General features: G+C 37.9%; 53 protein-coding genes, 1 tRNA gene and 2 pseudogenes. 48 read left to right on the top strand and 8 right to left on the bottom strand.

The window, feature by feature from the left end; translation table 11 throughout:
* Positions 1–159 precede the first annotated feature (159 nt).
* From BM241_RS08135 to BM241_RS08115, 4 genes and pseudogenes are all read left to right on the top strand, one after another.
* Positions 160–381: pseudogene (locus BM241_RS08135) on the top strand (multidrug ABC transporter ATP-binding protein); the annotation flags it as partial.
* 367 nt (positions 382–748) lie between these two features.
* Complete coding sequence (locus BM241_RS08125; RefSeq protein ID WP_025748294.1) at positions 749–1150, top strand: hypothetical protein; 402 nt, start codon at positions 749–751, stop codon at positions 1148–1150.
* 690 nt (positions 1151–1840) lie between these two features.
* Positions 1841–2266, top strand: a complete 426-nt coding sequence (locus BM241_RS08120) for a hypothetical protein (RefSeq protein WP_025748293.1) — start codon at positions 1841–1843, stop codon at positions 2264–2266.
* Positions 2267–2314: 48 nt separating this feature from the next.
* A complete protein-coding gene (locus tag BM241_RS08115; RefSeq protein ID WP_143094078.1) occupies positions 2315–2716 on the top strand; it encodes a hypothetical protein in 402 nt (133 codons plus the stop codon).
* 193 nt (positions 2717–2909) lie between these two features.
* Here the strand turns inward: BM241_RS08115 and BM241_RS08110 are convergent.
* The 3 genes and pseudogenes from BM241_RS08110 to tnpA all read right to left on the bottom strand — a co-directional run.
* Positions 2910–3359, bottom strand: a pseudogene (locus tag BM241_RS08110) (IS66 family transposase); the annotation flags it as partial.
* A gap of 74 nt (positions 3360–3433) precedes the next feature.
* The gene (tnpB, locus tag BM241_RS13140; protein WP_394328178.1) at positions 3434–3619 is read right to left on the bottom strand and encodes an IS66 family insertion sequence element accessory protein TnpB; all 186 of its coding nucleotides are present in this window, start codon (positions 3617–3619) and stop codon (positions 3434–3436) included.
* A gap of 219 nt (positions 3620–3838) precedes the next feature.
* Positions 3839–4102: an IS66 family insertion sequence element accessory protein TnpA gene (tnpA, locus tag BM241_RS08100; protein WP_051456396.1), complete on the bottom strand. Its 264-nt coding sequence runs from the start codon at positions 4100–4102 to the stop codon at positions 3839–3841.
* A gap of 35 nt (positions 4103–4137) precedes the next feature.
* Here tnpA and BM241_RS08095 point away from each other — a divergent pair, with 35 nt between their 5' ends.
* Positions 4138–4260, top strand: coding sequence for a TraR/DksA C4-type zinc finger protein (locus tag BM241_RS08095; RefSeq protein WP_143094077.1), 123 nt, complete (start codon positions 4138–4140; stop codon positions 4258–4260).
* Positions 4261–4518: 258 nt separating this feature from the next.
* Positions 4519–4593, top strand: a tRNA-Val gene (locus BM241_RS08090).
* Between the two features lie 34 nt (positions 4594–4627).
* Here the strand turns inward: BM241_RS08090 and BM241_RS08085 are convergent.
* Positions 4628–4837 carry a helix-turn-helix domain-containing protein gene (locus BM241_RS08085; protein WP_092282481.1) on the bottom strand — a complete coding sequence of 70 codons (210 nt, stop codon included), beginning with the start codon at positions 4835–4837 and terminating at the stop codon, positions 4628–4630.
* 124 nt (positions 4838–4961) lie between these two features.
* Between BM241_RS08085 and BM241_RS08080 the strand changes: the two genes are divergently transcribed.
* The 9 genes from BM241_RS08080 to BM241_RS08045 all read left to right on the top strand — a co-directional run bounded on the left by BM241_RS08080 (position 4962) and on the right by BM241_RS08045 (position 13268).
* Complete coding sequence (locus BM241_RS08080; RefSeq protein WP_092282480.1) at positions 4962–5291, top strand: hypothetical protein; 330 nt, start codon at positions 4962–4964, stop codon at positions 5289–5291.
* A gap of 96 nt (positions 5292–5387) precedes the next feature.
* Complete coding sequence (locus BM241_RS08075; RefSeq protein WP_092282479.1) at positions 5388–5699, top strand: hypothetical protein; 312 nt, start codon at positions 5388–5390, stop codon at positions 5697–5699.
* Between the two features lie 8 nt (positions 5700–5707).
* Positions 5708–5899 (top strand): hypothetical protein, encoded by a 192-nt coding sequence (locus tag BM241_RS08070; protein ID WP_092282478.1) that lies wholly within the window; start codon positions 5708–5710, stop codon positions 5897–5899.
* Positions 5900–6693: 794 nt separating this feature from the next.
* The gene (locus BM241_RS08065) at positions 6694–6894 is read left to right on the top strand and encodes a helix-turn-helix domain-containing protein (protein WP_092282477.1); all 201 of its coding nucleotides are present in this window, start codon (positions 6694–6696) and stop codon (positions 6892–6894) included.
* A 53-nt stretch (positions 6895–6947) separates the two neighbouring features.
* Positions 6948–7799 carry a hypothetical protein gene (locus BM241_RS08060; RefSeq protein ID WP_092282476.1) on the top strand — a complete coding sequence of 284 codons (852 nt, stop codon included), beginning with the start codon at positions 6948–6950 and terminating at the stop codon, positions 7797–7799.
* The gene (locus BM241_RS12470; protein WP_177206127.1) at positions 7783–7926 is read left to right on the top strand and encodes a hypothetical protein; all 144 of its coding nucleotides are present in this window, start codon (positions 7783–7785) and stop codon (positions 7924–7926) included. Before BM241_RS08060 ends, BM241_RS12470 begins: the two co-directional genes overlap by 17 nt.
* A 286-nt stretch (positions 7927–8212) precedes the next feature.
* Positions 8213–11122, top strand: coding sequence for an RNA dependent RNA polymerase (locus BM241_RS08055; RefSeq protein ID WP_092282475.1), 2910 nt, complete (start codon positions 8213–8215; stop codon positions 11120–11122).
* A 223-nt stretch (positions 11123–11345) separates the two neighbouring features.
* Positions 11346–11552 (top strand): DUF5659 domain-containing protein, encoded by a 207-nt coding sequence (locus BM241_RS08050; RefSeq protein WP_092282474.1) that lies wholly within the window; start codon positions 11346–11348, stop codon positions 11550–11552.
* 3 nt (positions 11553–11555) lie between these two features.
* Entirely contained in the window at positions 11556–13268 is a 1713-nt protein-coding gene (locus tag BM241_RS08045; protein ID WP_092282473.1) for a DEAD/DEAH box helicase family protein, read from the top strand.
* Positions 13269–13351: 83 nt separating this feature from the next.
* Here the strand turns inward: BM241_RS08045 and BM241_RS08040 are convergent, their stop codons facing one another.
* Positions 13352–13861: a hypothetical protein gene (locus BM241_RS08040; protein WP_092282472.1), complete on the bottom strand. Its 510-nt coding sequence runs from the start codon at positions 13859–13861 to the stop codon at positions 13352–13354.
* Positions 13862–15310: 1449 nt separating this feature from the next.
* On the opposite strand from BM241_RS08040, the gene BM241_RS08035 reads away from it, so the two are divergent.
* The 33 genes from BM241_RS08035 to BM241_RS07880 all read left to right on the top strand — a co-directional run bounded on the left by BM241_RS08035 (position 15311) and on the right by BM241_RS07880 (position 39591).
* Positions 15311–15571: a DUF5659 domain-containing protein gene (locus BM241_RS08035; protein WP_092282471.1), complete on the top strand. Its 261-nt coding sequence runs from the start codon at positions 15311–15313 to the stop codon at positions 15569–15571.
* Entirely contained in the window at positions 15568–15777 is a 210-nt protein-coding gene (locus BM241_RS08030; RefSeq protein WP_092282470.1) for a hypothetical protein, read from the top strand. The genes BM241_RS08035 and BM241_RS08030 overlap by 4 nt, the downstream gene beginning before the upstream one ends.
* Positions 15770–16087, top strand: a complete 318-nt coding sequence (locus BM241_RS08025; protein ID WP_092282469.1) for a hypothetical protein — start codon at positions 15770–15772, stop codon at positions 16085–16087. Before BM241_RS08030 ends, BM241_RS08025 begins: the two co-directional genes overlap by 8 nt.
* Before the next feature lie 5 nt (positions 16088–16092).
* Positions 16093–16356 carry a hypothetical protein gene (locus tag BM241_RS08020; RefSeq protein ID WP_092282468.1) on the top strand — a complete coding sequence of 88 codons (264 nt, stop codon included), beginning with the start codon at positions 16093–16095 and terminating at the stop codon, positions 16354–16356.
* Entirely contained in the window at positions 16356–16676 is a 321-nt protein-coding gene (locus BM241_RS08015) for a hypothetical protein (RefSeq protein ID WP_092282467.1), read from the top strand. The genes BM241_RS08020 and BM241_RS08015 overlap by 1 nt, the downstream gene beginning before the upstream one ends.
* Positions 16677–16774: 98 nt before the next feature.
* The gene (locus tag BM241_RS08010) at positions 16775–17353 is read left to right on the top strand and encodes a hypothetical protein (RefSeq protein WP_092282466.1); all 579 of its coding nucleotides are present in this window, start codon (positions 16775–16777) and stop codon (positions 17351–17353) included.
* Positions 17354–17389: 36 nt separating this feature from the next.
* On the top strand, positions 17390–17581 hold the full coding sequence (locus BM241_RS08005) for a hypothetical protein (RefSeq protein WP_092282465.1): 192 nt from the start codon (positions 17390–17392) through the stop codon (positions 17579–17581).
* Positions 17582–17668: 87 nt separating this feature from the next.
* Positions 17669–17986, top strand: coding sequence for a hypothetical protein (locus BM241_RS08000; RefSeq protein ID WP_092282464.1), 318 nt, complete (start codon positions 17669–17671; stop codon positions 17984–17986).
* An 84-nt stretch (positions 17987–18070) separates the two neighbouring features.
* Positions 18071–18493 (top strand): IS630 transposase-related protein, encoded by a 423-nt coding sequence (locus BM241_RS07995; RefSeq protein WP_092282463.1) that lies wholly within the window; start codon positions 18071–18073, stop codon positions 18491–18493.
* A gap of 344 nt (positions 18494–18837) precedes the next feature.
* Entirely contained in the window at positions 18838–19041 is a 204-nt protein-coding gene (locus tag BM241_RS07990; RefSeq protein WP_092282462.1) for a DUF4177 domain-containing protein, read from the top strand.
* A 345-nt stretch (positions 19042–19386) separates the two neighbouring features.
* Positions 19387–21069 carry a phage terminase large subunit gene (terL, locus tag BM241_RS07985; RefSeq protein WP_092282461.1) on the top strand — a complete coding sequence of 561 codons (1683 nt, stop codon included), beginning with the start codon at positions 19387–19389 and terminating at the stop codon, positions 21067–21069.
* Between the two features lie 14 nt (positions 21070–21083).
* Complete coding sequence (locus BM241_RS07980; protein ID WP_092282460.1) at positions 21084–22382, top strand: phage portal protein; 1299 nt, start codon at positions 21084–21086, stop codon at positions 22380–22382.
* The gene (locus BM241_RS07975) at positions 22375–23256 is read left to right on the top strand and encodes a minor capsid protein (RefSeq protein WP_092282459.1); all 882 of its coding nucleotides are present in this window, start codon (positions 22375–22377) and stop codon (positions 23254–23256) included. The genes BM241_RS07980 and BM241_RS07975 overlap by 8 nt, the downstream gene beginning before the upstream one ends.
* 293 nt (positions 23257–23549) lie before the next feature.
* The gene (locus BM241_RS07970) at positions 23550–24152 is read left to right on the top strand and encodes a capsid assembly scaffolding protein Gp46 family protein (RefSeq protein WP_092282458.1); all 603 of its coding nucleotides are present in this window, start codon (positions 23550–23552) and stop codon (positions 24150–24152) included.
* A gap of 57 nt (positions 24153–24209) precedes the next feature.
* Positions 24210–25037 carry a major capsid protein gene (locus tag BM241_RS07965; protein ID WP_092282457.1) on the top strand — a complete coding sequence of 276 codons (828 nt, stop codon included), beginning with the start codon at positions 24210–24212 and terminating at the stop codon, positions 25035–25037.
* 79 nt (positions 25038–25116) lie between these two features.
* A complete protein-coding gene (locus tag BM241_RS07960; RefSeq protein WP_092282456.1) occupies positions 25117–25374 on the top strand; it encodes a Rho termination factor N-terminal domain-containing protein in 258 nt (85 codons plus the stop codon).
* Positions 25375–25377: 3 nt separating this feature from the next.
* The gene (locus BM241_RS07955; protein WP_092282455.1) at positions 25378–25677 is read left to right on the top strand and encodes a head-tail connector protein; all 300 of its coding nucleotides are present in this window, start codon (positions 25378–25380) and stop codon (positions 25675–25677) included.
* Positions 25678–25980 (top strand): phage head completion protein, encoded by a 303-nt coding sequence (locus BM241_RS07950; protein ID WP_092282454.1) that lies wholly within the window; start codon positions 25678–25680, stop codon positions 25978–25980.
* The gene (locus tag BM241_RS07945) at positions 25970–26284 is read left to right on the top strand and encodes an HK97 gp10 family phage protein (protein ID WP_092282453.1); all 315 of its coding nucleotides are present in this window, start codon (positions 25970–25972) and stop codon (positions 26282–26284) included. Before BM241_RS07950 ends, BM241_RS07945 begins: the two co-directional genes overlap by 11 nt.
* Entirely contained in the window at positions 26271–26633 is a 363-nt protein-coding gene (locus BM241_RS07940; protein WP_092282452.1) for a hypothetical protein, read from the top strand. Before BM241_RS07945 ends, BM241_RS07940 begins: the two co-directional genes overlap by 14 nt.
* A gap of 19 nt (positions 26634–26652) precedes the next feature.
* Positions 26653–27216 (top strand): hypothetical protein, encoded by a 564-nt coding sequence (locus BM241_RS07935; protein WP_092282451.1) that lies wholly within the window; start codon positions 26653–26655, stop codon positions 27214–27216.
* A 66-nt stretch (positions 27217–27282) separates the two neighbouring features.
* Positions 27283–27651 carry a hypothetical protein gene (locus BM241_RS07930; protein WP_092282450.1) on the top strand — a complete coding sequence of 123 codons (369 nt, stop codon included), beginning with the start codon at positions 27283–27285 and terminating at the stop codon, positions 27649–27651.
* A 23-nt stretch (positions 27652–27674) separates the two neighbouring features.
* Positions 27675–27896 carry a hypothetical protein gene (locus tag BM241_RS07925; protein WP_092282449.1) on the top strand — a complete coding sequence of 74 codons (222 nt, stop codon included), beginning with the start codon at positions 27675–27677 and terminating at the stop codon, positions 27894–27896.
* 49 nt (positions 27897–27945) lie between these two features.
* Positions 27946–30282 carry a phage tail tape measure protein gene (locus BM241_RS07920; RefSeq protein WP_092282448.1) on the top strand — a complete coding sequence of 779 codons (2337 nt, stop codon included), beginning with the start codon at positions 27946–27948 and terminating at the stop codon, positions 30280–30282.
* Between the two features lie 33 nt (positions 30283–30315).
* Complete coding sequence (locus BM241_RS07915; protein ID WP_092282447.1) at positions 30316–30594, top strand: hypothetical protein; 279 nt, start codon at positions 30316–30318, stop codon at positions 30592–30594.
* 46 nt (positions 30595–30640) lie between these two features.
* Positions 30641–32347 (top strand): recombinase family protein, encoded by a 1707-nt coding sequence (locus BM241_RS07910; RefSeq protein ID WP_177206126.1) that lies wholly within the window; start codon positions 30641–30643, stop codon positions 32345–32347.
* Positions 32348–32543: 196 nt separating this feature from the next.
* Positions 32544–34394, top strand: a complete 1851-nt coding sequence (locus BM241_RS07905) for a spore germination protein (protein ID WP_025748285.1) — start codon at positions 32544–32546, stop codon at positions 34392–34394.
* Between the two features lie 3 nt (positions 34395–34397).
* Positions 34398–35486, top strand: a complete 1089-nt coding sequence (locus tag BM241_RS07900) for a GerAB/ArcD/ProY family transporter (protein ID WP_025748284.1) — start codon at positions 34398–34400, stop codon at positions 35484–35486.
* Between the two features lie 2 nt (positions 35487–35488).
* Positions 35489–36760: a Ger(x)C family spore germination protein gene (locus BM241_RS07895; protein ID WP_025748283.1), complete on the top strand. Its 1272-nt coding sequence runs from the start codon at positions 35489–35491 to the stop codon at positions 36758–36760.
* Entirely contained in the window at positions 36757–36915 is a 159-nt protein-coding gene (locus BM241_RS12465) for a hypothetical protein (protein ID WP_156925124.1), read from the top strand. Before BM241_RS07895 ends, BM241_RS12465 begins: the two co-directional genes overlap by 4 nt.
* Positions 36916–37173: 258 nt before the next feature.
* The gene (locus BM241_RS07890) at positions 37174–38226 is read left to right on the top strand and encodes an inorganic phosphate transporter (RefSeq protein ID WP_025748282.1); all 1053 of its coding nucleotides are present in this window, start codon (positions 37174–37176) and stop codon (positions 38224–38226) included.
* 81 nt (positions 38227–38307) lie between these two features.
* Entirely contained in the window at positions 38308–38931 is a 624-nt protein-coding gene (locus BM241_RS07885) for a DUF47 domain-containing protein (protein ID WP_025748281.1), read from the top strand.
* A gap of 144 nt (positions 38932–39075) precedes the next feature.
* The gene (locus tag BM241_RS07880; protein WP_035147211.1) at positions 39076–39591 is read left to right on the top strand and encodes an NfeD family protein; all 516 of its coding nucleotides are present in this window, start codon (positions 39076–39078) and stop codon (positions 39589–39591) included.
* A 1-nt stretch (position 39592) separates the two neighbouring features.
* Here the strand turns inward: BM241_RS07880 and BM241_RS07875 are convergent, their stop codons facing one another.
* The 3 genes from BM241_RS07875 to eam form a co-directional block, all read right to left on the bottom strand.
* Complete coding sequence (locus BM241_RS07875; RefSeq protein WP_025748279.1) at positions 39593–39880, bottom strand: DUF503 domain-containing protein; 288 nt, start codon at positions 39878–39880, stop codon at positions 39593–39595.
* Between the two features lie 47 nt (positions 39881–39927).
* Positions 39928–40710 carry a ZIP family metal transporter gene (locus BM241_RS07870; RefSeq protein ID WP_092282445.1) on the bottom strand — a complete coding sequence of 261 codons (783 nt, stop codon included), beginning with the start codon at positions 40708–40710 and terminating at the stop codon, positions 39928–39930.
* Positions 40711–41083: 373 nt separating this feature from the next.
* Entirely contained in the window at positions 41084–42382 is a 1299-nt protein-coding gene (eam, locus tag BM241_RS07865; RefSeq protein ID WP_092282444.1) for a glutamate 2,3-aminomutase, read from the bottom strand.
* Positions 42383–42667: the final 285 nt, after the last annotated feature.

Below are 42667 nucleotides of genomic sequence, written 5' to 3'. Positions count from 1 at the left end.
GTCATTTCTTTTTGTGTCATGTTGAATATCTCCTCTCTCATGTATGACATTATATCAGAATAATTTCAATATGACATTATCACAGAATAACAACATAAATCAAATCATCTATTGACAACTCTATTCTATTGTGATAGAATGACGTTGTAAACATTCTTTGGCATTGCACAGGCCATAATGGAAAAGCCAAAGCTGTTGATACTGGACGAGCCTATGAACGGCCTTGATAAGCAGGGTGTTTTGGAAATTCGCGAGGTACTCAAAGAATTAAACAGGGAAGGAGCTACCATTATTTTGTCATCCCATTATGCCGAGGATATAGAGGCGCTGTGCGATACCGTTCATGAAATGAACGCCGGTGTTTTGACGCGAATTGGTTGAGATGTGGGATGCATTGGTCTTGGTCAGCGGAGGTGATTTGGCGCGCGTCGGTTGGCAGAGGCTTTTTGACGCGCCTTGGTTGACATGTATGGGGAGACCGTGCCGATATCCTGCATTTTTAGTGAGGAACTGAAGTTCAAAGGTTTACCCGCTAGGTATTATTCAAATCAGGGGATACAAAATTTGATCTAGTATGATTAATAATCAAAAATCAAATATATATGTACATGGTATCGTCAACATTTGACAGAAATACTGTATTTAATATTGTGGAAAGCGTTATTTTTACCGGTGGTAGTAATGGCTACTGAAAAAGTCAGTTTCAGAATAAGAGTCCAATTTTCATAAACAAGTAGAGGAGATGAAAATGAAAATAATACTTGTATTGCTGATTGTATTATCTATATTGGTTGGATGCTATGGTAAAACGGTGATTCCAATGTCAGAGATCTCCTATGATCCACTGGCGAACAATAGGATTGTTTGCATAGAGGAAGTTGATAATACTAAGCCTGTATTCGAGTTATACGGCAATGGAGTTATTCGTGTGCGAAGAGACCTATTTCAGGATGAGATAGAGAGTGGCAAGTTAAGCAAACGACAGATCAAACGGATGCTGAACCGTATTATAAACAAATTTCGTATAGGGGATTTAAGGAATAGCTACCCCGAGGAGTTTATCCCGGGTATTGAAATGTATCCAAATCCAAAGCTTCTGCTGGAAGTCAATATAAATGGATTCTATAAACAAATCTATTTTGCCTTATAGCAGTGTGTGATGAATTAGAGTATTTCAAGAAAGAAGGGCGTATTGACCAAGAAACTTTTGATGAACTTAATAAGCTGCGAACGATATTCAATTACCTTATGGAGTACAAATATTGATGTAAAGAATTTGTTATAAATTTCTAATGGATTTGTAACGAATTTCCTGTATAATGAAACGAGGGCATAACGGAGATAAAAAGGTTATCTTCTTGAACGTATTTGCTGCCGTTATCTTGCAGGAGTTATGTGATTTTGGATGAGTATCAAAGATTAGAGAAGTTGCCATGGCTTAAGTGAAGTTATGAGGAATTTCTAGCCTTTGATAAGGGTTACTGCGGTACCACAGTTCATCATGTTTATCAAATCATTGAGGTGGTACTGGTAGAAGGTCCACGCGGCTTCGAGTGAAATTCTCACAGGCAAAGAAATCACAGGCAAACAAAGGATAATACACCTGAAAAATAAGCGTGGAGGACAGCAGTTTGAAATAACTGCTTCCTCTGAATTTATCAAGAAAGGGGACTGAAAGTTGGATATGTCTATTTTGCAAAATATTATAAAAAGGAAATGTATATGTTACTTTTTTATTTTCCTTTGCAGTGTGTTATTGTGCACAATGCTATCCGCATGCAGTACAGGTTCTACATCGCCAAATAGTGCATCATATTCATCGACAAATCCATCATCGGAAATGAATGAACAAGTAAGAAAGTTTTTACGGGAACACAATTTAACCCTAGCAGATAAGCCCGGCTGGATTCCCAGCGATATATTAGATTATTCTGATTATACAGATGAAATGTTTGACAACAAATTGAAGGATAATATAAAGGGTTATATTACATCCATAGACGAAGATGAGATTGGGATAAACGAGGTCATCTGGATTTCTAATACCAACAGAGATAGCGGTTTTGAAATATTAGATCCGTCTCCGGATATAATACGGTATCCGCTGGCACAAGATGTCGAGGTTTGGGTTCTTACCGAGATGGTGCATATTCAAATTCCATTGCGAGATTTAAAATCATATGTGGAGAAATACGAACATACGCTGTGGAACATTGGTGTGGAGGAAGGTAAAATAATAACTTTAATAGAACAGTATGTGCCATAAATAAAGCACTATGACCTATTGCCTCAAAGCCATGTAAACCTTCCTTTTATGCACAAAATAAGGATTCTTCAAGCTGGTAATGGTAATTGGGAACTGGTAGAAGAACTTGATATAAGCTGGATTGATGAAATATGTTGTGCCTGTTATATTGACCGCAGCGCGCCGGGTAGCCCTTATTTGGTGTTTAAAATACCAACAGATCTGGCATTGAAAATAGAGAATTACATGTTGGATAATTATTACTCTCTAAAAGGTTTTTTCAGTTTAGTTCCTCCAAAAGTCGTTATACCCTATGAAAGAATAAGTAGGATGAGCATAAAGAGCCTTGATAATACGTATATGGGTAATTACGAAAGCAATTCTAACAGGGACGTAATTGAAACATTTGTCAAGCTTTACAATCAGTCATTGCTTATAAAAAATAAATATTTGTTTAATGTTACAACGTAAGCGTAAAATAATTCCCACCTTGACAAAAAACATTATTGTGTGGGTACAAATTGTACAATTGGAATAAGAAAAATGGCTTAATTTCAAACTTTTTCATACTTTAACTGACAAAAATTAGCAGCTTAAACTGACGATGTCAAACTATTGCAATGAAAACAATTCTCACCTTCTATATGGTGGGAATTTCGTATCTCTATTTCACCCTGCAACAAACTGGCAAAGTAGGTGACCATGGTAAAATCTCGTCTAGCGCTTCCTTATCCTCTATATCCATATTTGGCAGTTTCTCGAATAAATACTTCAAATACTCAAACGGATTTGACCCATTCTCCTTGGCAGTCTCAACTATACTGTAAATCGTTGCCCTGGTTCTTACCCCTTTTGGCGTATTGTTAAAAAGCCAGTTCTTCCTTCCTATCATAAACGGTTTTATCGACTTCCCGCTTATGTTGTTGTCTATCTCCAGCCTACCATCCAACAAAAATGCTGTAAGTTTATCCCATTGATTTAGGCAATACCTAATGGCCCCACCTAACACGCTCTTAGGCAGTACCCTTGGCATATGGTATTTTAAATACGAATAAAACTCATCCAGTATCGGCTTACTCCACTTCAATCGCTCCTCATATCTCTCCTCAGGCGTATTGATGTATCTTCATTGTATTCAACACTAACTGCTAAAAACCTTCAACTCTTCAAAAAATTTTTAAAAATTCTTTATATTACCGTATTCACAGTGACTTTTTTATGTGCACTTCTCTGCTCTAGCGACAATCCATCCAGTAACCATCTCAGTTCCCTTATGCTTATTTCTGCTGTACCTGCCCCTTCCTTTGGCCAATCAAATTTCCCTTTCTCCAGCCTTTTGTAGTAAAGCCAGAATTCGTTGTGGTCCCACTGCAGTATCTTTTATCTTGTCCCTGCTCTTCTTGCAAAACACGAATAGAACTGTTGAAAAAGAATCTAAAGCAAAGCTTTGCTACATGATAGCCGCCAGAGAATCTATTGATTTCCACAGGTCGGTACTTCCGTATGCAAGATAAACCTTGTCAACACAAATCGGGCTTAGCATAGAGCACTCAACATCTTTATAATATCAAGTAGCAGTTTCTGGTCAAAACCCTATCTTACATCAATAACAGCGGGACCAACTTTTACGTTTAAAACATTGCAACCAGATGTGTCTTCTTGGCCACTTAAATTAACAGGTAACCATTGGACTGTATTATAAGTTTGTTCTTCTTTTATAGATTCTTTTCTTAGCCAATAGTGCAGCTGTCTTACGCTTATGTTGTGCTGTTTGCAGAATGCCTCTTTACTTAAACCGCTGGCTCTGTATGCTTCAATTCTGGCTTTCCATTGTTGTTCCCGTTCTTTGTGTGTCATAGATAATCCCTCCTTGACTTCTTTATCTAAGATATTTGAATTCAAAATCCCGGATATATGCCTCCATAAAGTGCGAGGCTTGCGGCGAATATGCCGCCGAGAGCAGTATAAGGCTTAAGTATGGGCGAAAGGTCTGCCTGGACTGTTTTGGCAGGTAAAAGAAAAAACTTGATAAGTTCTCCCCTATTGACAAATGCAAAGTTCCGGGTATATAATAACAATACAAAGTTAAATAGGGGCGGGACCTTAGCTCAGCTGGGAGAGCAGTAGAGGTAATAATACATCCCTATTTATACTTCAGAAATTAATTTTAAACTTTAAAAATGAAATAGTGAAAAAGGAAGAATTTGGTATTATAACTGTTTAAAAAAAGATCTTGCCAAAAACAAAAAAATATTTTATAATTAAAACGAAACAGAGTCGTAGCTCAATGGGAGAGCGCTTGCTTCACACGCAAGAGGTTGAGGGTTCGATTCCCTCCGACTCTACCACAACAACAAAAACCACCTAGAAGTTAGGTGGTTTTTATTTATCATCGGGTATATACTCAAATATATCTTCTACTTTGCAGTTAAATGCTTTACACAGAGCGTCAATATGTGCTATTTCAATCCTTTTTATGGTCTCGTGATATAATGCCGATATTGTGGCAGGTCTAATTCCTGTTTTTTGTGCTAATTCTTTTTGCGTCATCTTATACTTTCCCAACATATCGGATACTTTTATTTTTATCATTATTACACCTCCAGTAATATTATATCTTTTTACGAAAAAAATACAACATTTTTGTTGACAAAATACTTTTAGAGTGATAAAATTACTACAGAAGTAATTAATAAAAAAGAAGGGGGTAATTAAAGTGTCTAAAAAGAAAGTTAAAGAAGAAGAACAAATAAGGAGGGAATTGGAATTTCAGAAAGAATTAGCAGAATTTAAAGAAAAACTCAAAGAAGAAAATATTGGTAAATTTATTAATGAAATCCTTGAGGAAAATAGAAAAATTAGGGAACAAAACAAACAATTGCCGTTAAGATTTCAACAAGTTTTTATGTATTCTTTTGTTTTTAAAGATTATGTTGATGATACATATGGGTTAGAAAACTTCTCGGAAGAAGAGATAAAGCAAATTGATAAAATTGTAGAAGCACTCAAAAAAGATGAAGAAAATCTGAGCGAGGATGACTGGTAAATAAAAAAAGCTACCCTTTCAGGTAGCTAAAATAAAAGAAAACTAGGTGTATCACATCGACTAGTATACCACAAAAAACTATGGAGGTAAAGCAAAATGCCAGTGCAGGATGCAGATATAACGCTAAAGTTAGCTTTTATACAAGCAATACTGAGAGACAAAGAATTCAGCGATATTCAAAAAATGAATATTGCGAAAAAGATACTACAAGAAAAACAAAATTTTAAGGAGGTAAATAGCATGATAAACATTGAAAAAGTAGTTACCTACAAAAACTTATCCAGCGACGACCTGCGCTTTTTCCTCCGAGCAGGATACGAGCCAGTTAGGGATAGGGTATTGAAGTTGACCGATGGGTACTTTGTTTTTGATGAAGACGTAGACGATTACGTGTTGATTTCAAGATGAGGTGATTGATGATGACGTCAAAAGCAAAATTCTATTGGAATTATGCTATCTACAAGGGTTTGAGTGCATTACTCGATGATGCTACATATCCCATCGAAATACTAGAAGAATTGGTAAATAATTACAAACAAACTATAGGTATATCCGCCAGCGAGCTTGAGCGCAAACTAGAATTGCTCAAACAAAAACAGAGTGCGTGATGCACTCTCTTTTTTTTGTGCATGGGTTTTAACGAAAAATGATTGACAAAAGTCATTTTTGCTATTTATATATTGGAGGGAGTTTTTCGAAAAAATTAATTACCAAAATGTTTTTTCGTTATTATATAGGTGGAGGGTATTTTTCGAAGAAAAAGTGACGAAAATTTATTAACAAATTGCTTTTTTTTATTATATAAAATGAGGGACAAATTTTTCGAAAAAATTAGTTATAAAAATCCGTTTTTGCTATTATTAAAATGAGGGAAACTTTTTGGATTTACCAAAATATGTCATCTTTAAAAAACAATTATAAAATTGCCTAGAAACTATTCTATTAGTGAGACCACTTTTTTCACGCTACAACACCACATGCACACAGCATATATTTTTTGTAGGCAAGCGTTACGTCAAAATTGATTGAAAAATTGCCGATTTGCTATATAAGAAATGAGGGACAAATTTTTCGGAAAAAAATAATTACCAAATTGCCTAGAAACTATTATATAAATGGAGACACTTTTTCGACCACCACGCTTTCGCATTGAAAGCGTTTTTTAATCTACAGCTAACCAGCTCGTTTCTATTAGCCACAGAATGGACGTGTGGGCACTGCACGCAGGTTCGAATCCTGCCACCTCCCGAAAAAAGCTCAGTGCCTAATGCAGGTGAGAATTCCTGCACGCTAGCCACGTGGCTAGTGCACTCCTTTTTAAAACAATCCCCCTGGTTTGCAGGGGGTTTATATATTTTTTCTTTTTTATGCAAAAAAAATTGCAACGATGGAGGTGTTTAAGTTGGACTTAAGACAGAAAACAATAGAAGTTTGCGAAAAATACGGCACAAAAAAGAAATTCCTAGCCGAAAAGTTGGGAGTGAGCATATACACTATCAGCCGATACTTGCACAACAAAACCAATTTACCTCCCGAGAAGGAGCAAAAACTGGCACAAATTCTTATTAAGATTGAAGAATCAGCCAAAAATTGGGTTGAATAAGCCAAAACAGGACTAAAAGGGATAAAATCACAAACGCAAAGGAGTAGATGCAGATGCAGGAAATTTATAAAGCAAAATTCCCCGCTTGGGTTGATTTCATCGAAGATGAATATGACCTAGTGTTATCTAACGATATCGATAGTTTGCTTTCTTGTTTGTTTTTAAATCAAACTTTTGGTTGGAAAATTCGCTATTTTTATGACTTCCACACCCTTTATAAAGCAGTAGACGACGAAAGCGATAATGAGCGATTGTATATCGATATCGATATACTAGAAGGCAAGGGTTGGAGCAATCACGTAGTGATGTTAGACAAAAACAGCAAACACAACAAACAAATTGCCAACCTTAATACAATATTTGGTGTAACAAGAGATAAATATCATACAAAATATTGTGGTAGTACGTTTTTGACGTTGTTAAGTTATTACGACTTCCCTGTTTTTCTTCTCTCGCAGGAAGCAGAAAAAATATTGTTAGCAATTGATACAGCGTTTAAAGGGTACTACGACGAAGGTTTTAGGCGGTATAATTACTTTTACCTTAATAATGTGCTTGATTTTGCGCACTTGTATGAGTTACAAAAGAAACATACTATCGATGACTTCTACGACATAATCGATGTATACAAACTCTATGCAAAAATACACATCCGAAACAATCAAATATATACCAACCTACCGCTCGCAGAAATTTGCGAGCTTTTTTATTTGTATCGGGAATTTGAAATGTTGATGAATACAGAATTTAAGCCAATTCAGCATTTTAAATATGTTGTTAGTGATCTTAACGATGAGCAAAACATTGACTTCTCCAATGTATTTACGTTTGCTTTAACTCATAAAAACACAGCAAAATATTCAATTTACAAAGGGGAGGTGCCGAAAAATGGCAAAAATAGATGAAAATGTATTAAAAGAGCTTGAAATCTACAGGGATGCATTGCGACAGGTGCGCAAACTCATCGAAGAGACACAGAAGAAGCAGCAAAGCGCAGATTTGCCGTTTAAGCCAAGAAAAGAAAAGAAGTAATGTTTATGTATTCCCTTTATTATTTGAACGTTTTAAAAGGCAATACGGAGGTAAAAACTACAAAAAGTATTGACAAGGGTGGGGGTTGCGTGATATAATATAATTGTGAATTGTGTTTACTTTAAAAACACAAATAAAAAAATAGATACGTTCAAAAACAACGTATCTATATATTTTTTGCTTTTGTCGCTAGTAATAGCATAGCATCCCCTACCCTTTTTGTCAAGTGTGTTTTTTGCTGTGCTCCAGTGAGAGCATAAAAAACAAAAAGGAGGTAATCACCAGCATGTTAAAAAGGAAACAGTACACTATTTATTTATTTAACCTGTCAGATTTTGCTAAAAGTGGGTATAAGCTATATTCTTTTGATTTATCAGACAATCAAAAAATAAAAATAGCCGAAAATCAAGTTTGTGAGTTGATTTATAAACTAACAAACAGGCAATATGTTGAAGATAGCGAAAATTTTATCGATGAACTTTTTTTTGTACAAGCGAAGAATACAAAGCAAGATAAAGAAGCGTTGCGTTATATAGCTGAAAATGGCTTATATTTAAACGATAAAAAATACGTCAGGTTTGCACGTTCTTCCTCTATGGCCAGAAGGGGCATTATCTCGTTGATTCGTGAAGACCTATACGATACGATGATGAACTTAATAACAGTTGGTAAATGGCATATGCAGGATGAAGTGGTTATCTCTAAATGGGAAGCGTATTGCGGGCTTGCTTTCTCTACATGTTTGTTTGTCGATGTAGTGCCAGAAAAGATTTGCATAGTCCCCGAGCATAGTAAGATAATAACTGACTTCATTAAATCATACGACATATCACAGGACAAGATAATCGAAGGACAATATCCTGTCAAGGTTACCCTGCATGACGGTATGGGCGTTCACTCCCCTACTTGGGGTACAAAAGTGGCAAAAGCGTTGGGGTTGAAAGAGGTGCCAGTCGCTTATCAAATTAGATTATTTCCCTTCGTTAAGGGCATGACGTTTGAATTCGATTTCAAAACATTTTACCGTGAGAAAGGCATTAAAACGATAAAAGATAAATGGGGTAAGGAATGGGACATTGAAGAGTTGGACGCTATATGGAGCGAAACAGTTTTTAAGGGTAAATCTTGGTTTTCATCATACGATGAATTCGTGAAATTACGCAAAAAATACTACCACCCGCTAGGTATGTACAATATCGGTATCGCTAAATACTCGGAAACAACAGAAAAAGCGGATAAAATGACAAAGACGACATATCAGTATTTGCAAAATTTGAACTTGAGCGGTAGAGATTTAATCGTATTGGCTAGCTATACAAAGAATTTAGTGGAAAAAGTATATGATGGCGACCCTGTATATACAAAAATTTTCTTAGGGTTGTTGGCCGATAGGTTTGAAGATGATGCCGATGACGAAAACGACAGATTAATGGCTAGCAAGGTTTACCAAGCTATTATGCTTAATAGCGATGTTATGATGAAAGATCCTTATGTAAAAGATTTCATCAAACGCCAATTGCAGAAAACAATCAACGACATGAAATTAGGCAGATTTTACGTGAGCGGTAGATATTCGCTTGTATGCCAAGACCCTATATATTTTCTCGAATATGCAGCAGAGTTAGAACCACAAGGTTGTTTGCAAAAAGGCGAATTCTTTAGCGCAGGCGTCGAAGGCATCAGGGCAACATTTCGCAGTCCCCTCATTCACTCATCAGAAGTTGGCAAACTCAATTTTGTTAACAACGAATTAACCGAAAAATGGCTTGGCAGATACGACAATATTATTGTTGTTAACTGCTATGACCTCACCCTACAAAAGCATGGGGGTGCTGACACAGATGGAGACACGTTTTTTATTACCAATGACGAGAAGATTATCAATGCGGTAATAACAGAATATAAGGATGAAAAAGGCAACATCAAGCAAAACTACCCTGTTGTGGACATCAACGAAGGCACGGAACAGCCGAAAAAAGCGAAAATATCAAAAGAAAGCAGTTTGCAGTATGATTTGTTGACATTGGATAATCAGATTGGCAAAATTACCAATTATGCTACATTTTGGACTACATTGGGGGCTGCTTATGGTAATCCTAATCAGTATGATGATAAATTAGTGTATTTGCGTATTGCTCAAGGCATGGAGATTGACTACGTTAAAACGGGCTTTAGGTTAGCTATAAAAGATGATATCAAGCAAACAGAAAAGCCATATTTTTTGCAACGATACAAATACAATCAAAACTATGGCTATCAAAAAAGGGTTTGGTATGCGCCGCTAAATGTGTTGTGTAGGGATATAGAAAAATGGGAACAAAAAACCTTTGTATGGGATAAATGGGCAAAATGCAATGTGGACTTAAGCGGTAGATGGCTATTAAATCTTGATTTGCTTGATACAGATGAGGCGCAAAAAATATATCCCGTAATGAAAGACCTATATCAACAATTCAAACAAGAATTGTCCCAGTTAAAACTCGAAAGCGCTAACGCAAAAAGCGAGGAAGAACAAGACATGCTAAAAAAGAAGTATCAGTATATGTTTACCAAATACGAATATCTAGTTAACCAGCTAAGCGACAACAAAGAATTGCTATCTAGTATTGCCGTATATCTAACTTACATTGAAAACAAAAAATACGATAAGAGCTATCTATTCCCTTGGGCTTGCTGTTGGGAAGGATTATTACTAACACTGCAGAGTAAACAGGACATTACAAAAGAACTTCCACAACGAATTAACATTAAACAGTTAGAAGAAATCAAGGAAAACGTAGAAGTAGTAGAGTTTTTGGGTAACTACTATCAAAAAATCAAATTACCCTATACCCAAAATGCGGACAAGTACATCGAAAAAGTCAAAGCTAAAAAACAAAAGAAAATAGCTAACAAACAATTCGACGTTGTACTTGTTGCACTAACCGATAATCCAGAAAACGTAGCCAATGTACTCCAGAACAGCGAGGTTGTGTTAAAACAGAACTTTTACGCCAGCAAAGGTGTGTTGCAGAAAGGTATCGCTTTATATCATAATGAACAGAAATTAGCCAGCATATCCCCAAAAAACATCTTATTTTATGATGAAGAAGTTGGTTTTGTTGACCTAAATGACTACATCGACCACAAAGCTAAAATATCGGTTGAGCAGATATACGCAAATAGCGTTAAAGCAAAATTGCAATTGGTAGGGTGAGAGTATCCCTCTCCCCTACTCTACCCTAACTGGAAAAAAAACGAAAGAAAATACATTTTATCTTATCAAAATACCCTTATTTCGTTTATATTTGACTTTAAAGACGTTTTTATGTGCAAAATTTAAAAGGGTAATAGTTTTATATTACCTTTTTAACTTAAACCGTTACAGGGCAATTTTAAAGGTTTTAGAAGTATTGTATCACCTAAGGAGGTATTGTATTATGCGTCAGCCACATCAAAACGGGTATTATGTTATCAAATCGATGAGTTTAGCATGTTTCCTTATCCGCAAAGGATTTAACTTGCTAAAAGTTGATGATAGTATACAAGATCCACGCAAAAAAGTATTTCTCTTTGAAGATACACCAGAACTACAGCGAGCAATCACAGAATTTACACAAAATCTCAAGCGAAAAAGGGGGTACTAAACTATGTCACCATACGTCACCAGCAGCATTTCAGCAAAACATATAAATTATCCACGCTATTATACTTTGCGAGACCTCAAAGACCACATCCTTCTTACAAAATTTACCAAAGATGAGCCGTGTCTTAAGGTATTCACGTTTGAAGCAAGTGCAGGCAAAACACAAACAGTATGCGAAGCGCTTAAAGAGTTATATAAGATAGACCCAAACATAAAGACACTAATCGTAACAAAATTGATGGACGAGCAAGAAAAAATACAGCAGAGTTTAGGCGATATAGCATTTGTTGTCAATAGCAAAGAAGAAACTATCAAAAAGCAAGAAAAAAAGATAGATTTTAACCAATATCCCGTGCTCATCATCACCCATGAGCTTTACGCAAGATTATGTAGCAATGAGAAGCGCAGACAATACTATACCCAAGGTAGGGATTTGCTCATCATTGACGAGCAGCTAGATATACTCGATATACTAGAATACAGTGCTAGCAGAGCAGAAAAAATCACTGCCACATTGAAAAATGCAATTTACAACAAGAAAGATACTGACTTATGCCAGTTATGGGGTGATATTGTTAATCCCCTCAATAATGTGGTTGCAGAAAACTACCAAAAGAAAATGCGGTTTGTGTATATCAAGGATGAGCGAATACAAGAAAAGATTGAGTATCTTATCAAATTGATAAATAGGGCAAAATTTCCCCGTAAAGCAGGCATGAAGAAGGGACAAGTGATAAGAGAAATACAAGAAATACAGCAATTTTTTAACAACAAACACGTAATAGCATGTAATAGTACCCTCTATACCTACAACGCTAATATGGATTATTTTTTGCTTAAGAACAACATTCTTCTCGATGCCAGCGGTAAATTCCTGCATTTGTATCAAATTAGCGATAAATTTAGGGTATTTGATGCCGAGCGAGAGATACAGCATACAAACACAACCTTGACGTTCATCGATGAGAATAGCACTACAACAGCTATCAATAAAGACGAGCAGAAATATTATTCTGCAATAATCGAGTACATCAAGAAACATACCACAAAAACCGATAAAGTATTGATTATTGGCCGTGATGATGACGAGAAGTATATCTCTCCCCTACTCAACGACAATGTGCAGTTTGTAAATTTTGATTCAATGCGAGGCCGCAATGATTGGAGCGAGTTTAACAAGTGTTTTGTGATTCATTTGCCAAACGACCAGTTTGTGAAATATGTACTGCAATACTTATACTATACCAAACAAGATTTACAGCAAAGCGACCTTGAAATAAACAAGATAGATACCAACCACGGCTTTGTCAACAACATCGAATTAGAAAAATTGCGTATAACCGACGTAGTATCCTCGATATACCAAGGACTTAAACGTGTAAACCGTATCAATACTTCAGAAAACCAATGCGAATTATATGTTGTAACCAATAACAAGTGGATACAGGATTTGTTGGTTGAACAATTTAAAGGATTAAAGGAAGTTAGGCATGAAAAGTTATTTACTACAGTTACCCATGAACGTGTTAAAAAGGTTGATAATTTCTTTAAATCGCTTAAAAAAGGTGAGAAAATCAAAAAAGCTGAAGTTAGGAAGTTACTTGGCATAGAAGATAGAAAACTATTCTCTATAGCTCTCAAAACCCTTGGAGGAAAAGAATATCTAGAAAAAGCAGGAATTAAGGAAGAAGGACATTATTTCTTTAAAATATCATAATCCAATACCACACAAAAAAGCAAGATGCCGAAGTTATTCGGTATCTTGCTTTTCATACCTAAAAAGTGAAACCACAACGAGCTTTAAGTAGTAGTTTCTTCCGTTTGTGCTGTTTCAATCTTTAATCTTGTCACTTGGCTTTGTATGTCATATATATTATCTAACCCTTTGAATAAGCAATTCACTTCTACTCCTTTAATTTCATAAGAGAGAAACAGATAAAAGTTATCACGCACATTTCTTTTCTTGTCAGCTAAAGCTAATGGCCCTAGAACCAACATACGTGGTATTGTGAGGTCATAAGTTATTTCTTGTTCGTTTTTTACTTCGCAGCGTTTGATGTTTTGCGGTAATATCTCTTCTTTATAATTGTTTGCTCCATGTATAAGGTAAACTTTGTTGTCGATGATGTCGAAATCAATTACGGCGTCTGTAGGTATGTATGGATGTCCCCCTACATGGACAAGTGTTTTGCTAAAGTGGTCTTTGGGTTTATGTTTTTTATTTTGTGCTGAATCAATTAATACCATTATTAAAATAGGGATGGCAATAAGACATATAGCTAGGATTAGTTGATTGACAGCGTTTTCCATAAAGCGATACCTCCTTTTGGAGCGATTAGTTTTAATTGTACCATATTTTTGCAGAAACATCAAAAACATTCTTAATTAGGAGTATGTTAGCATATATAAAAATTTAAAAACGTGAAAAATTAACCATCGACGCTCCTAGTATCTTATATTTGACAGTTGGATTGTTTTTGCCAAGTTGAATTAATAATTGATGGTATTTTTTACTCTCAAAAATCGTGAAATTTTCTATAATAATATATTTAATATAGTTCTTTTCACGATTTTCTTCTAATTCAGTATTCATCAGTATTTGAAGGTTGTGGATAACTTTTTTTGAAAGTTTAAATCAAATAAAAAAATCATTTTTCGGATGCTGAAAGCAGACGAAAGCGATACAACGAATGTTGTATCGCTAGAGAATACTCCAACGCCTAGCTTAAAAATAAAAAAATACCATCAAATTACCACCTAAACCAGTAATTAACAAGCAAAACTATCAATTACCAGTAAATCAACATTTCCCATTTTTCTCCGGTTATTTGATAAAACAAGAAACAAGATTAACTATTAAACCAATAATTTCCAGCCAAAACTATTAAATACCATAAAACCGATATTTCCCTTTTTTGCGCTAGGTGTTTGATAGAACCACTGTACTTTCAATAAAAAACTTAATTACGATAACGTGCTATCGCACGCTAAGATGGATAAAACAAAAAATTAATTTGATTAAAGCGCCACAACATTCGTTGTGTCGCTTGCGCCTTCGGCTTCCGCCTTGGCGCAAATTTTGATTTTTATTTTAATTTTTTTGAGATTTAGCAAAGTTCTCTCTGAACCCTCCTAAAGTGTTGTTGTTAGCTTAAAGGGAGACACATTCTTTTTATTTTAAACAACCAAAACTTGGAAATTATCAGCTAAAATATCAAGTTACCACCTAAAATAACGACAAACTTTTCTCGGTAGTTTCCTTTACCACCTTGTCTTCGATAGAACAGCGTTGTTATCGAGGTGGATATAACTTACTAACAAGATAGAAAATTATCTTGTTGGTAGTATATGGTATTGTTGGTATTACAGCGCATTAGCATGCGCTAACATGGAAAAAAAGAAAAAAGATATTACGACACACAACAAAGTTGTGTGTCTTTTAGTACTTTCAGCACTAAAACTATTATTTTTATATTTTTTGTTAACACTTAAACTAAAAATTACCACGTAAACTTCAAATTACCACCAAAATAATAACATGATTTTTGCGCTAATGTACGTTAAAACACTACAACATCGATAATATGCGGTATTTTCGGTGATGTAGTTGTATTGTTAAAGCATGTTGTTGTATTGTTAGTATTTTTACGTCTTAACAGACGCTAACATGGAAAAAAGATATTGTGTTATTGACTATATGCGTGCTAACGCACGCTAAAACGGAAGAAAGAAAAACAAAAACAAAAAGGAGTGATAAAGTTGATTGTAGATAAAGAAAGATATCACTACACATCAAATCCCTATGTTGTAGCGTATTTACGTATGAACGGTATTACTCCCGAGAGAATCGTAAAAAACGATAAAGACAAGATTGTGTTTGTGTTCGAAAAAAACAAAAAAATACTTGATGTAATCGAAAAGTTTAAGCAAGATAAACAGATTCGTTGGTATGTGCAGTATTTGCGGTTGGTGTTTAAAAATATCACCGTGCTTAAAAATAAGGAGCGTGGAAAAGAATGACGTTCAGGGAATTCAGCCGCAGTTGTGAGATACCCTTGAGGGATGCCGTCATTGAGGTACTTATTCAACCAAAGGGTACTTTTACCCTTGGTGAAAAGATGAAGGCGTTAGCTAATACGATTATTGCTTATGCGGAGAAGTATCAAGAAGTAACGGGAGAAAAAGCGGATCTCAAAGAAGTTATGGAGGCGATAAAAAATGGATGATGCAGTAGCAAAAGATAAGGAGCTAAATCAGTTGTGTGAGTGGATTAAGATGGAAGATAAAGCATTAGAGCATGATTATGTTAGCAGAAAGGAACTTAATTGTATTGTTGATATTATCACAGAAAACATCAACGATTTAAAACAGGAAATACAGCAGTTAAGGCAGGATATCAAGGATTTTATGCAGGAAATACGTGAGTTTAATCAAAAACGTGATGTTGAGGTTGTTAAAAAAGAGGATGGTGGTAACAAGATTAAAATTGAGTATTTCAGCGATTTACGCAAAAGTTTCACAAAATTTAAGAGGTGATATCGATGAGCGTTGATTTGAGGTTGTATGATGAAGCAGTGAAGGATATTTTTGAGCGAACAGGTGGAGATATTGATAAAATGACCATAACTGATTTGGTGACGTTAAAACAAATAGCATTGATAACGCTTGAGTATGTCAATAATATCCTCGAAAACCAGTATGACGTATTGCTGGCTTGGGCAAATTTTGATATAGATGAGTATATACTTCGCAGGAAAGAAGCAGATTATGCGACCTTGAGCAGGCTATTGGGATTGACCAAGTAATGTTTGGTATAATTCCCCAAATGGGGTTAAAAAATAAACTGAAAGGAGTTATGATTATGCTTTCAGCAGAATATAGAGTGATTTTGGAGGATATCTTTGAAAGAACATGGTTTGACGTCAACAAAATGACGTTAGCTGATATTGCTTTACTTAAGGTGATAGCTGAGAATAATTTTGAGTTTGTAGAGCAAGAACCAGAAACGAAAGAATACTTGGAGAAATTCAAGGGATTTAACATAATCAAGTATTATTTCCTGACTGGGCTTTCACCCGAAGAGAGATTTCAGGCAGCAATGCGAAAAAGGCAGGATGAAGCATAGGATTTTTTGTCAAAATATAGGAAAAAAGAAGAAGGAAAATCCCTCTTTTGGTAGTATTAATATAATATAGTTAATATCCTACCAAAAGAGGGATTTACATGTTGTTTGGGAAAAACAAGAAGATTATCGATTTGATATCGCTTCAGATAAAAAATGATTTTGCAGGTTTTTTTGACTATTGTGAAGCAGATTTTAAGGAAATTGAAAAAGCACTCTTTGTGGAAATAATAAATAAGGAAAGGTATATAATAGAACATTATTCTGTATTTAATAAGAAATTAAATGAATTTATAAAAAAAGAAATTAACACAATCTTTGATATGCAAAACGAATTAAATATTAAATTTAAACAAAAAATATGGCAAGAAGCCAAAGCTATATTGAAACAATATGTTAATAGTACTATTGAAGAATATAAAGAAAAAGTAAATGAAATAATTGATGCTTTATTTCGTCCTTATGATAGTAAAGAAAAAGAACTGCTTAAAAACAGATTTAAAGTGGACTTGTATGATATAGACGCATTAATTTTAGTAGCAGAGGAAAAAAGTATGACAAGAAAAGATAAGCCAGAAGTGCAATATCAAAGACGTTCATTGTATATATCTGTTTTCTCATTGATAGTTTCCATTGTTTCTATTATTTTATCAGTGGTAGGAATAAGCGGTAAAAAATAGGGTTTTTGATAATGTAATGTGAAGAAGGGCAGTGATATGAAGAATTTGAATGTGGACATCAATACTGTAATTATTCCTTTAAATATCGGTGAAAGTGTTATCAAAGAGTTTAGAATAAAAACTGTAACGACTGAAGTTTTAAAAAAGATAGCCCATGAGAAAGCTAGGTTAATTATTAGGGATAACAGGGATAAAAAACATATAGTATACTTGGGATACCCTGATTAACCAAAAATCTTAACATAATTTGGAGGAATTTCCCCATTTATGTAGAATCAGTTATTATAACAACTTTTTACATAAAGGGGGATTTGTATGGATAGATTAACTATTTTAAATGATTGGTTAAATAGTGTAGAAAATGAGTGGAATAAATTGCGTATTGAATTACTAGAACTAGAAAAACAAAACAGGATAAATGAGATTAAATTAGAAATATTAAAATCAGAGCAATTATCTCAAATGTTTGCTGAAGAAATAAACGAGTTAAGAAAAGCTATAGAGAATATTAATAAAGAAATTAATAGAATTAAACAAAAACAAGAAAAACTCGAATGTTTAGCAAAAGTATTAGATAAAAAGATAAAAGATGCGGAAACAAAAAATATCGTGGATCAAAAATATAATAAATAAAAAGCCAATTATGGCTTTTCTTTTTTTTAGGGTGTAAAAAATACGGATAACGTTGTATAAGCGTATAAAGGAGGTGATACGATAATGATTTTAGATGAGAGAAAGGAACAGGCCATAACTTACCTCCTTGCAGGATACACGATTAGTGATGTTGCGAGGTTAATTAATGCTAGTAGGCAGACGATTTATAATTGGTTGGAAGATGAAGAATTTAGGGCTGAGCTGGACAAACGGAGACAGGAAATTGTCAAAGCGGGCAATCAAAAGATAGTGAAAGATTTGGACTTGTATATAAACAAAATTAAGCTCCTTGCAACCAAAGCAAAATCCGAAAAAGTGCAGCTTGATGCTGCTATATACCTACTTGATAGAGTGTATGGTACTCCCCGTTCAAAAGTTGATATTGACGTTGAGAAAACTGAAGAAACAAGCGAAAAAGTTGATAAAGATGTACTTAAAGACATTCTTCAGGATGATACAATCCTTCCCTTCCCTAATGCTCAATAATCATCTTGTACAATGATAGTTGTATTGGATGATATCATCATAAAAATTGCGTAAAATTATATTTTTGCGAATAGTATAAATATGGCAACAATGTGATTGGTTGACATTATTCATATTTAAAACCTCCTTATTCCCTTTCTGCGGGTAGTGCAGTATCTTAGTGTTATGCTAGGATACTGCACTAAAATTTTATTTAGCGTAGTTGTAGCGAAAAGAAAAAGAGGGGGTATCCTTCTAAATTCAAATTGCCAAAAAGTGGCTCGATTACCTCTATAAATTTTTTACACAATTTTTTACCTTCGAGGTAAAAAATTAATTTGAATAAAAAAGAAAGGGTGAAAATTATGCAGTGGGAATATTTGGTTGAAATTGAGGAAATTGGTGATGGTCGCTATCTTGCACATGTTCTAAATCGCTATGGAGCTAACGGTTGGGAGTTGATGGGTATTTTTCCGCATGCTAATCAATCTCAAGTTGTTTTAATTCTGAGAAGAAAAAGAAAAACACATTTTATCCAGTCCTTATTCCGCTTTCAAAGAAGGCGGTGAAATATGGACGCAATATCCATCAAGCTAATTTACCGATATCATGCAGTACCTTGCTTTTATTGCAGGGTACTGCATCATTTCTTTTTTGTTTGAAGGGGGTATCATTCTAATTTTGAATTGCCAAAAAGTGGCTCGATTACCTCTACAAATTTTTTATAAATTTTTCTAACTTTCGAGGTGAACAACAATGCGAATCTTCCTCATTATCTTGTTAGCACTCATCGATTTAGCTTACTTGGGACAATCTCTTAATCAAAAAGAATCAAACAGAACTCATTACATCATGGCAACCTGTTTTATCTCAGCATTGCTATTCCTTCTCCACTTCATAGGCGGTGATTAAACGTGGATGCACTCAACACTAAGTTAATACATCAATACCTTACAAAAATGCTGAATGATGAAGAAAAAGCAGAGCAGATTATCCTTGATAATGCTGATAGATTAGATGACCTTGCTTACAGCATAGGTAAACGCAGTATCGAATTCTTTTGCTTATATTACCTACAAGACATATTCATCCCCAAGGAAACCAACACAGCTAGGCAACTTGCTCCTTTTCATTTCGAGCTTTGGCATGAATTAGAGAAGATGTTTATCAAAGATGAATACGATAAGTTAGTGTTGTGTATCCCTCGTGCTCATGCAAAATCAACGGTTGTTACTTATGCGCTTACGCTTTGGTTACATTGCTATGGTTTCTCTTTCTACTCGATTATTCAAGGTAAAACCGAAGCCGATGCACAAAAATTCCTGTACGACGTAAGAATGGCGCTTGAACAAAATGAGTTGATTAAGCGCTCATTTGGTGAATTAATTGATTCAAAGAATTATACCGTTAACAAAAATGAGTTACATCTTACTAACAATACCAAAATTGAAGCCATATCCTCCACCTCATCGATGCGTGGTAGAAAGCATTTAGGTAGAAGACCAACATTTATTTGCTTGGATGATATTCAAGGACTTGACGATGTTTTAACCGACCAAGCTAAACAGAAAAAACTTGAAATTCTCAATAAAGACGTACTTTATGCAGGTGATTCCCCTGTTTATCGTGATGGTAAAAAGATAAAACCAGGGACAAAGTATATCGTAATTGGCACAGTATTGGCGCAAGATTGTCTTATCTCTTCCCTTCTTAAAGATAAAACGTGGAAGCATATCCTAAAAAGGGGTATTCCCATAGAAAACTTTGATGTAGATGACTACTTCAATAGCGGACATTGGGCTGAATTCAAGCGTATATACTTTGACAACAAGAATCCCTATGCTCAGATAGATGCACAGAATTACTTCTACGAACACGAAGCCGAGATGACATTCCCCCGACTTTGGGAGGACAAATACACTTGTGTTGATTTAGCTTTGCGTTATTATTCAGATCCACAGGCATTTAAAACAGAAATAATGAATGATGCCAGCAAGGTAGGCGAAAAATGCTTTTTCCAAGTTAAAACCGAATCTCCAGCAGAGATTGAACAACACGAATTTGAGAAAACGATGCTTGTTGCAGACCCAGCAGTTGGGACAGCAAATAGAAATGACTATACAGCTATTTGTGTTGGTTCAAAGGATAATAATGGCTATAGGTATATCCGCAAAGGCATTATTGGCAAATGGGACTTTGATGGTTATATTGCGAAAGTGATTGAGCTACTTAAGCAGTATCCTGATATTACTCACATCGTTATTGAAGCCAACACATATCAGAAGGCAGATGTTAAGCGAATACAGGAAATTATCGCTCAAGACCCTGTTTTAAGAAACAGGGATTTTGTTTTCATAAATGAATACCAAAAGAAAAACAAAGAAGCAAAGATTAGAGCTATAGCAGGCAAGGTAAATAATGGCTTTATCATCTTCAATCGTGATGATGAGGAGTTTTACAATCAAATTCTTCAATATCAAGGCGAAGGAATAACAAATGATGACGCAGCCGATGTGGTGGCTGAGTTGGATTTGCGTATAGACAACATCGAAACAATACCGAGGTTGCAATTTTTTGATAGACGATTACTTTTCTAAGGAGAGATGAAAAAATGGAAAACTTTGAACAAGTTGTTAATGAGTGCTACAAACTACTTAAGCAAAATCAGTCAAAATATACCGTTTACGACAGATATTATCGAGGCGACCATGATATACTTCATAACTATGCTATGCAAGATGCACGTTCCAATATGCGTGTTGTATGTAATTTTCCCCGCTTGTTTATTGATGAAGAGGTTAGCTATGTTTTAGGTTATCCAATAAACTATATTCCCTATGACAACAACGAGGAAGTAATTGCATTACTTGATAGAAATTTCAGCACTTGGGAAAAAGTCCACAATCAAGAGTTGCTTAAACAAGCGTTGATATTTGGTGAATCATATGAATTGCAATACATCAACAAAGATGGTGACTTTAAGGCAACGGTGCTTACTCCCCTTAACTGCTACGTTGTAGAATCAGAAGATGCAGAAAGCGAAGTTATATTGGCATTGCATAGTTACAAGAAAAGTTTTGATGAAACTGAATATATCGACGTGTATTTCGAGAACTTTATTTATCACTACAAGGTTGATGGTGACGAGTTAATTCAGATAGGCGTTGATACTCACTTTTTTAATGGCGTTCCAATTCAGGTAATGAAGGCAAATCCCGAAAGGCGCTCACTCATCGATGACATCAAATCCTTGAATGACAGCTACAACAACGTTATTAGCGACCTTGTTAATGAGGTTTCCGACTTCAGAACAGCATTTCTAACCATAACAAATGCCAAGGTTGAGGAAGAGGACTTACTCAAGATGAAGAAATCAGGCGTTATCGTTGTACCTAACAATGGTAATGTAAGTTTTTTGATTAAGAATATCAACGATGCTTTTATACAAAACCTGCTTGAAACGCTTGAAAACAAGATATACCAGATAAGTGGCCACATTAATCACACCGAAAAGATGCAGAGCAACCTATCAGGCGTTACTATGCGTTCAAGATTGATTTCGCTTGAAAACAAATGTGCTTTATTGCAAGCACAACTTGAGCAAGTTATTAAACAGAGATTAAAGAACTTCTTTGATTTTATACGATTGAAAACCAATGAAACATACGACTACCGCAATATCAAAATCAAATTTACTCCCAACGTTCCCCAGGACATATCAGTTACTGCAAACATAATCAATCAGTTACAAAACCTTGTCAGTCAGCGCACATTATTATCTCTTCTTCCCTTCGTTGAAAATGTTGACCTAGAGCTTGAGCAATTCCGCAAAGAAAAAGAACTTGCAGGCGGTAACTATGCAGAAATACTTGAGCAGATGACGCTAGACGAAGGTGGCAACAATGAGTAAGCGAGATTTAGAAAAAGAATTGTTGCGAATTAGGCAAGATGCAGATAAATTGGCAACAAAAGAAAGCGCAAAACTGCTCAAAGCGTATAAGCGGGCTTTAGAACGTATAAAGAAACAAATTGCAGACATTTACATGGAGTATGATATTACAGGCGATTTGGGTTTGGGTAAAATACACAGATTTAGTGTGTTATCGAAGTTAGAAAAAGAGTTGCTGAAACTAGCACAAGAACTTGGTGCAGAAGATATCCTTTTAACAGGCGACATTGTAGAGAAAACCTTTAAAGAAACATACTATAAAACCGCTTACATCCTTGATAAAGGCATCGAAACAGGTATTTCTTTCGCAATTCTAAAACCCGAATTTGTTAAAGCTGCAATAAACATGCCGATTGAAGGCAAAAGATTTAGTGATAGAATTTGGGACAACAAGTCAAAGTTAGTTGCAAGGGTGCGTGATAGCGTTGAAAGAGCTTTAATTGATGGTACGGATATCAGAAAATTAGCAAAAGAAATCACAAACGATTTTGGTAGTAGTATTTATGAAAGCCAACGCTTAATCAGTACAGAAGTAGCAAGAGCGCACACAATGGCGCAAGAAGAAATATATCACAATTCGGGTGTGGTGCAAAAAGTCATGTGGAATGCAACGCTTGAAGATAACACATGCGAGGAGTGTCAGGCATTAGATGGGCAAATCTTTGATTTAGATGGCGATAGGCCAGAAATCCCCTTGCATCCCAATTGTAGATGCGTTTTTATCCCTGTGGTTGATGGCTGGAGTCCCTCAAGACGACGAGACCAAGAAAGCGGTGAAATAATTGAGTATAAAAATTATCAACAATGGCTTAAGGACAAAAACATTGATTATTAACGTGTATGTATATGTAACGCACTTATTTCAATCAAAATACCCTTAAAACGCACAAAATGACGTTTTAAGGCGTTATTTTGTGTTAAATTTGATGGGTAAATATAAAAGTATTACCCTTTCATTTTGATTAATTTTAAGGCAAAATTTAGCGAATTAGGGCTATTTTGGAAAGTCCCTTGACGTGATAGCGTTGAGGGGTTTTTTATATTGACCTGAGCAAGTCAATAAACTGCTCGGTGTGTTTTGCTATTGCAGAACATACCCTAAAATCATCACAATAGGAGGTTGAAGTTATGCTAGATAAAGAAAAATTCTTGTTTGATTTGCAGTTATTTGCCGATACTGGGGATTCTGCCGATGATGTGCAGGATAACCAGAATCAGGATAACGATGCTGATACTGACAACGATATTGATATCGAAAAATTATTTAAAAATGAGCAATTTAAGCGTTTATTTCAGAGTGAACTTGACAAACGTATTGCTCAAGCACTCAAGACCAATGACAAAAAATGGAAACAAAAACTTGAAGAAGAGAAACAAAAAGCCACAATGACAGCAGAGGAGCTGTTAGCACAGAAGGAAAAAGAATTACGAGAGCGAGAACTAAAACTACAGAAAATCGAATACTTCAAAAATAACAATATTCCTCTCGATTTTGTCGATTACATCCATGGCGAAGATATCGACGAAATTGCCGAAAAAACAAAGGAATTCATGAAAATCTTTAATGCCGAAGTACAGAAAGCAGTGGAAGCAAGGTTGAAAGAGGGGTATATCCCTCCGAAGAATAAAGATAGCAACAAACTAACTTTAGAAGATATCAAAAAGATGACTCCAGACGAAATCAACAAAAACTGGGATGTAATTAAGACACTACTGAAGCAATCGAGGTAGTGTTTTTTGTTTTAAATTATCAAACTTTAAAAAATTTAGAGAAAGGATGATGTGATTATGGCTATTACCAATTTTCTTTCGACTGTTTGGAGCGCAAGGATTAATGAAAATTTGAAGAAGCAGCTTGTCTACGGGAATTGCGTAAACACCGACTATGAAGGAGACATAACAGACCAGGGGCAAACTGTAAAAATCAATTCTATTGGCGAAATCACCATAGGTGATTACAACAAGTCCACGGGAATGGGAATTCCCGAAGAGCTTACTGATTCTTCTGTTTCCCTTGTAATCGACCAAGCTAAATTCTTCAATTTTAGAGTAGACGACATCGATAAGGCACAAGCTAACGCCGATATTATGGATGCTGCAATGAGAGACGCAGCTCATGGTTTAGCTAATGCTGCCGACCAGTATATTGCTAGCTTGTATGTAGAAGTTGACCCTACTAACACAATAGGTGATGACACTACTCCCGTTGTACTGGATAAGACAAATGTGTTTGACTACCTCGTTGATTTGAGCATACTACTTGATGAAGCCAATGTGCCTGACTTGGATAGGTTTGTTGTGGTGCCAGCTTGGGTGTATGGGTTGTTGCTCAAAGATGATAGATTTGCATATCAGCCAGATGTGTTAAGAACGGGTTACGTGGGCGAGATAAGCGGTATGGCCGTATACAAGAGCAACAACGTCCCTGTTGTGAATGGCAAGTATAAGATAATGGCTGGTTATCGTGGTGCTATTGCTTTTGCAGGACAGATTAACAAGGTTGAGGCATTCCGTCCCGAACAGTTTTTCGCAGATGCGGTTAAGGGCTTGTACTTGTTTGGCGCTAAGGTTATCAAGCCAAAAGGGATAGCTGTTTTGACTGCTGCAAAAGCGTAATCGATGGATTGAGGGAGTAATTACATAAGGTAGTTACTCCCTCTTTTTCTTTATTATCTAGTATGAGGTGATGGCATAGATGTGGATACGGAATAAAAGAACTGGAATGATTTGGGAAATAATCGATGAAAAGATGATAAAACGATTATTAGCAAGCGATGATTATGAAGAAGTACAAGAGCAACAACAAGACCAGCAGGAACAAAAACAAGAAAAAATTGATTTAAAAAAACTATCATTTAACGAGTTAAAGCATTTAGCATCCGAAAAAGGTATTAACACGTATCAAATGACGAAAAAAGATTTACTTAAAGCACTCAAAAGAATAGGGGTGTAAAAAATGTTACTCCAAAACCTGAAACTATATCTTGAAATCGACGAAAGCGATATATCAAAAGATAATTTATTGACGTTACTCATTGGTATGGCGCAGGATATAATCAAACAGTATTGTAACATAGATGAGCTAGATAGCACATTCGATAATGCCATCGTGTTGTTAGCAGCTTATCTATATTCGAAACACGGTAACGACGCTTATAACAGCGTTTCACAAGGTGCAAGAAGTGTATCGTTTGCGAAAGAAATTCCCGATTTTATTAAAGCTATACTCCCCCTCCCTAAAGTGAGGGTGGTGTAGATGTTTTATAACAAAAAAATATATCTTTTAGAAGAAGTACCTGGGTATGTTGATGATTACGGTATATATCACGAAGCAGGCGAAGAAATCAAAAAATCAATAAAATGCGATGTGCAACCGTATTCGACGGAAAGATTATATCGGGATTATGGTTTTAACGATAAAGTTACAAAGCGTGTTTTTTGTGATAAAGACGACGACATAAAAACAGGTGTAAAATGCTTATATCAAGGCGAAAAATACGTGATTACACGGGTTATTGAGTGGGATGACTACATGGAAGTGATGCTTTATGCCGAATAACAAAAAAATCGATGAAGCACTCAAAAACAACCTAGCAAAGATAGAAAGAGCAATGGAAGAAATATTGCTAATGGTAGAAGCAGACGCAAAGATGCTTTCGCCAGTGCGTACGGGCACGCTAAGGCGCAGTATTACTCATCAGCAGCGAACAGAAGGCGACAAAGTATTTGGAGCCGTGGGAAGCGCAATCGAATATGCTTATTTTGCAGAGTTAAAAAAACCTTACCTTGAGCCAGCAGTTGATATGAATCTTGAAAATATGCGAAGAAAAATAGCTGAGGTGCTTAAAAATGAAGGAGATTAGAGCATTGTTATTGCAGGATACAGAGATTACACAGCTATTGAACGGTGAACACATCTATTTGATTGAAAAACCAGAGCAGATAAACGCAGAAAATTATATAATTTACAAATACAAACCTTTAGCTGGTGGCTTAATTAAGGATTACCAATTGGAGTTTAACCTAATTGGTAAAGACATATTAAAACTATTGCAGCTACAAAATAGATTGATAACCTTACTTGATGATATGCAAGCAATCAATCTTGATAATATTCGCTATATTAAACTTCTCAACGGTGGTGGGATGATAAAGAATCCCGACACAAGCAATTACCATATCATTCTCTATTTCCTCGTTAAAACTCATTAAAAGGAAAGGGTGAATCAATATGGCAGATAAGTTTGATAACATAATATTAGGTTCAGGACAATTGTATCTTGGGCTTTGCGATAATATTGCTGATTTATCCAATCTTACTCCCGAAGAGGAAGCCGCTTTGGTTAACGTTGGTGCTATCGAAAGCGGTGCAACGCTTGAAATCGAAACCGATGCAACAGAAATAGAAAGCGCCAATATGGGCGTGATAGCTAGAATACCTGTTAAAACAACCGTTACTTTCAAAACGGGCGTAATGACATGGAATCTTGATAATCTCAAATTCTTACTCGATATGCAGACAACAACCAATCCGACGACAGGCGAAAAGAAAACCGTTATTGGAGCTATGCAGAAATTCCCAGAGGTTTACTTGAGGTTTGTACATCAAAAGAAAGATGGTGGAGAGCTAATAATAAATATCTACAGAGCGCAGCCAGAAGGCAATCTTGCGCTTGAATTCGCAAAAGAAGATCCTACCGTAGTAGACTACAGCTTTATAGCTATGCCGAAACGTGGTGCCGACTTCTTGGATAACAATTTCCTTGAAATCATCGAAACCTTCCCGCAATCTTAAGAGGGTAGATAACTTCTACCCTCTTTATTTTATGCAAAAAAAATTGATTAGGAGGTAAAAAAGAGTATGGCAAAAGTCATTGATTTAAGTGCATTTATACAGGAAGGGTTACAGTTTATCGACCCGTATGACAAAAATATTATCTATAATATTCCAGGCGAAATTAGCACTAAACTTTATCTCAAAATGCTTGATTATATGCAAAAAATCAACGACATCCAAGATGAAAAAGAATCACTTGAGTTTACGCAGCAGATTGTGGCTGATATCCTATCTCTCGATAAAGAGAAGAATATCGACATCAATTACGTTAAACAACGTTTTGATAACGTCTTATTCCTGCAGATTATTATCAGAGAAACCCTCAAACACATTCAATCCATTTTGCAGAACGAAAATTTCAAATCCCCCGAATCGGCACAAAATACAAAATAGCCGATTCGGGGCAAATTGATGTTATGCAAAGTATTGCTTTTTTGATGCGTGAAAGTAATATGACATATAATGAAGTGCTAGAATTACCCTACTACACTTTTTTTGCTTTACTTAAGCAATTTGTGATGTTTAACTTAATGCAAAATGAAGAATACGCAAAAGAGTTAAAACGATACGAAAAACTCAAAAATACTGAGCCAGAACTCAATAAATTAAGAAAATTGCAGAGTTATAAAGCAAGATAGCGTTTTTTAAGCTATCTTGCTTTATTTTTTTTGATAAGGTGGTGATTAAATGGCACTCATTGACCTAGGTACTTATCAATGGAATGTGGTTGCTGATGCTAAGCAATTCAACGAATCGATGCAGGAAATCGACAAAAGTATGGATAATGTTGAGCAAAAAGGCAATAAATTGTCTACTTTTCTAAAAGTTAGCTTAGCTGGTGCTTTCGCAGGGGTAGCAGCGGGCATCGGTAAAATGGTTTATGATGGCATCCAAGGTTTTGCTGATATGGAGCAGAGCTTAGCACAATTTCAAGCAACAACAGGAGCAACAGGGAAAGAGGTTGAAGAAATAAAAAATTTAGCGTTGGAATTATACAAAGTAAACACTGACAGCATGGAAGATATCATTGCTACCTCCACAGCCATGAAGCAAGCGATGGGACTTACGACGGATGAAATAAAGCGTACACAACAAGCATTCATGGACTACGCTAAAACGACAGGGCAAGCTAATACTGATGTAATCAGTGCTATCGATGACATCGCCGACGCATGGGGTCTTTCGCTCGATGAGATGGTAGGTGCTTTGGATATGTTCAAAGCATCAAGTGAACAATTTGGTACTGACGTAGCAGAAATACAGAAAGCAATGCAACAGTTAGCTCCAGCCAGCAAGGCACTTGGCTTGTCATTTGAAGAGACCAATGGTTTGCTAAATGCGATGGCAGAAAGTGGACTTGATGCTAACAGTGCAGTTACAGCGTTGAATTATGCTGCAAGGCAGGTGAAATCTCCTGCTGAGTTTAGAAAAATGCTTGAAGACATCCAGAAAATCGAAGACCCTACAAAACGAACTCAAAAAGCGGTAGAGTTATTCGGAGCTCGTGCAGGCGTGGCGATGGCTAACTTACTTGACGGGACAAAAAACCTTGATGACTTCATTATCACCATGGAAGAAGCGCAGGGTACAGTTACCCAAGCTAGTCAGGCATTCGACCAAAATTTCAACGTGCAGCTTGAATTACTTAAAAAGCAATTTTCGGGTGTTTTAATTGAGATTGGTGGAAAATTAATGCCGATTTTGAACGAGTTGATGAGTTGGGTATCCCAACACATGCCAGAAATATCAGGATTTATCGATGGTGTGATAAATGTGATTGGTGAAGCAATTGGCTGGATACAGCAAAACGTATTACCTCTACTGCAACCTATTTTTCAGGAAATTTTTAACACATTAGGAACTCTTAAGCAAACGTGGGAGCAGATTTGGAGTGCATTGCAACCATATATTATGCCAATCTTGAATGGTATCATTGGCGCAGTTCAACCCTTTTTGAGTGGAATACAGGATTTGTTTAGGGCATTTAGTGCATTACTCAAGGGCGATTGGGAAAATTTATGGACTTCTCTACAAAATATGTTTAGTAATTTAGGTGAAGGCATAAAGAGTGTTGTCAGCGGTGTATTTACATCATTGGGCATGATACTTGGGAATATTTGGAATGGCATAAAGAATACAGCATCCAACATATGGAACGGCATAAAAGAATCTGTGAGTGCGCAGATGAATGCACTTCAGATGAGCATATCCAATATTTGGAACAATATCAAAAATGCTGCATCTACTACATGGAACAACATCAAGAGTGCAGTAATAGCACAAGTTGACTCCCTCAAGATGAGTGTTGCTAATATATGGAATAGTATTCAAACTACTACATCCAACATTTGGAACGGTATTAAAAACGCAGTTAGCACAGCAGTAGATTCACTTAGAACAGGCATATCTAATGCTTTTAGCAGCATCAAAAATATAACATCAACGGTGTGGAACAAGATAAAAGAAGCTATTTTAAGACCCTTTATAGCAGCAAAAAATACGATTTGGGATATAATCAACACAATTAAAAATTGGTTTGCTAACCTAAAATTACCAGAGATCAAACTACCCAAGATAAAGCTCCCGCACTTCAAAATTACAGGTAGCTTTTCTCTCAATCCCCCGAGCGTACCAAGAATCTCAGTAGAGTGGTATGATAAAGGCGGTATCTTCTACGAACCTACTGTAATCGGTGTGGCCGAAAAGCGTCCCGAAGTAGTGGGAGCGTTAGAGGATATACGTGATTTGTTTAGAGAAACGCTTATCGACACAATTCCCCGTTTAGAAATACCCAACACGGTAGCTTATGCAGCAGCAATACCGACTACAACCGTGAAAACAACGCAAAACGTCAACCAAAACGTGAAACTGGGTAACGTCAACATCAACATCAAAGTGGAACGCATCGAAAACGAGCAACATGTTGATGCTTTAGCAAGGCAAATACGAGCCGAAGTGGAAAGCATGTTTGAAACGATGTTGAGGAAATCGGGGTTATCATTGGGAGTAAGCAAGGGGTTTTAACAGTACAAATAAAAAAGCTACAGAGCGCAGTTTTTGCGCTTTGTAGCTTTTTTATTTATAAAAAAAATGATTGGAGGGATTGACATAAAAAACATTAAATTTCAAACAGAGTTTGAACGTAATGGTAATAAATGGAATTTAACTGTTTTTGATGACAATACGGCAATTTTAAGGACTTATGATAAAAAATATAAGTGGTGGGTTACGGTATACACCATTAATAAATATAACAAAGAAGCGGAGAAATTTGTTACAAGGATATTGGGAAAAAAGTATATAAATCAGGTGCTTGACATAGCTTGTAATTTGTAATATGATTAGGTGGGATGTAAAATTATCTCAGCAGGAGGAAGAAAAAATGTCAATGCTAAACGAAAAAAAGGTTAAGAGGGTAGCTTGTTTATACCGTGTATCTACAAAGGGACAAGTTGATAAAAACGATATTCCCTTACAAAGAATGGCTTGTAGAGAATTTATTGCTAATCAGCCAAACTGGGTACTAGTAAGGGAGTATTACGAAAGAGGGGTGTCAGGTTATAAATTATCAGCGGACGAACGAGATGTTTTACAACAGATAAAAGAGGATGCACTTAAAAAAGAATTCGATGTTTTACTTGTTTTTATGTTTGATAGGTTGGGTAGACGTGACGACGAAACACCCTTTATCGTAGAATGGTTTGTTAAACAGGGAATAGAGGTATGGTCAACACAAGAGGGACAACAGCGTTTTAATGACCATATTGATAAACTTCTGAATTATTTAAGATTTTGGCAATCAGCGGGTGAGAGTTATAAAACTTCAATCAGGGTGGATAATCGACATAAACAAATGGTAAAAGAAGGATTATATCGTGGTGGGGGTTGTCCTTATGGATATAAGCTTGTCCCTTCAGGAGTATTTAACAAAAAAGGGAAAGAGTTGAAAAAATTAGCTATAAATGAAGAAGAAGCTAAAATTGTTAGGTTGATTTTTGATTTAGTATTAACTAAAGGATACGGTGCTCATAGGATTGCACAGTATTTAAATGAAAAAGGTATTCCTACTAGAACAGGGAAATTATGGAGAGCTACAGTAATTGACTTTATGTTGCGAAATCCGATTTATATGGGATACATGGTGTATGGCAAACATAAATCTACTGAAACTAGCAAAAAAGCAAGACAACCATTTGATAACTGGATATTATCCGAAACACCAATTGATGAATTGGTAATTATTTCCGAAGAAGAATGGTATAGAGTTAAACAAATCAGGGAGAGTCGAGACACGGACAAAGATATAAAATTTCCCGTGAGTACCAAAAGTCCTTTATTGCTAGTGGGATTTATTTATTGTAAACATTGCGGTAGTCCGTTGTTTACCTCTTACGTTCATAAAAAATACGTCCGTAAAGATGGTACAATACACGAGAGGTTTGAGGGTAAATATAGATGTGATGGGAAATTTAATTCAAAAAAGCATTGTGATGGACAACACACTTATGGACAGAAGAAAGTAGAAGAAAGTTTTAATAAAGCACTAAAAATGTTTATTGATGGATTGCAAAAAGCCGATTTTGAAACAGAAATTCAAAAAAGGATACAAGAATTAGAAAACGCCAGTTTAAAAGAATTGAAGCAATTACAAAAACGCAACGAAAAAAATTATATAGAGTTAGATACTCTCAACAAGGAAATCAGTAAAAGTATTTTGGGGGAAAGTCCTTTTAAGCCAGAAACACTTGCCCAAGCTATTCAAAACAAAGAAAAAGAAATTCAAGAAATCAATGAAAAAATAGAGCAATTAACCAAAATTGTAAATGAAGATAAGGAAAAAATTAACAACCTAAAAATGCTTAAACAAACTATTCCTCTTTGGTGGGAAATGTATGAAAAGGCAGAAATAGAAGAGAAAAAAATGATGTTAAGTCAGATTCTTGATAGAGTTGAAGTGGGTAAAGATGGAATCGAGATTAAGTTTAAACTTCATATTGCACAATTACTCAAAGGAATTGGGATGCAAAACTACCTCAGCTGGGAGAGCGCCACACTCACATTGTGGAGGCCACTGGTTCGAGTCCAGTAGGTCCCACCAGCGAAATCTAAACCTTCGGAAAATTCCGAAGGTTTTTTGTTTTTACAAAACAACGTTGTGTCACTGCATTTATTCACCTCTTTACGCTCACCTTAAAGTTTGCCCTGGGAATACAAGCATAAATATTTTTTGGTACGCCATAATAACTTTAGGGTTTATTGCGGGTAGCTTGAAAGGTGTGATGAGTATGCCAAACATTTTAAAGGCCGTTATTGACCTCTTTACATACAAGCCTCCTCAAAAATTCAAAGCAGAAGAATATTCACAGGACCAAAGTCAATCTTCCGAAAATGCCGAGGGAAATGATAGCCAGGAGAACACCAGCGAGGAAATAGACTGGCAAAAGATTTTAAGGCAGGCAGATGACCAGCAGACCAGAGAAAATAATCAGGTAAGTGGCAGCGCGGCTAATACGAGCAAGCAGGCGAAAGATGGTGCTGCAAGCACAGGCAGGCCTGCAGTTGTAATAAGAAGGAGAAACAGGCAAAAGAAGGGTGCAGGACAGGGCAGTCAGGGTGCGGGAATCGATGAGAGGGATATTGCTTTAATTAAAAACGGCATGGTAGCTCCAAATATTGCCGTCAATATCGAGTATGTAAAGCAGAAGTTTAGTGTGCCCAAAAACCAGGATATAGTCATCAGGGAGTTCAACGTTGCAAAGAGAATCAAGGCTTTCCTGGTGTTTGTGGATGGGATGATGGACAAGACGGTCATTAACCAGTTTGTCCTGCCTCAGCTTATGGATACCGCGAATTTTAAAGACTTTAGCCAGGAGGATATCCTGGATTATATAATCAGGAATGTGATATCAATCTATCAGGTGAGCAGGATCAAAGAGTACAGCAAAATAATTCCTCAAATTTTGAACGGTGTAACTGCGCTATTTATCGATGGCTGCAACGAGGCCCTTTTGATTGAGAGCCGGGGGTTTGAAAAGAGAAGCATTGAGGCTCCCAGGACCGAGAACGTCATAAGGGGGCCGCAGGAGGGTTTTACCGAGAATTTGAGGACCAATCTTTCATTGCTGAGGAAAATAATAAAGAGCGAAAAGTTGATAACCGAAATTTTGCCGGTGGGCAACAAAAATAGGATCAACTGCGCTCTGGTTTATTTGGATGACACAGCAGATCCTGAACTGGTAAAAGAAGTTAAAAGGCGTATAAGGAATATAAAATACGATTTTGTGGAATCAAGCGGAATGCTAGAGCAGCTTCTCGAGGACAATCCTTTTATGCTTTTCCCACAGGTGATAAGCACCGAAAGGCCCGATAGAGCGGCTTCTTTCATTATGGAGGGGCAGGTGGTTATAGTGTGTGAGGGTTCACCTTTTGTGATAGCGGTCCCTGTCACATTCTTTCACCTTTTACATTCCTCAGAGGATACAATGCTCCGATGGCAGTATGGGATGTTCATCCGGCTTACCAGATTTTTGGGGGTACTGATTGCTTCGCTGGTACCAGGGCTCTGGATGGCACTTGTGCAGTTTCACAGCGAGATGATTCCCACTCCTCTGCTGCTGTCCATACTCAAGATGAGGGAAGCCGTCCCATTCCCCGTTGTGGTTGAGGTTCTGCTTATGGAGGTTGCTTTTGAGTTGATTCGTGAGGGCGGTATCAGGGTTCCGGGGCTTATAGGTCAGACGCTGGGCATTATAGGGGCGTTAATACTGGGGCAGGCTGCCGTTGCGGCAGGACTTGTAAGCCCCATACTCATCATCATTGTAGCAATAACAGGAATCGGGAATTTCGTTATACCCAATTATTCCCTGGCAATGGCTATAAGGATTATAAGGTTTTTCTTCATCTTTATGGGTGCTGTGCTGGGGTTTTACGGCATTTCAGTTGGCTTGACCATTTTGCTGGCTTTGACCTGCAGCATGAAGTCATTTGGAGTGCCGTTTTTGGCGCCTTTTACGCCAAAAACCAGGCGCAGCAGTGATTTAATTGTGAGAAAACCCCTGTACAAACAGCCGGTAACAGGAAATTATCTGGATACAGTGAGCAGAAGAAGCGGGTTGTACCACAAAAGGGGTGAATAACAATTGGTAGAACAAGGTAAATTCGGAAATAAAGAAGCCATTGCTGTCCTGGTAATCGCCTGTATGGCAAAGGAATTTTTCACTGACCCCAACATAATAGTGAGAAAAGTGGGAACAGCCGGATGGTATATGGTTTTGATAAGTGCGGCGGTTGCAGCCGGTGGCTTTACCGTTGTGTATTTTTTGCTTAAACGCTTTCCTGGGAAAAATATAATGGAGATATACGATGCCGTGTTTGGCAGGTATATCGGCTTTGTGTTTTCTTTTCTTCTGGCTGTTGTATTGCTGTTTTCTGCTGCAATGAATTTAAGAGAGTATGTTGAAATAATAAAGATATACGTATTTCTCAAAACCCCGCCAGTCTATTTGATAGGTTCGCTGATTGTAACTGCGGTCATTTTAAGCTTTATAGGGCTGGAGAATATAGCCAGGTATTCAAAGCTGGCAGGTTATGTGATGCTGGCGGGATTTATAATATTGTTATTGCTTGCATCGAGCTTCTTTCGGTTTTATCGGATTTATCCGCTGCTCGGGTATGGGTTGAAAAATACTCTTGTCCAGGGATTTTTGAGGAGCTCAATATACGGTGAAATAACCCTTGTTGCCATATTCGCCAAATCGCTGCACAGGATAGAGGATGTAAGGAAGGTGGGATATACAAGTCTAATTATTGCAGCTGCCCTTTTGTTTATAATGCAGCTGGGCTTAACTTTGATCTTTACGTATCCTTTTGGCAAGGAGCTTACTGCGCCGTTGTATGCGGTGGCTTCCCTAATTCACTATGGAGCGTTTTTTCAGAGGGTGGAGTCGCTGTTCCTCTTTATTTGGAATATAAGTACTCTGATAGCCATACCTTTGCTGTTTTACATGGTGTTGCTTATATACTCTCATTTATTCAAAATAGATGATTTAAGGCCCATTATAATTCCTTTTCCGGTTATACTCCTTACTCTATCTCTGATTCCTTCAAACATTGTGGAACTGGTACAGTTTTACATAAGATATTTGAGAGAATTTGGATGGGTGGTATTTTATGTGTTACCCGCTATCGCTTTGGCTATGGCAGCATTGAGCAAAAAGAAGGGTGCATAAATATGAAGAGGATATTTTCGATGTTGTTGCTCTTTGTGATGTTATTTATGCTTACAGGCTGTTATGATGCTAGAGATGTCAATGATGCAGCCTATATTTTATTGATAGGCATAGATAGGGGGATATCGGATAAGTTCAGGGTCACCTTCAAATTTCCAGCATTTGAGGCCGGTGGAGCGCAGGGAGGAAGTGGTGGCGAATCACCCGGCGGTGGTTTGAGCTATAAGACGTTGACCATTGATGCGCCTTCCTTCAATGCGGCGCTGGAACTGGCCAATACAAGCATACCCAGGACGCTCAACTTTATGCATGCCCAGTTTATCGTTATTTCGGAAGACATTGCAAAAGCAGGGCTGGTGGGGGAATTCCTGGCTCCCATCGTCAGGAATAGTTCCATCAGGTACAGCACCCGTCTGCTGATAGCAAAGGAAAGCGCAGCCGAGTTTGTTGAGCTGCTGGAGCCGTTTGGTGGAAGCGACATAACCAGGATGTGCGAAAATTTGATAAAACAGGCTCAGGAGACGGGGCTGTTTGCAGACCTTACCTTGTATGACCTGCATGACTGCATGACATCCACTTACCATCAGCCTATAGCCGTCCTGGCGGCGGTGAACAAAGGTGAAAACTTTATAGAAAAAGGGCCTAAATGGGATACCAAATACAATATACCAGGAGACTACTATGCAGGGGATGTGCCGCGAAAAAAAGGAAGCAAGGTTGAGCTTTTGGGTTTGGCGGTGTTTAACGGTGACAGAATGGTGGGTAAGCTTACAGGGCATGAGAGTCGGCTGTTAGCAATGGCAAAGGGGAATTTCAAGAAAGGTACGTACACCATTCCGGACCCCAAACGCCCGGAGCTCAATGTGGACCTTGAGGTGAGGGAGGCAAGACGGCCTGATGTAAAGGTGTGGTTTGAGGGCGAAAAGCCTTTTGTTAAATTAAAGCTATACCTTGAAGGGGATATACACAGCATCCAGAGCGGAATTCACTATGAAACTCCCGAAATGTTGCCGATAATAGAAAGGGCATTTGAGAGGTTTATAAAGAGAGAACTTGACAAGACGATAGAGAAGACACAGCAGCTTAACTGCGATGTGTTTCATTTTGGTCATACCGCTGTAAAGAAGTTTGCAACCATACAGGAATGGGAGGCTTATGACTGGAATAGCCGTTACAAGGACGCAAAAATATATACAGAAGTAGATTTCAAGATAAGGCGTACAGGTACTATGATTTATAGCTCTAAAATAAAGTATGCAGAGGAGGACAAATGAGGTACGTTATCGCAATTTTTATACTCATTTGCTGCGGGTATAGCCTGAGCTATGCGAAGTATTGCTGGGAAGATAAAAATAAACTGGCGGCGGTGGGGATGATAATTCTGGTGGCCACAGCAGTCATTTTGCCTGTAGTGGTAATGACCAGATGAGGATAGAGGTAAGGCTTTATGAAAGCCCTGTAGATGCACTCTGCAAGGCTTTTAACATTGGCTAGAAACGCGATTTATGTTAAAATTTGGGGATAAATTAAAACTGTTGCACTCCCGAGGAGAATATGATACTATTATGAGGGTATTTTGTGCTTGTACCTTTTAGTGTGTGTTAATGTATAGCATTTGCTGATATTGTATGTAGATTGATTATGTTTTTATGGCTGTAAAAATTTATACAGCGGAAGGAAGAGGAGAATGGCGGTTTCATTCGTCGAATTTTTAGAGCAGCTCTTTACAATCCCTGCACTCTTTGTAACAACTCTGTTGACCTTGTCGGTCATACTGGTCAACGGCTGGACCGATGCACCCAATGCTATTGCCACTTGCATTTCTACCCGGTCTTTGAGCCCGCGCTGGGCGGTACTGTTGGCCACTGTATTCAATTTTTTGGGCGTGTTTGTGATGACCATCATAAACAATTCTGTTGCCATGACGGTATACAATATGGTGGATTTCCGCGGGGATACCCATACAGCGCTGGTGGCGCTGTGCGCCGCTTTGTTTGCAATAGTGACGTGGGCTACCGCAGCTTGGTGGTTTGGGATACCCACCAGCGAAAGCCATGCCCTTATAGCCGGTCTGTCGGGCGCTGCAATAGCGCTTCAAGGTGGATTTGCAGGCATAAACGGCGCTGAGTGGGTGAAGGTCCTTTACGGCCTTGTGCTGTCTACATTTCTGGGATTTATCCTGGGTTTTGTAACGGTTAAGCTTGTGGAGCTTTTATTCAAGAGGGTTGACAGGCGAAAAACGCTGGGCTTTTTCCGAAATGCTCAGATATTCGGCGCGGCTGCCATGGGATTTATGCACGGCGCACAGGATGGGCAAAAGTTTATGAGCGTATTTTTGCTGGGGATGTTCCTGGTAAAAGGACAGGCTGAGGCTGGCCAGTTTCAAATCCCCTTATGGCTGATAGTGATGTGTTCCCTTGTTATGGCGCTGGGAACCTCGGTGGGAGGTTACAGGATCATTAAATCAGTAGGTATGGATATGGTGAAGCTGGAGAAATATCAGGGCTTTGCGGCTGATTTGGCTGCGGCTGTGTGCCTTCTTTTATCCTCGTTAGTAGGTTTCCCGGTGAGCACCACGCATACCAAGACCACGGCTATCATGGGTGTGGGGTCGGCAAAACGCATCTCTTCGGTAAACTGGTCGGTGGTGCAGGATATGGTGTTGACCTGGATTTTAACCTTTCCGGGTTGCGGCCTGATTGGCTTCTTGATGGCCAAGCTCTTCATATCGTTCTTTTGATGTCGATGTGAGCGAGGACATTTTACTGAGTACAGGAATAAATATGAAATAAAAAAATATATAAAAAAGTAGGAGGTCCAGATGTTAGGGAGAAAAGGTTACAACTATTATGAAGTATTCAAAAAAATGGCCGAGCATGCTTATGATGCATCTCAAATGCTGCAAAGCACTATCGACAACTACAAAATTGAAGGGCTTTCACGTAAGATCACCGAAATTCACAACATAGAACATACCGCCGATGCTGAAAAGCACGAGATGATGCGCCATCTGCTTAAGGAATTTTTGCCGCCCATAGAGCGGGAAGACATAATTCGGCTGGTAGAGCAGATTGACAACGTGGTGGACTCGATTGAAGAGATATTGATGCGCCTTTACATGTACAATATAAAATCTATACGGCATGAGAGCTTTGAATTTGTAAAGATAATATCAAGGTGTACGGCAACATTAAAGGAATTGATGCTCGAGTTTCCGAATTTCCGTAAATCTACCACTATTCACAAATACATCGTGGAGTTAAATGATATGGAAGAAGAAGGGGATAGGCTGTATACCGCTGCTTTGAGAAGGCTTTATGTCGAGTCACAGGACCCGATAGAAATCATAGCCTGGACGCAGGTGTTTGAATGTTTCGAAAATTGCTGCGATGTGTGTGAGGATGTTGCCGACATAGTCGAGAGCATAATAATGAAAAACATCTGATCAGCAGCTGTAGAAATTTTCGATAAAATCTGAAAGTGGGAGTGCAACCAGGGTAAAAAGCCGAGTGGGAGCAGGGTTACGGCCTTGCAGCATTGCGGTGAGGAGAAAGGGTTGAAAAAGAGAGTTTAAAAAGGGGAGTTGGCCATGGCCTTGATAGAGGTGTTTGAGTACCTGGAATGGTTGATGGCGCTGCTATTTATACTGGGGGCTGTACTGGTGGCCATTGAATTTATGGTGCCAGGGTTTGGCATAGCGGGCACGCTGGGCATCATATCTCTGCTGTTGGGTATAGTGGTTGCCTCCCGCGTAGTGTCACCGCCTGTGTTGGTGGGCATCATAGCTGCCGTGCTGTTGGTCATCGTATCTCTTCTCGTATGGGCTTATCGCTCGGCGACAAAAGGAGGAAAAATATCCCGCACGTTACTGCTCCATTCCAGGCTGGACAAGGAGCAGGGCTATACCAGCGTTCAGCCTGAAGAGAGCTTGGTGGGTATGGAAGGGGTTGCTCTGTCCATGCTTCGACCATCTGGAACGGCCCAGATAGGCGACCGCAGGGTGGATGTGGTCACCGAAGGAGAATTTATCCCCAAAGGCACAAGAGTGAGGGTGATCAAGGTAGAGGGTTTCCGCGTTGTGGTGGCGCGGGCAGATGATAAATAACTTATACGTATATCTTTTCGGTGTTGTAATCAGTTATGATGACCCGGCCGTCATTTTCAACAAATTCTATGATGCTGGCCAGCGTGCTGTCTATGTGCCCTCCTTCGTTGGAGACGCATGCTATACCGATGACGGCGCTTTGCCATTTGTCATTTAGCCCTATCTCTGCGATTGAGGCGTTGAACCGGCTTTTGAGGCGCTCTATGAGGCTTTTGAGTATGCGCCTTTTTTCTTTTAATGAAAACGCTTCGCCTATGAGGAGGTTTATTTTGCACACGCCGATCACCATCCAGGGTTCACCTCTAGTAGTGCAAAAGTAAAAAATCAACTTCTACTTTATCCTATAAGAGTGTCCAAAATCAACATGACGGCAAAACCTATAAGCACACCGTACGTGGCAATCCTCTGTGAACCTCGCTTGTGGGTCTCAGGTATGATTTCATCGCTGATTACAAACAGCATGGCGCCGGCTGCAAATGCCAATGTAAGCGGCAAGATGGGCCGTGCCAGCTGGGTCAGCGCCAAGCCCACGATTGCGCCTACGGGTTCTACCAGTCCTGTCAGAAGTGCCACCCAAAAGGCCTTGCCTAGTGAGGAGTTTTCCTGGGTGGCCAGAGCCATGGCTACGGCCAATCCTTCAGGCATATTCTGTATGCCGATCCCTATGGTGAGGGCAAATCCGTTGGCATAGTCAAAATCGCCAAATCCTGCACCTACCGCCAGCCCTTCTGGAAAATTGTGTATCGTGATGGCGATTATGAACAGCCATATCCGGCTCAAATTTTTTTTCCTGCCCTCCATGCCTGCCACCGTGTGAAAGTGTGGCAGGGCCTTGTCTATGTAATCCAGGAACAGGCCGCCCAGTATAATGCCTATCAAAGCGGTAGCCGCTCCCTTGATGCCTCCGCCGCTCTTTTCTATGGCGGGTACCACCAGGCTGAAGGATGTGGCAGCCAGCATCACCCCCGCTGCAAATCCCAGCATCCCGTTTATGGTTTTATCGGAGATCTTTCGCGTGAAGAAAACTGGTATGGCTCCTATTCCGGTGCCCAATCCGGCCACTATGCTGGAGACCATTCCAATTAAGGTGAGGTTGTGTTGGGATAGCCAATCTGTCATTTTAATGCTCCTTTCTGGTTTTATACTTAAAATTTGAAGTCCATATGTGGCTGTTGTGCATAATAGGGAAAATTCCTTTTATATATAAATTGCGGTGCAAATTGTGGTTACAATCTAGCTTTTATTTTATTGTACCAATTACTTATAACACAGTGTATAATTAACTTTTCAAGCTTTGATTTTGCCGTAAAAGCGCTATGGCATCCTATTATGTTTCCTAATGTTCGAAAATTTTAACAATCATATAATTTTTATACTTATTGTTGATATGGTACGCTTTAATAATTTATTTTTAAAGTTATAAATTGTATGGCATACGTGAAAATGGAGATAGTAAGGCTGTAAACAGCGGAGAAGTGCGGAATAACCGGCATCAGCCGGCTACTCCTTTGCTTTGTCCCTGCTGTTTGCTTTCTTTTATAATAGTTTTGATGTCCTTGGAAGGTAAATTTCTACATTTTACGATTTCGCCCTCCCATGTGCGTAATACTACATAACCAGGTCCCCGTGAGATGAGATAGGTGGGCAATATGGGAGTTTTCCCCAAACCGCCGGGGGCGTTGACTATATAGGTTGGAATGGCCAGGCCTGAAGTATTTCCTCTGAGGTACTCCATGATCTCCATCCCTTCGTCGATGGAGCACTGGAAATGCATGGTGCCCCTCACCTGTTTCGGATGGAAGATGTAGTAGGGTTTAATCCGTATCTTCAACAGTTCATGATTTAGGCACATGACTACGTGTTTATCGTTGTTTACTCCGTTTAGGAGTACCATCTGGTTACCAATGGGTATCCCGCTGTCGGCTAACATTTCTGCCGCTCGTTTTGCATCCTCCGTAACTTCCTTGGGGTGGTTAAAATGAGTATTTACATAAATAGGATGATATTTCTTTAGCATTTTACACAGTTGGGGCGTGATTCGCATGGGTAAAGTTACAAGGCTTCTGGTGCCTATGCGGATTATCTCAACGTGGGGTATGGCCCTCACCTGGCTGATGATCCATTCCAACTCATGGTCTTCAAGCAGCAGGGCATCACCGCCTGTTATTAGAACATCCCGGATTTCAGGATTTTGTTTTATATATTCTATTGATTCCTGTATCACGGATTTGGGCTGATTTCTGTCCATCTGCCCGATGTTACGGCGCCGCTGGCAAAAACGGCAGAAGTTAGCACATCGGTTTGTGACGTTTATTATCAATCTATCAGGATAACGCCGTGTAATGCAGCCGGCAGGATTGGTGTACTCTTCGCGCATGGGGTCCATCTCTCCGATGTCGTAGACCAGCTCAGCTGCCGAGGGAAGGCCCATCAATCTGATTGGGTCAAATGGGTCCTTGGCATCCATGAGGCTGGCATAATAGGGTGAAACGGCCCATCGGTAAAGGCTGGAGAGTTTTTTGAATATCCTTTTGTCTTCTTCGTCCAATTCTATAAATTGGCTTAGAACGTCCACGTCTTTGATCATGTTTTTAAGCTGCCAATGCCAATCATTCCAGTTATCTTCAGCAGCGTTTAATATCTTAAGCAGCTTTCGTTTGTTCTCTTCAAACCGGCTTTGCATTTCCAGCCCTTTTGGGATTTTTGCTTTTGCTTCGATATAATCTCTGATTTTTCCTTTGAGTTCCTGTGCTCGTTTTAGTGCTATCTCCCTTCTGTCTGCTTTCTGCATCTACTTCATCACCTCTCCTCTTAAAAATAGTCTAAAATGATTCATAAATTGACAAATAGAATGGAAAAAGGAATTTATAATTATTATACCACAATTTTTGCGGTAAATTAAAGCAAGACGTCAAATTTGAAAAGCATAAATCATTTACACATATAACGTAACAATAATTGTAAGTTAAAAATATAATCCGTGTCAATAGTCTGTGAAAATGTCACCTCAAAAAGGATAATTTTATTCAGTAAAAATGTCAACTATGGGTTTTAAAAAATATTACAGAGATAATTT

The sequence above is a fragment of the Caldicoprobacter faecalis genome (assembly GCF_900115765.1).
GTDB lineage: Bacteria > Bacillota > Clostridia > Caldicoprobacterales > Caldicoprobacteraceae > Caldicoprobacter > Caldicoprobacter oshimai.
This window is presented reverse-complemented; position numbering and strand designations above follow the sequence as displayed.

Coding starts and splice junctions, on each gene's coding strand:
- BM241_RS08125 (WP_025748294.1), top strand. CDS start 749: ATGAAAATAATACTTGTATTGCTGATTGTATTATCTATATTGGTTGGA.
- BM241_RS08120 (WP_025748293.1), top strand. CDS start 1,841: ATGAATGAACAAGTAAGAAAGTTTTTACGGGAACACAATTTAACCCTA.
- BM241_RS08115 (WP_143094078.1), top strand. CDS start 2,315: ATGCACAAAATAAGGATTCTTCAAGCTGGTAATGGTAATTGGGAACTG.
- tnpA (WP_051456396.1), bottom strand. CDS start 4,102: ATGACACACAAAGAACGGGAACAACAATGGAAAGCCAGAATTGAAGCA.
- BM241_RS08085 (WP_092282481.1), bottom strand. CDS start 4,837: ATGATAAAAATAAAAGTATCCGATATGTTGGGAAAGTATAAGATGACG.
- BM241_RS08075 (WP_092282479.1), top strand. CDS start 5,388: ATGCCAGTGCAGGATGCAGATATAACGCTAAAGTTAGCTTTTATACAA.
- BM241_RS08070 (WP_092282478.1), top strand. CDS start 5,708: ATGATGACGTCAAAAGCAAAATTCTATTGGAATTATGCTATCTACAAG.
- BM241_RS08060 (WP_092282476.1), top strand. CDS start 6,948: ATGCAGGAAATTTATAAAGCAAAATTCCCCGCTTGGGTTGATTTCATC.
- BM241_RS12470 (WP_177206127.1), top strand. CDS start 7,783: ATGGCAAAAATAGATGAAAATGTATTAAAAGAGCTTGAAATCTACAGG.
- BM241_RS08055 (WP_092282475.1), top strand. CDS start 8,213: ATGTTAAAAAGGAAACAGTACACTATTTATTTATTTAACCTGTCAGAT.
- BM241_RS08050 (WP_092282474.1), top strand. CDS start 11,346: ATGCGTCAGCCACATCAAAACGGGTATTATGTTATCAAATCGATGAGT.
- BM241_RS08045 (WP_092282473.1), top strand. CDS start 11,556: ATGTCACCATACGTCACCAGCAGCATTTCAGCAAAACATATAAATTAT.
- BM241_RS08040 (WP_092282472.1), bottom strand. CDS start 13,861: ATGGAAAACGCTGTCAATCAACTAATCCTAGCTATATGTCTTATTGCC.
- BM241_RS08030 (WP_092282470.1), top strand. CDS start 15,568: ATGACGTTCAGGGAATTCAGCCGCAGTTGTGAGATACCCTTGAGGGAT.
- BM241_RS08025 (WP_092282469.1), top strand. CDS start 15,770: ATGGATGATGCAGTAGCAAAAGATAAGGAGCTAAATCAGTTGTGTGAG.
- BM241_RS08020 (WP_092282468.1), top strand. CDS start 16,093: ATGAGCGTTGATTTGAGGTTGTATGATGAAGCAGTGAAGGATATTTTT.
- BM241_RS08015 (WP_092282467.1), top strand. CDS start 16,356: ATGTTTGGTATAATTCCCCAAATGGGGTTAAAAAATAAACTGAAAGGA.
- BM241_RS08010 (WP_092282466.1), top strand. CDS start 16,775: ATGTTGTTTGGGAAAAACAAGAAGATTATCGATTTGATATCGCTTCAG.
- BM241_RS08005 (WP_092282465.1), top strand. CDS start 17,390: ATGAAGAATTTGAATGTGGACATCAATACTGTAATTATTCCTTTAAAT.
- BM241_RS08000 (WP_092282464.1), top strand. CDS start 17,669: ATGGATAGATTAACTATTTTAAATGATTGGTTAAATAGTGTAGAAAAT.
- BM241_RS07995 (WP_092282463.1), top strand. CDS start 18,071: ATGATTTTAGATGAGAGAAAGGAACAGGCCATAACTTACCTCCTTGCA.
- BM241_RS07990 (WP_092282462.1), top strand. CDS start 18,838: ATGCAGTGGGAATATTTGGTTGAAATTGAGGAAATTGGTGATGGTCGC.
- BM241_RS07980 (WP_092282460.1), top strand. CDS start 21,084: ATGGAAAACTTTGAACAAGTTGTTAATGAGTGCTACAAACTACTTAAG.
- BM241_RS07975 (WP_092282459.1), top strand. CDS start 22,375: ATGAGTAAGCGAGATTTAGAAAAAGAATTGTTGCGAATTAGGCAAGAT.
- BM241_RS07970 (WP_092282458.1), top strand. CDS start 23,550: ATGCTAGATAAAGAAAAATTCTTGTTTGATTTGCAGTTATTTGCCGAT.
- BM241_RS07965 (WP_092282457.1), top strand. CDS start 24,210: ATGGCTATTACCAATTTTCTTTCGACTGTTTGGAGCGCAAGGATTAAT.
- BM241_RS07960 (WP_092282456.1), top strand. CDS start 25,117: ATGTGGATACGGAATAAAAGAACTGGAATGATTTGGGAAATAATCGAT.
- BM241_RS07955 (WP_092282455.1), top strand. CDS start 25,378: ATGTTACTCCAAAACCTGAAACTATATCTTGAAATCGACGAAAGCGAT.
- BM241_RS07950 (WP_092282454.1), top strand. CDS start 25,678: ATGTTTTATAACAAAAAAATATATCTTTTAGAAGAAGTACCTGGGTAT.
- BM241_RS07945 (WP_092282453.1), top strand. CDS start 25,970: ATGCCGAATAACAAAAAAATCGATGAAGCACTCAAAAACAACCTAGCA.
- BM241_RS07940 (WP_092282452.1), top strand. CDS start 26,271: ATGAAGGAGATTAGAGCATTGTTATTGCAGGATACAGAGATTACACAG.
- BM241_RS07935 (WP_092282451.1), top strand. CDS start 26,653: ATGGCAGATAAGTTTGATAACATAATATTAGGTTCAGGACAATTGTAT.
- BM241_RS07930 (WP_092282450.1), top strand. CDS start 27,283: ATGGCAAAAGTCATTGATTTAAGTGCATTTATACAGGAAGGGTTACAG.
- BM241_RS07925 (WP_092282449.1), top strand. CDS start 27,675: ATGCAAAGTATTGCTTTTTTGATGCGTGAAAGTAATATGACATATAAT.
- BM241_RS07920 (WP_092282448.1), top strand. CDS start 27,946: ATGGCACTCATTGACCTAGGTACTTATCAATGGAATGTGGTTGCTGAT.
- BM241_RS07910 (WP_177206126.1), top strand. CDS start 30,641: ATGTCAATGCTAAACGAAAAAAAGGTTAAGAGGGTAGCTTGTTTATAC.
- BM241_RS07905 (WP_025748285.1), top strand. CDS start 32,544: ATGCCAAACATTTTAAAGGCCGTTATTGACCTCTTTACATACAAGCCT.
- BM241_RS07895 (WP_025748283.1), top strand. CDS start 35,489: ATGAAGAGGATATTTTCGATGTTGTTGCTCTTTGTGATGTTATTTATG.
- BM241_RS12465 (WP_156925124.1), top strand. CDS start 36,757: ATGAGGTACGTTATCGCAATTTTTATACTCATTTGCTGCGGGTATAGC.
- BM241_RS07890 (WP_025748282.1), top strand. CDS start 37,174: ATGGCGGTTTCATTCGTCGAATTTTTAGAGCAGCTCTTTACAATCCCT.
- BM241_RS07885 (WP_025748281.1), top strand. CDS start 38,308: ATGTTAGGGAGAAAAGGTTACAACTATTATGAAGTATTCAAAAAAATG.
- BM241_RS07880 (WP_035147211.1), top strand. CDS start 39,076: ATGGCCTTGATAGAGGTGTTTGAGTACCTGGAATGGTTGATGGCGCTG.
- BM241_RS07875 (WP_025748279.1), bottom strand. CDS start 39,880: ATGGTGATCGGCGTGTGCAAAATAAACCTCCTCATAGGCGAAGCGTTT.
- BM241_RS07870 (WP_092282445.1), bottom strand. CDS start 40,710: ATGACAGATTGGCTATCCCAACACAACCTCACCTTAATTGGAATGGTC.
- eam (WP_092282444.1), bottom strand. CDS start 42,382: ATGCAGAAAGCAGACAGAAGGGAGATAGCACTAAAACGAGCACAGGAA.